This window comes from Rahnella sp. JUb53, assembly GCF_004346065.1.
In the GTDB taxonomy this organism is placed as follows: domain Bacteria; phylum Pseudomonadota; class Gammaproteobacteria; order Enterobacterales; family Enterobacteriaceae; genus Rahnella; species Rahnella variigena.
The window spans coordinates 230686-288356 of the sequence record NZ_SLYT01000007.1 but is presented as its reverse complement, the minus strand read 5'-3'; the positions used below and the strand labels follow the sequence as shown (position 1 = coordinate 288356).

Genomic DNA, 57671 nt, shown 5'->3' with positions numbered 1-57671 from the left:
AGGGATCACTGCAGCGATAGACAACCCGCCGATAGAACTCAGGAAGATGGCCGCAACCATTAACAACAGCATCGCGAGCGGATAGTCCCGACCCGGATTCTTCATTTCGTTGACATGGGTTGCAGAAGCTTCAACACCCATGTAACTCAGGATAAACGCCACGAATACCACTAAGGTACCCATCTGGGTAAAGTCCGGGAAGAAAGTCGACATGCTCATTTTGATAGCCACCGGCGCACCGGAATGCAAATAGCTAAGCGCCAAAACAACCAGAATTAATGCAGGCAGCAGGATACCTGCAAAAAAACCGATTTTTGCAATACGTGCCGTATTCCTGGTGCCGCCGAACTGCGTTAAAGCCAGCCCCCAGAGGATCACCAGCGCCGCTACCGTTTTTACTATCGGATCGTTGTTTAGCTCCGGCCATTTGAGGATGTAAGAGAGCGCACCCAGTACAAAATAGAGCATGGGGATAAACCCAATCGCGATTTGCAAATAACCGAACGAAATAGCCGCAAATCCCCATTTTTCACCGAGCGTTTTAGAAACCCAGGTGAAAACGCCCCCCTCCTGCCACCCTTCCACCGTCGCCATTTCGGCCGCACAAAGACCGACGGGAATAAACCACAGCAGGCCGCCTAACAGCAGAAAGAAAATAAGGGAAAAACCCGAGGTTGCAAACGTGGGGTATTCATAAACGGCCATCACCATCGATGCCGTTATAGCAAAAAAGCCCAACAACGATAATTGTTTAGGTGCGGCGCTTTTTATTGTGCTCGCCATAACTGATCTCCTGAAGGAAGCGCAGAGTCTTCTCAGTAAGTTTTAATCTGAAATTTAGGGGGGGACTGTCGGGTCACCCCGGAACAAGAGAAGTCACGCGTTTATGCGTGATTAAAGCCGATCGTGCGTGATGCACTGGAAGGCTGGCTGAGCGGGTGACTCATGAAGTCATTCAGCGCACGTTTGATATCTTCAATGAGCAGGCAGCCCAGGTCGTAGCTCACACCGTGACGGACCAGAATGCGCTGAATCACCAAATCTTCTCGGTGGGACGGCATGGAGTAAGCCGGCACCTGCCAGCCACGCACGCGCAGCTTCTCAGCCAGATCGTAGAGCGTGTAACCGCCAAGGTAAGCACCCTCTTTCAGCGTCCAGGCCAGTGCAGGGATACCTTTTTGGCTGTCGCCATCGAAAATGATCTCAAACGGCCCAAGCTTGCCGATTTCTGCCGCCAGATGCTGGGCTGTGGCATAACAGGCGTTATGGATTTTTGCGTACCCTTCTCGTCCCAGACGCAAGAAGTTGTAGTACTGTGCAACGATCTGACCGCCAGGGCGTGAAAAGTTAAGCGCAAAGGTCGGCATGTTTCCGCCCAGATAATTAACGTTGAAAATTAGCTCTTCAGGCAGATCTGACGACTCGCGCCATATCACCCAGCCAGCGCCAAGCGGAGCCAGACCAAATTTATGTCCTGATGCGTTGATGGATTTAACTCGTGGTAAACGGAAATCCCACTCCAGTTCCGGGGCACAGAATGGCGCCAGAAAACCGCCGCTGGCGCCGTCAATATGCATTGGGATGTCCTGCCCGGTCTGCAGCTGAAGTTTATCAAGAGCATCGCTTACTGCTTTCACCGGCTCGTACTGGCAGGTAAATGTCACGCCAAGCGTAGGGATCACACCGATAGTATTTTCATCCACACGCTTAAGTACCTCTTCCGGCGACATGATAAGACGATCGCCTTCCAATGGAATCTCACGCAGTTCAACGTCGAAATAGCGGGCAAATTTATGCCAGCAGATTTGAACCGGGCCACATATCAGATTTGGTTTGTCAGAAGGAAGCCCCTGCAGAGCGCGCTTCTTGCGCCACTGCCACTTCAGTGCCAACCCGCCAAGCATTGCCGCTTCTGAAGAACCAATGGTGGAACAACCCAGCGTGGTTGTCGGCATGGGGGAATTCCACAGGTCCGCCAGCATTCGCACGCAACGAGCTTCAATTTCAGCAGTTTGGGGATATTCATCTTTATCGATCATATTTTTATCGATGGACAAATCCATAAGTTCCCGGATTTCATCATCTACCCAGGTCTGACAAAAAGTCGCAAGGTTCTGACGTGAATTACCATCAAGTAATAATTCATCACGAATCGCATTAAATATATTGCGAGGCTCACACTCTGCTATTGGAAAAACTGAAGTGGGTAATGATGATGCTAACTCTGCTGACGCATAAACGTCATCTTTATTCGATTGTGTAACTTTCATATGCTCGATCACTTTATAAACCATTAGAAGTTTTTTTATTTAAAAATATAAGCAACGCCAATAAATGACCAAATCAAATATTGAACGGCGCCGGGGGAATCCGATAGCGTTTATGTCATGGAGACTATGACCTGACAGACGATAACCTGACAGACGATAAATAAAACCGCGCCACAGTCAGTGACTTCTGTTAGCTGTTTACAATTCAAATTCTGCAATAAATAAATTATTATCAATACGTTATTTTCCCGATAATAGACGTAATAAAAAACGCCTCACTTTATGGGAGTTAATTAATTTATAACTTTGGACAACCTTGTCATTTGCAGTTTCCAAAGTTGTCATTGGAAACACATCATCTGACTCCAGGAAGATAAACTCTTCATATGTAACCATCTTTGGCGAAACCGTATTTCCCGTAGCTATAGTTGAGCCCAGGGACTGCGGCAACATGAAAAAAGTGAGAGTTAAAAGTAAAATTTTTCCAACACGCATGATGCCTCTTGTCGGGTGGATACCGTAAAATAATATATTGATGCTGAGGGCAACTTCATAACGACAGTTTCATAACGACAGCGGGTCCTCTTCTGACCTTGAATAACTGTTCCATATATCCAGCAAATATTCTTTTATTCTCACCTTCCGACTTAACTGCCTGCTATAGCAGATAATGTCATTGAGTGATCCCGCCACTTCTTTGGGAAACCTTTTTTGGTGTTGGGCATTTGTTAGCCAGCGACGTAAAAAAAGGTCTTCTTGTGCGGCATCCTGTGATGGATGTCTGTGATTGTTGATGTAAAGAGCTATCAGCGCGCACCAGGAAAGATGAGCTATTTTTTCATTGGTATTATTCATTTTTCTCTGCCTGATAAAGATAAAGAGATAATAACTTTTTCAATAACGAATTTGTTGTGACAATCTATTCTTTGTTTTTATCAAAATACATAGGATAAACACCCCGTCATTATCATCTCAATCTCACATCTGTAATCCATACTAAACAGGGATGACAAGTGTAAGTCATATCTCTCACAATAAAGGTGGCGGTCCTATTACCATCAGGCAATGTAAACCCTATTCTATAAATGTTTTCCAGAAACAACTTATTGAAAGGATATTATTATGAAAAACTTATTATTAGCCAGCATGATAGCTACCGTGATGACCGCGACTCCAGTTTGGGCATCAGAAAATACTGCCGATGCTAAAACGGAAACCACTTCAGTTAAAAAGGTTCAACGCGAAGCCGGAGAGGTATTGCACATGGCCGGACAGGGATTTGATGCGATGCGCGATATACAACTGGCCAGAGTCGCCATATTTCAGGGGCATACTGGAACAGCCGAAAACTTTATCGCTAACGCGACGACCTTGCTCTCTGATACCAGCACAGACTGGAGCAAGTTCACCAAGATGGATCATAAAGCGAAGATGATTAACGATCAGTATATTATCATTAATTCTAATTTTTCGATTTCAGAGAACTTCGTTGCCTCACCAGAAAAAGAGGCCGCCATTAAAAAGGCTAACGAGAAAATCTCTGAGGGCGATCCAAAAGGAGCCGTCGACACGCTGCGTTTAGCTGGCATGAGCGTGGTGCAAAATCAGTATCTGATGCCATTACAGCAAACACGCCATGCCGTTGCCGAGACCACCCATCTGCTCAACACTGGCAAATACTACGAAGCCAATCTGATGTTGAAAAGCGCAGAAGATGGAATTGTGGTGGAAAGCCAGCTTATAGATTTAACCAAATGATTTGAAATATCACTATTATTATCTGTCTGGCAGTTCTTGAATGTCTGCCGGACAAATAATGGTGATCTCTTCACTGACGTCCTGCAAAATGCTTCTGACTGATTTCAGCACCGACAGACAATATTCATTCGTCAACTCAATCTCATCCATGGCTTCAACAGGGACAAGAATTGTTTTAAGTTCTGCTATTTCGAGAAGCTGAGAAGCACCATGAAGGCGATGCATGGCCTGCCTGAACCTGCTGAAAGAGCCCACTGTGATTGCCTTCTCAGCTTCAGCCAGATCCTTCTTAGCTTCACGATAGAAAACCTGAATCAGCTCATTGAGCAGATCCTTTTGTCCGCCAGTGTTGCGATTAAGTACATCCACATTGAGATGAGAAATCGCAGGTGTAACCGGACGCCCCCGCGCAAGCTTATTGAGTTCATTGGTCAAAGTTCCCAGGGAAACGGGTTTAAAAAGACAGAGATTCATGCCGCTTTGCAAACATTTCTCTCGCATGTGCTCCTGAGCATTTGCCGTCAGTCCCCAAATTTGTAAAGTGGGATGGCTTTTTCGTATGTCTTTAGAAAGTGTAATTCCATCTTTGCCCGGCATATTAATGTCAGTAATCAACAAATCGAAATGCATTCTCCCTAGCATTTTCTCTGCCACATCCCCGTCACTGGCTTCATGCACCTCATAACCGATATTTTGTAATTGCCTCCTGAGCAGCAGGCGGTTAGCTGGATGGTCATCTGCTATCAGAATAGAGAGAGGGGCGAGAGCTAAAGGCTCACTTTGAGGTACTGAGGAAATGTCTGGCTGTGGCGCACATATTTCCACAGGTAAGTTGAGGGTAAGAGTCGTTCCGCTGCCGGGCTGGCTATCCATCGTGAGTGTGCCATGCATCAGCGAAACGAGCTCTTTGCATATCGCCAGCCCTAAGCCCGACCCGGTTTGCAAACGTCCGGACCTGGCCTGGGAGTAACGCGTAAAAAGTGTCGCCTGTTCGTCCTGGGAAATACCGCATCCGGTATCACTGACAAGGATCTGAATTCCGGTTTGATAGTCGCTAAACCTATGCTGATGCACACACACCTGAACCCAACCCTTATCAGTAAACTTCAAAGCATTACTGATGAGATTATTCACAATCTGCCTGAGTGCCTGAGGGTCAACGAGTATCTGTATATCATTGGGAAGAGTAATATTAACATTTAATGAAAGATTTTTTTTCTGTGTAATCCCCTCAAAAGAGCGGCATATTTCAAGAATCAGTTTATTAACATCGGTTCTTTGATAGTGAATCTGATATTTACCTGACGCCACTTTATCAACATCAAGTATTTCGCCGATCAACCCTAACAATGATTGCGCTGTGGAATATACCTGTGAAATAGCTTCCCGATGTTGTTGATCATCGAGTTTATGACCGTCCAGTAATTCTAAGAAACCCACAATGGAGCTGACAGGAGTGCGCAATTCATGTGTCATCGTGGCGAGAAACTGACTTTTTGCTTCCGTTGCAAGAATCGCTTTATTTTTTTCCTCTTCAAGTGCGCTGGAAAGAGATTCTTTCAGCTGAAGCTGAATTTCCAACTGACGCTCGGACTCTTTACGTTTACGTACTTCACTTAACAGATAAATTCCCCAAATCAGGCTACTTATAATCAGTGTTCCGGCTAACGCGATAACGAGATAAAATTGCTTGCTGTATAGGTTCCAGGTTTCGATCTGAACTTTAGGCATCTTTGACCATTTTTCAGTCAACTGAAGTATCTCTCGCGGTGGAATCGACATAAGAGCTTTGTTTAAAATGGATTTCAGTTCAGGATCGCTTTTGGATAAGGCAAAACTGATTGGTGCAAGCGGCATATCTGAGAGGCGCATATAATTTAATGCATTAGGATAATAGTGATCGATGATATAGCGTGCTGATAATTGAGTTGTCACTGCTGCATCAACCTCACCTTTATTCACCATATTCATAGCAATGCTGGTGTTTTCTACTAAGATCCATTTTACCTGTGGGTACTTATCCCTGAGTTGACGGTCAATGGTAAAGTGAGAAGGTATTGCGACCTGAGTAATATCTTTGAGCGAAGTATCCACTGCTCGTTTTAGTTTCGTTACCAGGACAAAAGGGACTTTCATAAAAGGATCACTGAATGAAATATGATCTACCCTTTCACTGCTATAAGTGGCGGCGGGGATCAGATCCCACTCCCCTTTAAGCATTATCTTAATCATTTCAGCATTTGAATTAGTAAATACCGGTTCAAATTCCATACCGGTTTGTATCTGGATAAGATTCAAGATATCACCCATAATGCCGCGAATTTCATTCTCGTGATTGGTGATTGTAAAAGGAGGATAGTATGGGTTGACAAGCACACGTATTTTTTTATGTTTTTTAAGCCAACTCTTCTCTCGGCCAGTTAATGAAATTGGCTTATTTAAAAATGAGAGGTTCCCTCTGTCTAGCCAGTTTTGTGTAATCTGAATATTTGTTTCATTTGATATTGCATGAATAAAGTTATTGATAGTTTCACAGAGTATGATTTGTTCAGAATTAAAAATGAAGTGATTATCCAGATCTGACTGAAGAAAGTAACGTATCACTGAGAGTGACTGAGGAAAAAACTTAGAAATATAATTACCAGTGGAGATGTTATCACCAATAAAGTAAGTATTTTCATTATCTGATACTGATGACATGGCGAGATAATCAGTATCATAATATTTAATCACTGCATTAGGGAAGTCAGCTTTGATACTCTCGGCAGGAGGGCATGACTCAGAGCATGCAATAGTGACCGTTTTATCTGTTGATAAAGGCTGCATCGCGTTTTTTAAGGATGTCACGAGCGTCGGATAGGTTCTGACTAAAGCCGAGCTATGCAGTAAATCATCCTCTTCATAGGCTTTACGCGTCAATGGGGTAAGCAGCATATCGACATGGTTTTTTCTGAGTTCTTCAAGTGCTTCGGCCTCGCTGCTATACAGTGTAATAGTGATCTTAACACCCAGGCTCTTTTGCATTAACGCCAGATAATCAGCATTAATTCCTCTGTAATAATGGTCAACGCTATCGTAAACAACGGGTGAAATCTCAGGCGTCCATGTACCAATAACCAGACTTTGTTTACGGGCAATCAAGCGTATTTCATCCTTACTTAATTTGACCCTCTCAAAATTATTAATAAAACTATTTTTAATTTCAATATTCTTTACCGTGGCCGCATTTACAGGGAATAGCACAATTAAAAGTATAAACGCAAAAATCTTCATGAGTTTATCCAAGCTTATTTCTTTGCGCAAAACTAAAAAGATCCATCAAAGAATTACAGTTAAGCTTTTCTAACAAACGTCTTTTATAGGTACAAACTGTTTTATTGCTAATGTTCATTTTACTGGCGATACTCGTATAATCAGTACCGTTAATCATATATCTGAAAACTTTTACTTCCTGCATGGAAAGTGAATCCAGTTTGCCTTGTTCACTTGTTGTCTCGCCATAAAAACGACTCAGCGTGAAAGGGAAATAACTGTAACCATTATTGGCAGCTTCAATTGCAGACATAATATTATTAAGTCCTTCTTTTTTGCTGACAAATCCATTTGCGCCTAATTCTGCACTGCGCTGTCCATAAAATACTTCATTTTTAGCCGAAATGACGATAATAGCCCCTGAATAACGACGCTTACGTAATTGCTCCAGCACTTCGATACCGCTTAGTACAGGGATGTCGACATCAATGATAAGAAGATCGGGTTTTAGCGTTTCGACTTTATTGACGACGTTTCCCCCTTCATCCAGTTCTGCCAAAATGTCTATTCCATTTGCATTAAGCAAATTTCTTATCGCGATGAGTGCGATAGGGTGGTCGTCTACGATTATTGCCTTCATTATTAAATCATCATCCTTTGATTTAACAAAAATTAAACATCAATTCCTTCAAATTTCCTGTGTCCGAGAAAATATGAGAGATACATATAACGACATTTACAATTGAAATATGCGAGTCGTTAAATATTAATTAGTGAGGTTGCCACATGAAATACATTCTAACATTTATTACGGGAGTGAATATAAACGCAATATAAATGAGGGCATAGTTAAAGATGAGAGCTATACGCATTCAGCAATATATTGTTTTAATATTGTTAATTTTAGATTAATTATTTCGGCCATCGATTACATACGTAAGAAAAATTCTACAAAGAATACGAATCATTCTTCTATAAATACCATGCCTTTCTATTATCTAATAGTTCCAGAACGTGCAGCTTAAACCCAAGTTATCAGGAAGTTAAACTCTTTACTGAGTTCTGCCTTTTTGTCATTGATGTCTGACAGCGTCGACATCAAGAAATAATTGTGGATATATCCGTGAAAATAGATTTTAAGAATAAAAAAATAGTCATCACTAGCATTATTATTATGATCATAACAATTTCCCTCGTCACCTTAGCATATAGATATCTCTTACTGGGAAACGTGCAAACCACGGATGATGCTTATGTAGCAGGAAACATAAATCCGGTATCAGCGCTCATTAATGGAAGTGTCATTACGGTTAACCATACTGACACCGAATTTGTAAAGGAAGGTGATGTGCTGGCGGTTCTTGATGATACCGATGCACAACTCGCTTATAAAAAATCTAAACATAACCTGGCGTATGTTGTCAGGCAAACACAACAGCTTGCCTTTCAGAATGACCAGCTTGAAGCAGATGTCAGGCAGGCAAAAATTGCGTACAGCCAGGCGGTAACTGATTACGAGCGTCAAAACGGACTGAGCCGTGATGCATTGATTGCCAGAATGGCGCTTGAACATTATCGAAATAAGGTGTCCTCCCAAAAAGCAGCATTAGATGCAGCCATTCAGCAATATAAAGCCAGCAAAGCATTGTTGCTTGATACGCCCATTAATGAACAACCGCAGGTTCTGCAGGCCGCAGATGCCGTTCGAGAGGCATGGATCACTTTGCAACGTACGGTGATCCGCAGCCCGGTGACAGGGTATATCGCAGAAAGAAATGTGCAGGTTGGTCAGACTGTTTCTGCCGGGCAAACGTTGATGTCAGTCATTCCTGTTGAACAAATGTGGGTTAATGCAAACTTCAAAGAAACCCAGCTTAGCGGCGTTTCTTTAGGCCAGAAAGTGACCATTATCAGTGATATTTACGGAGATGAAGTCCCATATGAAGGACATGTCACCGGGATAAATATGGGAACTGGAGGTAGTTTCTCCCTCCTGCCTGCGCAAAATGCCACAGGTAACTGGATTAAAGTCGTTCAGCGCGTACCAGTGCGGGTCGCACTCAATCCAGCGCAACTGCTTGAACATCCCTTGCGAATTGGTCTCTCCACGACGGCGAAGCTCTATTCCAGCGGTCAAAATGAGGTGGGTGATGAAACACTTTCAAAACATGTTATTTCAACCCCCGCCTTAAGCAGTAAGGCGCTTGTGGTCAAAACACGGGGAATTGAAAGTGTGATCACCGGGATTATTGCGCGAAACGGGGCACAATAATGGCGTGTTCATCATCAGTACTCCCGCCGCTGAAAGGCAGCACCCTAATTTTTGTCACTATTGCGCTGGCAATGGCGACTTTTATGCAAATGCTCGACTCAACAATAACGAATGTGGCGATCCAAACGATTTCCGGGTCATTGGGCGCTTCTTCCGATGAAGGAACCTGGGTTATTACATCTTTTGGTGTGGCGAATGCTATTTCGATTCCAGTCACGGGGCGACTTTCGTTGCGTTTAGGAGAACGACGTCTTTTTTTAATGTCTGTCACACTCTTTTTCATGACATCGTTTTGTTGCGGAGTGGCCTCCAGTCTCGATATGCTGATTTTCTTTCGTATCATTCAGGGATTAGTCGCAGGCCCCCTCATTCCGTTATCTCAAAGCCTGCTCCTGCGCAATTATCCCCCGGAGAAACGCACCTACGCTTTAGCTATCTGGTCTATGACCGTTATCATCGCCCCGATTTTTGGCCCTATTCTCGGCGGCTATATTTGCGATAATTACCATTGGGGATGGATCTTTTTTATTAATGTCCCTATGGGTATCGCGGTAGTTTTAGTTTGTTCTTTCTTACTGAAGGGCCGGGAAACTGCCACTCAGCCAGTGAAACTCAATCTGATCGGACTAAGCCTGCTGGTATTGGGAGTGGGGTCTCTGCAAATAATGCTGGATAAAGGCAAAGACCTTGACTGGTTTAGCTCCTCCACGATTGTGACGCTCACAATAATTTGCGTTGTGACTTTGCCCTTATTCGTGCTGCATGAAATAAAAGATAAAAACCCCCTGGTTGACTTAAGTCTTTTCAAATCCCTGAATTTTAGCATCGCGATTTTGTGTATTGTTTGCGCCTATCTTATCTATTCCGGTGCTATTGTTTTGATGCCTCAACTTTTACAGAGTGTATATGGCTATACTTCAGTTTGGGCTGGTTTAGCTTACGCACCGATAGGCATAATGCCACTGATCATCGCTCCACTCATTGGTCGCTACAATAAGAACATAGACATGAGGCTGCTGGTTACATTCAGCTTTACGGTCTATTTCATATGCTATCATTGGCGTTCTGTTACTTTCACGCCGACGATCGATTTTACGTCAATTATTTGGCCGCAGTTGATACAAGGGTTCGCGGTTGCGTGCTTCTTTCTGCCTTTAACAACGATATCTTTAGCAGGACTTTCTTACGATAAATTGGCCAGTGCTACAAGCCTGAGTAATTTCTTGCGCACTCTGTCAGGTTCTGTAGGGACATCTTTGACGATGACGTTATGGAGCCGGAGAGAATCGGTGCATCACGCCCAGTTAACAGAAAATATTAATTCTGCCAATCCTGTTTTTGAGCATTATATCAGCAGTTTAAAAACGGCAGGATTAAGCACTTCTCAGGCGCTGGAATACATTAATCAGACCATTACTCAGCAATCACTGCTGATTTCTGCGAATGAAATATTCTCTGTTTCGTCTTATGTTTTTCTTACACTCACTTTATTGGTTTGGTTTGCTAAACCTTATAAAAAATAAGAGGAAGATACTGATGGGCATGAAACGAGTGTTTAATCTATATTTAGCGTTAATAAATCCAGTCTGATTAATTGTCAACGTCCCCTGCCCGTCTGTACATTTCTATATTTAGATTATTATCTCTATGGTGGTTTACAGCTTCGGGCACTCTAAACCTTGTGATAACAGAATAGCGATTACATCTGTCTGCCACTTTCCCTACCCCTGGCTCTGTGTAAATACAGATATAACCGCGACTGGTTTCTCAGTTAACGGGATAGTTCACAGAAACGTAAATAACATCCCTCTCCCCTGAGTTGGTTATTTTGAAGTTGCGAATGATTTTTTGACGTGAAAAATCGGCAAGTTTCAAATTTTACTATCATTCGGACATATTACATTTATGTGACAGCAGCCTGAGTCCTACCAAAACCTCCGATTATGTGCCTGAACTACCAGTCTTCGCTTTGGGAAAACTGCCTCAGATGACAGTTCTCATCCTCACGGGCTTTAGCATTTATAAAATCAGCGATTTCCATCCTCTGGATACAGTCAATCAGTTGTAAAAGGTGGCTTTAGCAGTTCCATAGATATGATTTCGGTCAGCATGTGGATGATGTCACCCAACTCATAGCTTCATAAAGGTGATAAGGCAGTATTGAGGGGCAAAAAAGATGACAAAAAAGTTATTTATAAATGTTTTTGACAATTAATTTCTGACGTTTTATGAGGTGAGACAGGTTGTTATAACTAATTATATAACTTAAGAAACCATGAAAAATGCGATTACTCCTAACCGCTGGATGTTTACTGTACGAAAAATTATTGATCTGAATATATTTTTAAAATCCAAATCGAGGAAAATCTTAATTTGCCAAAGATGATATTTTTAGGATTATACCCACAAATATCATCAGTGAAGGATGACAGGGGAATTAATACCAGCTTGATTCTGGAGAATTGATACCCTTAAACTTGCTCCGCTTCCCGGTATGTCTGAAATACTGTTCTGCCGGGGTTAGCGTTCTCAACACTTAACATTGGTAATTACAGCAAGGAAGATTTTATGAAAATGAAGAATGTGTTACTACCTGCTTTTGCTTTCGGTTTTTTAATTTCAGCATCAGCTGCTTATGCTGAGGGTGAAGTTGATCCGGTTACAACAACTGGCGGCCAGGTAACTTTTAATGGAGAAATTACTAAAGGCGCATGTTCTGTTGCCAGTGACGACACAAATAAAATTGTTAATCTGGATACTGTGAGATCAAGCGTATTTACTGCTAAAGACCAGGTAGCTAATGCACGTAAACCATTCACCATTTCCTTGCAGGATTGCGACACGACAACATATAAAAATGTCAGCGTAAGTTTCACAGGACAAGCTGATGCGACTTCACCTAACCTTCTGGCAAATAATGCAGGCGCTGGCGCTGCAACAAATGTCGGGTTGCAGATTTATGGGCCAAATAATGAAGCCTTAGCTCTAGGTACTGGACAAACCGCACCAGTAGCATTGAACGAAGGCGCTACATCGACTATTAATTTTGCAGCGGACTATGTTTCCACTGCAGCCGTAGTCGGTGCTGGCAAAGTTCAGTCCGTAGCAAATTTCATGCTTACCTATAACTAAATAATAATATTAGCTGGTACTCGAGACCAGCTAATAATTTAATAATCCCAGGGGAAAACCTTGAAATTTAATTTATTAATTTTACTCATTTTAACTTTTATTATTCCCTCTGCTTTCGCCGAAGGGGTCTCGTTAGGGGCTACTCGTTTAATATACCCGGCAGATAAAAGTCAAACTGCGATAAAAATATTTAATAACGATAAGAAAAATAATTTCCTCGTCCAATCCTGGGTTACCGATAAGCAGGGAAATAAAGTCGATGACTTTATCGTAACTCCACCACTATTTGTGTTAAATGCAAATACTGACAGCGTATTACGTATTGTTTATGCTGGTGATAAAAATAAATTACCCAATGACAGAGAGGAACTTTTTTATTTCAATGCTAAAGTGATCCCATCTTTAAGTAAAGAGGAACAAGAGCTTAATAACTCGCTATTGGTTTCAATTACAACAAAAATAAAATTATTCATAAGGCCAAATGATTTGAATAGCGAAGCGAGCGATGCTGCAAAAACGCTCGCTTGTCAGCTCAACGGTAAAACATTACAAATTAAAAACACATCACCATACTACGTAAATATGGTCAATGTTAGCATCAATAACAAAGAGGTTTCTAAGGCGGAAACCATTGCCCCATTTGGCAATGTAAGCATTGCTATAAAATCATCAGGATCAGAAATAAAATATAGTTTCATCAACGATTATGGAGTGCAAGTCAATAATAATACTTGCAAGTTATAGTCTTAATTTTAAAAAATAAACGATTGGATCTAGAAATGTATTCCTTAAGATTTATTACATTTGCTTTGCTTTTTGTACGCATAGCTCAGGTACATGCTGAGGATTATTTCAATCCATTGTTCTTAGGTAGTGATGTAGCTTCTCTGCATGATTTATCATTTATATCTAAAAATAATAACGTTACACCTGGCGTTTATTATTTTGATGTTTATGTAGGCGACAAATTCATCAAGAACAGTAAAATTCGTTTTGTCGAAGTGAATTCGAAGGAAAAAAAAGTTGAACCGTGCTTCACATCTGAGTTAGTTGACCTTATGCCAATTAACGATAGTCTAAAAAAGAAATTGCGAGCTATTGGAGATAATAGTAAATGCATAGACTTACAAAAAAATGTTAGTGGCTCATCGTATCAGGTCGAGATGTCGAAGCTGCTTCTGAGAATATCTATACCTCAAATATATCTTGATGCCACACGCTCTAGCCTGGCTGATGTAAGAGACTGGGATGATGGTATTCCCGTATTTATTAGTAATTATGACTTTACCGGGAGTAACTCAAAAAACACAAATAACTCCAATTTTTCATCGTCTTATTTTAGCTTTAATAATAAGCTGAACTACGGAGCATGGCGTTTTAATGGTAATATCTACTGGAATCAGAGTCATTACGGTGTAAGTCATCACAATGAAAAAAAGATAAATAACGTCTTTGCGAGCAGAGCTATTCAGGGGCTTAAAAGCAATCTAATCATAGGTCAAAATTCATTAGGATCTAATTTATTTGATTCACTTACCTATACTGGTGTTACACTGGCTACATCTGAAGAAATGCGTCCGGAAAGTGAAAGAGGGTATTCACCTCCGATTAAAGGTATAGCAGATAGCCGCTCTAAGTTAACAATTAGACAAAATGGTGTAATTGTATACCAAACTTATGTTGATGCAGGCCCCTACGATATTAAGGATTTGAACCCGGTAGGTAGCAGTGGTGATTATCAGGTAGAACTCATTGCTGCAGACGGTACTGTTAAAAATTTTATAATTCCCTACTCTACATTGCCTAATTTGTTAAAAACGGGACTATATAATTATTCTGCTACAGCAGGCGAACTTGATCTCCAGGCTGCCAGGAAAGCATCATTTTTTCAAGGTTCTGCTTCATTTGGCTTGCCGCATGAAACTACAATTTATGGTGGCACTCAGTTATCAGGAAATTATCGATCCTTAGGACTCGGTTTAGCAAAAGATTTAGGTGGGATTGGTGCGCTATCATTTGATGCCATCAATTCGTATTACACTGAGGATGCGCATGACAAAGAAGTTGGACAATCCTATAGAGTGTTGTACTCAAAGTCTTTCCAGGATATTGGAACAAATATACAGATAACCGGCTATAGATATTCAACATCTAATTATTACTCACTTAATGAAGCGGTTCAAAAAAATAACAACCAGTATATTGACCCGCTTACTGGAGAGTCAGTGAACTATAATTATTCCGGTGCAAGGAAAGCTTCATATCAGTGGAATATATCCCAAAATCTAAACAATTTTGGGCAGTTATCTCTATGGGGTAATACTACGGAATATTGGAACGGCGGTACATCGAAAAACATTCAAGCAGGTTGGAATAAAACCTTTAACAAACTCAATAACATGATGCTGTCCTTAAGTTTTAATAAATATGAGTACAATAAAACAAAAAATAATTTGTTTTTTGTATCTTTTACCATACCCCTTTCCGGTCGCGGGCGGAACAACATTGCATATATTTCCAATAGCTATACTTATAACAAACAGGATGGGACATACAATAATAATACAAGCTTGTATGGTACTGCGTTAGACAATAGAATGGATTATAATATAAATCAAAGTATTAACAGAGAACATGATAACAATACAACATATCTTTCCGCTAATTATAGGTCTGATTATGCGAGATTTAAATCAGGTTTAACATTCTCCCCTGTAACAAAACAAGCAGATTACGGAGTTAGCGGTTCTATTTTAGCACATGAAAATGGTATTGTTTTCTCTCAACAAGCGAATGACACTGCGATCCTGGTTGAAGCTGCTGGTGCTAGCGGAGCAAGAATTAACCGGGCAGGAGAAAACATTACTATAGATAAGCATGGGTATGCTCTTATCCCCTATGCATCGCCATATCATTATAATGATGTTGAATTGGATCCTTTAACATTTGGTGATGACTTTGATGTAGAAGGCAGAGTTATCAAAGTGGCGCCAACGCGAGGCGCTGTCTCGAAAGTAGTTTTTGATGTTAAAAGAGGCTATAACTTCTTAGTTTCGGTTAAATATAAAAACAAACCTATACGATTTGGAACAATCGTGAGCGAAGAAGGAAATAACTCATTCGCTATTGCCAATGATGATGGAACAGTATATCTGACTGGAGTCAGTAACAATGCCACATATAAAGTAAAATGGGATGATGAGGACACTTGTCAATTTGTAATACATTATGACGAGAATTTTAAATCCAGAACAATAAATAGAACTCAGGTCGAATGTCATTGAGGAGAATGTGCATTGAAACTTAAATTTTTCCAGTATATGTTCTTGTTTGTTCTGATCAACGCTATACACCTACGCAGTTACGCTGCTGATGTGATGGTGAGTATCAATGGCGCCTTGAGAGATCAAAATTGTAATGTAAATAGTGAAGACCTCACCAAGAATGTTGTTTTTTCTGACTTGAATACATCTGCCTTCAAAGCGCCAGGGAATGTGAGTAATAAGGAAGAGATAGACATTGGTTTAGACTGCCTGGGTACTTCGAGCAACATTTCTTACCAATTTACAGGTGAGGCCAATGAACTGGATCCGACGTTGCTAAAGATTAAGGGCCAGCCAGATATGTCGGAACCTCTTGCGCAAGGGCTTGCTATTGAAATATTAGATGACAAAGGTAACCGAATTCCTTTGAATACCAAGTTAGCCCTGGGTTCACCTGTAACGACCGAAAAATATAATTTAAAATTCTTCTTGCAATACAGAGCGGTCGCAGTCCCTGTTGCAGCTGGTGACGCGTCATCAGTACTTTTCCTGGATATGTATTATGATTAAACAATTTTTAATTTGTCTGGGTTTTATTTTTACCTGTTTTCCAGGTAGTGCTGAGCAGATAACTATAAATATCAGTGCAAAGTTGAGCTCATCAACTTGCTCTCTTTCTTCCGGGAGCGATAACTCCGTTGTTAACATGACGACTGGACTCTTAAATGGTAAGAATTTAGGAGTCCCTTTTGGTCTCACACCATTTAATATAATAATTGAAAATTGTCCTTTAGAAATTAACACAGTCAACGTGAGATTTACTGGAGCTAGCGATGAGAAAATGCCTAATTTGCTTCAGATTAATTCTGGTGCAGAGGGTGAAGCAAATGGTGTAGCCATTGGATTATATGACATGAATATAACTAACCTGGACATCAGGAATAATTTTAGTAGCTTTAATTTAACTCATTCATCGGATATTAATAAACTAAGTTTCTACGCTGCCTATGTTAAAACATCTGGCGAAATGTCTCCCGGAAAAGTCACGGGCGTCACATCATTTGAAATCTCCTATGACTAGAATAGTTTTTATCTTAATATTGTCTCTGATTATATTGAGTGCGGACTCTCTGGCAGGTGTTTCTGTCGTCGGAACCCGTTTTATAATTACTCAAAATACCAAAAGTTTGCCTATAAAAATCATCAATGACAATGAAAATGATTATTTAGTCAAAACCAATATTTCTGGAAACGATGAAGGTCGCTTTGTCGTAACCCCTCCTTTATTTTTACTTGCTAAGAACACATCTAATATACAGATGCTGATCCCAGATAAAATAGAAAATATTAAAGCCGACCAACTATATTCACTGACTATTGCATTTATACCCAACTCAAAGAAAATGAAGGATTTCAGTACAATATCATTGGCACTGAGGTCACATTTTAATTTGATATACAGACATGATAATCTCTCAAAGTTTGATCCTAGGTTCCTTGCCTTGGTAAAAGAAGGTAATGACATTTTTTGGTTAAGCAATCATTCCAATTTCGTTTTGACTATTAATATAAAAGAGTCGAGCACTGAGAAAACAGGCAGTAGAATAACTTTAATTCCTGAAGGGAAAGTCAATGTAAGTAAATTTTGCAAATTGAAGAAATGTAATTTTTGGGTTTTTGTAGTCGACGATGATGACTCAATACTTAAAAAAATACATATGAATAATTTTAATAGTTGATTATAAGGATGAATCATGAACAAAAGCACTTACTTGTTCCCTTTTTTTATAGTATTAACCTTAATTTGTTTTCCTAAAGAAGGTCTTGCTGTAGTTGAGTCTTATTACTCGAGGAATTATACTTCTGGGGACATTGTTATTAATAATGCTGCGGATAGCATGGCATTTGCTACTGTCTTAGCTGGTTCGGGGATAGGCAGGCAGGTAAAAATATGTTCGAACAATACAATTAATTATAGCCTTAGAAGGGTTGATTACGTTCCAGTTGCAAGCTATTTAGGTCAGACTTATTCAAGTGCAGGTTCTAGTGTTATGTATTTGTTTGATACTGGCGCACCGGGGTTTGCACTAATTCCCTTTTATAATGTGTCATCTAATGCAGCGATGATAACTTACGGACAAACAGTCAGAACTACTGTCTGGAGTGGTAATTATGATAATGGTGCACGCGTTTATAATGGAATACCTACTACTTATGGTTCGTATATTTGGAAAGGTTCAGACCGCCCTAATGATGGCTATACCTTAATTCCGGGGCAAGAAATGTTCCGTTTCGAATGTTACGATGAAACAAATACCCTCCAGGAAATTATTCATATTAGTACAGGTAGCGCAAATGTAAGAGCTTCAATTAGAACTTGTACCCCAAATGTCGTGACAGCTTCTGTTGACATGGGGGCTGTGGCCATGTCTTCTTTACTCAATTCGGCTGCATCACAATTAATAAATACTCAGCAGGTAACATTCTCGCTTGTTTGCGATCCAAGCATCGCACTGTATTACTCAGTTTCAGATTTAAATAATCCTGCTAATCGAAGCACTATCACCTCCTTAACCTCTGATTCAACAGCTTCGGGTATAGGTTTCACATTAACGAATTCTTCCGGAACCCAGCTTTCTTTCGGTCCTGATGGCTCAGCAAAAGATATCCCCGGCCAGACTAAGTATTTTATTGGCAACAGCGGCGGTGTTGTGGGTTCTGACAAAAACCTTCCGATGACACTTACTTTAGGATTTAGTTACGTCCGTGATACATCAAAAGACTTAAAGAGTGGTACTGCAAAATCATTGATAGGCATTACTTATTCCTATCAATAACCTAGCAACATTATGTATCGATTCTCTGCAAATACGGTAAAAAGAGCCTGAGCGCGTGGTTGTCAGCATCCCAGCCACTTCTGTCCACTGCTGCCCAATGCTGATCCTTTCCCACACATATTCCCAGGCATTCGCGGGTGTAAGGTTTTATAACTGTCAACAGGCGCAGTCGTCGCCTGTCAAACAACGCATAAAAACAAAATCCATGCCCCGGATGGGGTTTGGATATAAACCCTGAGGCTTCGGTGGCCGCAGCCGGGCAGAAAACGCAGTGATGTCTGGTTATTAATACGCTAATTTTATTGAAGCTTGCACAGTGATAACTACTACATCATGGAATATCTCAGCTCGCTCTGATTTCATGAATATAATGTTTCTTTGAGTCTAAATGAACACGAGCCTTTTCCCGGAGAATATAAAAAACCATGTCCAATTACATCCAACTACTTTAAGTGTACAAAAATTCATTAATTTACATATCTTATTCCTCACATCAAGATAAATAACGCCAACATAAACATTAATTTACACGATAATGAAATATTATTACATTGATTTTAAATTTATGACTAACAATGCGTTAATAATATAAATACGTGCGGAGTTCTGTAAGGCAGGCAGGGCTCAGTAATCTTAAAGATTTATAAATCGTTATCAATAGTGGATTAAGTTTTTATCTTTGATGTTGTTAGACTGCTGTTTAGTTAAACAGTGTCATGATAAACATCACTCACTACTATCCTGTCAGGAACAGTAATATAAAATTCTGAGATAGAAATACTTAGCATTCCCTTTTGGCGTTCATTAATGATATGGGAAATATTCTATATGCATGATGGTTAAAGTGTTTTTTTTAATTACAATATGCATTTTAGCCATGCTGCGGATATTTTATTTTATATCAAGATTAAATTCAATAACTAGGTCTGATTATGTTTGTAATTGGGAGTTGTTTATTTTCTATTCATTGTGAAGATCGTTTTTTTAAAATAGGATTACAAGAAATCTTTAAGGACATATGTTCATCAGTTAAATTGCCTGTTAATAATGGCATTCCATTCGAATTAGAGCTCGCTGACTATTTTGTCGTTGACATCATAGTTCTGTCTTCTAAGGCTATATATGAGAAAATACCTGAACAAATTCTTAAGAAAAAAAAGAATCACGCTGCAATAATATTTTGTTCTGACTCAATGACACACATACTCACCGGTATTACAGGATACGATCTCGTTTCGTGTATTCCGATGGATGTCAAACTGGAGAAGTTAGCTCAGAGTTTTTGTGTGCTAGTGTTTGGCACGGAAGGAGCAAAAAAATCTTTGTTTACAAAGACGGGTTTGGCCCCCTTGACCTGTAATGAAATGCGTGTGTCTTCACTATTGAGTAAAGGACTAAATCAACATGATATTAGTCAATTTACAGGCATTAACCCAAAGACTGTGAGTTTACATTTAAGATCAGCCATGACCAAATTTAAAGTTAAGACTTTGTTAGAGTACAGAGTAAAGCTTTCACATATCGATACTCTCGATGGCTTTAATTGAGTTAGTCACCATGATTTATATCAGGAATCTAACAACGCGAAATGGAAGATGTCAGTGAACTCTATACTTAATTGTCTTTTTGCATATCTTATTCCGCCCACCGTGGGGTGAGTAACGTCTTCACTTCAACCATGATGAAACGTCCACAACGGGGCATTCTTTGGAATGAATTGATTATTCATTTTAAATTATCAAGGCGTTTAAAATGTTAATTTCTATCAATGTGATTGTATCTATCGTTGCTAGCAATTAGTGATTTATGATTATGATTAATCACTTATGTTATTATTTCTTGCAGCATGTGAAAAATCCTAGTTTATATCGCTTCAATCCTAATTGGGCACAACGTGCAGTATGAATATTCCTATTTTTTTTGGTTTGTTAATTTAAAGAGAAGCCACTATTTCGTTTTCGATATTAGGATTATGCTCATTATGTCATTTCTCCTTACAGCTTTGACGAGTTGCTTTAGTTAGTTCCTGTTGGTAAAAAGGATAACGATCTTTAAGTTTTTTTATTAGCGATTGCTTAAGATATTCAATTGCAATTCGCTAGAGCTGTTGCTATTAATATGGACTTTGAATATGTTGTCATATGGAAATTCACTTTTTTCTATTTACTGCAAGGATTATTACTTTAAGGTTGGCTTGCAAAAACTTTTAGATGATATATATCATTCTCATGTAGTAAATGTAAGGCTCATTAATCGACATGAGTCAAGATATAACGATTATTTTCAAGCTGATATTGTCGTCTTATCTTCCAGGAGCATATTTGAAAAGTTACCTGAACGTAGCCCTTCGCTTGATAGAGGAGGAGCAGTGATCGTTTTCTGTACTTTTTCAATGTCAGAAGTTGTGAGAGGCATAAGAGGGTATGAAAATGCACTTTTTATTGCCCCTGACACAGGGTTAGATCAGATTTTAAACATCTTTAAAATGGTTATGTTTGGTTCGCCTTTAATTAGGAATAATCTTTTTGTAAGAACTGAAAATTTAGCCTTAACAAATAAGGAACGTAAAGTCTCTGATCTGCTCAGGAAAGGTCTAAGCCATAATGAGATAAGTACAATAACGGGCATAACACCTAAAACAGTTAGCTCTCATTTAAGGTCAGCTATGCAGAAATACAAAGTAAGCACTTTACTGGAATACAGAATTAAGCTCATTCACATGCAACAATTCTAGAACTTAAATTTCGGTCAGACACTTGTAATCAATAAGTTCATCCCGGTTCAGGAAATTTACTAACTCACTATTTATTATAGTGTTTTAGATTCCCTGGTATTGGCCACTTGGCTTACTCATACATTGTACGGAACAATGTATGAGTTTTTTTCACACTTTTTAAATTGCATGTAGCGAAGTATGATAGTTGGGCTAATAAATTTACGAAGGAGCAACGGTATATTCATAAACTCGAGCCCCACCCTACTAAATGGCGCACTCATCATTTTAATATAGAATCTTCAGTATACAATGACAGAGGTATATAATAGAATACCTTATTAATATCAGCATAAATATTGAATGCTTAATGTAGTCTTGAAAATTTTTTTACTCAGTGGATTTAGTAACTTTCTCGTCCGGTATTTTTTCTCTTATACATTGAAAATTATGCCTGCTTAGCTAGTCGTTATCTCGAGTTTCATGCATCTGTTCAAGTATATTGCGATAAATATCGGCCTTTGTTACGTCCTTCTCCATTTCAAGCTTTTTAACCAGGCCTCGAATGATGTCCTTTCGGCTGACCGATTTATGCGTTGAGGTAAGTTCGGCAAAAAGTTGCAAATATGTCTTCCTTTCACCCAGTGTGCCTTCGCTCATAGCTTTAAAGTAGTCATCAATCTGATTGGATGTGCTTTTCTTCTGTGTCATGCTATTTCTCCATTTAAGTCTCAAATCTTTAAGAGACTGCCGCAACTTTTTTCTGAGAGGTTCCATCTCAAGGCTGCTGACCTCTTAGCAACTTTTCTTAGCACCTGTAATTTTAATAATAATATTTTAGTGGGAGAGATCAATATGGTAATTCCTAAAATTTTCACACTGTAATGGTCTAATCATTCTGGACACTTTGTTAAAGATATAATGAGTAACTCAACCAAGGTGAGATTAGCTCCGGGGCTCTATAGTGATCCATTGTTCTTTATTCAGCTGATGAGAAAAATCTGGTTTAGTGAATACGTGAACATTCAATTAATAAGCAAGCATCTAATCACTCGGATTTTTCACTAAAGAAAAATCCGAGTGATTATCGAAAATAGTCCTAATAAATCTCCACACCCTCCCTCATTAATAATTTCGTTACATTTTTCCGTGACCTAGTTTGCTTTAGTGCATCACTGACTTATGCTACTTTCTCATTTCGGGAACGGAAGATTTAAGGCAATGGTGCGCTTTAAGTATTCTGTTGATGCAGAAAACTTAAACTCATTGATATATTCACACCATCAATTCTTCATTGTTGGATTATGAGCATCAATTATAATCGCCTTCCACTGCTGCACTATGGATTGATAAGCAGGAAGAGCTTTAGGTAGTCATTGCTGTTTACATAACGTGATTGCCCGTTATTTGGTTTCAGTTTTGGTATTCACGCCCATGAGCGTTAAAAGGACTTAAACGATGAGTATCCAAGATTACATTCTTGCCGGCAGCAAATTACCGATCCACAACCATTACCAGTTAAGACTTAAACGGCTGGAATCTCAGCAGCCGGGCGTTGATATTTCGGTGCTCAAGTTCAGCGGCAGCGAGGCCATCAGCGATATTCTTCGCTATGAGATTGAGTTCACCAGCGCGGTGAAAGACATTCCCGCCCAGCATATCATCAATTATTCCGCGCTGTTCCTGATGTATCCCGACGGCAAGCCGTGGGAGTCCGTTAAACCGCGCATCATCCCCGGTGTCATCACGCAGTTCCGCCAGTGCAGCACTTCTGCCGATGAAACCCGCTACGTCGCCACGCTGGAACACCGCGTCACCCGGTTAAATCAGGGCAGCAATAACGCGATTTACCAGAACGACAGCATCATCAGCATGACCGAGAATACCTTCCTGCGTTACAACATGGACCGGCTGGATTTTCGGTTTGCGCTCAATGATCAGTATCCGCTGAAAAAATTCATGATGCAGTTCGGCGAAAGTGAGTACGCCCACATAGCGCGACGCCTGGCCGACAGCGGCATCTCGTACTTCTTCGAATATGACGAAGAGAACAACTGCGACGTAATGGTGCTGGCCGACCATTCTTACGCCTGGCCGGAGCCGGTGGCTATTCCGTTTCGCAACCCGGCGGGCATGTTCGACGGTGGCCTGGAATCGGTCTGGGACATGTCGGTTAGCCGTAAATCTATCCCGAAATCTGTCACGGTTAACGACGATTACTACCCAGCCGCGCAAAGTGCTATGACTGGCACGACCGCCACCAATCCGGATTACCCCGCGCTGGTTGCCGAAGATTACCGCTGGGGTGAGTACTATCCTGAACCGGGCAAAGAATACAGCAGCGAGCCCGGACAGGGCATGTGGTACGCCAAACGCCGTCAGGAACGTTACCTTAGTGAGCAAATCACCTTTGAGGGAAAATCCAACTGCATGACGCTGCGTCCGGGGATGGTCATCACCACGCCCGGCAAAGACTGGCCTGAAGCGCCGGACGGCCTCCTGATTGTCTCCACGAACTCTAAAAACGTCGCCCGCGACACGGCGTATTTCGTCACCTTCACCGCGGTTCCGCGTAATACCCAGCATCCGTATCGCCCTGCCTTGCTGCCGTGGCCGACCGTCACCGGCACGCTGCCTGCCCGTATCTCCAGCGCACATCCGGACGAACCTTACGCCCACATCAACGCCGACGGTTTATACCGTGCGCAGTTTGGCTTCGATCGCACCGAATGGCAGAAAGGCTTCGAGAGCTGCTGGCTGCGTCTGGCCAAACCATATTCCGGTGATACCTGCGGCTTCCACATGCCGCTGCTGGATTCCACCGGCGTGGCGATTGCCTTCGAAAATGGCGACGTTGACCGGCCTTATATCGCCTATGCGCTGCATGATTCAACGCACCCGGATCATGTGGCGTTACCGAACTACAAGCGGAACGTCATCCGCACTCCTTCTGGAAATAAGTTAAGACTTGATGATTCACGAGGCAAAGAACACATCAAGCTTTCCACACCGGCCAGCGGCAAAAGCCAGCTTAACCTGGGGGCGCTGGTCGATAACAAGCGCAAAGACCGCGGTCACGGCGCCGAGCTGCGCACCGACGACTGGGTAGCCATTCGCGGCGGCAAGGGTGTGTTTATTTCCGCCGACGTGCAGGCTTCCGCCGGAGGTCAGCAACTGGACATGCAACAGGCCAAAGCACTTCTTTCCAGTGCGATGGTGGAAATGCAGAGCCTGTCGGCCAGTGCGCAACAGGCGCAGGCATTAGCGGCGGATATCGACCGGCAACAGACGTTGTTACAGCAGAAACTCGACAAACTTCAGCAAGCCGTTTTGCTTTTAAGCGCACCAAAAGGCGTCGGTATTGTCAGCGGGGACAGTATGCAATTGTACGCGGAAGACAGCCTGACGCTGACCGCCGGTAAGCAGGTGGATATCGGCGCGACGAAGAAATTCACCGTCGCCGCCGGTGACCAAATCAGCCTCTACAGCCGTCAGGGAACCAAAATGTTTGCCGCCAAAGGCGACATTGACGTTCAGGCGCAGGGCGGGAAATTCACCACCTGGTCAACGGACGATACGCATATTGCCAGTGGGAAAAAAATGACGGTGACAGCACAGGACGAGCTGGTTCTGATCTGCGGCGGAGCCTACATCAAACTGAAAGGCGGTAACGTTGAAATTGGCGGACCGGGGAAACTGCTGGTTAAAAATGGTGGCATCGTCAAGCAGGGCTCGGCCAGCATGCAGAGTGCGATGAAATCGTTCGAGCCGGAGAGCTTTGACGAGAAATTTATTGTCAGTCATTCACTTACCGGAGATCCCATCAGCAATGTTCCTTATCGGATCACTATGCCAGATGGAAAAACCATCGAAGGCATCACGTCAGCTACTGGTGAAACGGAATTAACCCAATCTGAAATAGTTGACGATATGATTTTGTCTGTTTTCCCTAAGGGAAAATGACTGATCCATAGGTATTAACACCGACTGTTTGAATCGGGATGCGGAAATTATAAATGGAACTTGATTATGAGTGATCAAAAGAAAAGTGAAGGCACTGTACTTGGGTTGAAAATTGTCATGATCATTGCCGTGGTCATCTTTGTGATATGGCTCCTGTGGAACATTGTGATTTCAATGATCCCGACAGTCGGCGGCAGTTTTGGCGCTGGTTTCCCCAGCGGTTCCGGTGACCTGCTCCCAGTTGATTAGTACACCCCGATGTTAGTAATGTCTTCATAAGCCACATGAGGACATCCCCATGAAGAAGCGTTTTTCCGACCAACAGATCATCAGTATTCTCCGCGAGGCTGAAGCCGGGGTATCCGCCCGTGAACTCTGCCGCAAGCACGCCATTTCCGATGCCACGTTTTACACCTGGCGTAAGAAGTATGGCGGTATGGAGGTGCCTGAGGTTAAGCGCCTGAAGTCGCTTGAGGAAGAGAACGCCAGACTCAAGAAGCTGCTTGCCGAAGCCATGCTGGATAAAGAGGCGCTTCAGGTGGCTCTTGGGCGAAAGTACTGACGACAGACCAGAAGCGGGAAGCCGTGATGTTGATATGTGATGCGACCGGTCTGTCGCAACGTCGTGCCTGCAGGCTCACAGGTTTATCTCTGTCGACCTGCCGCTATGAGGCTCAGCACCCGGCTGCAGATGCGCATTTATCAGGGCGCATCACTGAGCTGGCACTGGAGCGCAGGCGTTTTGGCTACCGTCGCATCTGGCAGTTGCTGCGCCGTGAAGGGCTACATGTTAATCATAAGCGCGTGTACAGGCTTTATCACCTCAGTGGCCTGGGCGTAAAACGCAGAAGACGTCGTAAAGGGCTGGCAACAGAACGTCTGCCGCTGCTCCGTCCGGCGGCACCCAATCTGACCTGGTCGATGGATTTCGTCATGGACGCATTGGCCACCGGTCGCAGGATCAAGTGCCTTACCTTCGTAGACGACTTCACGAAGGAATGCCTGACGGTCACTGTTGCCTTTGGGATTTCAGGCGTGCAGGTCACGCGTATTCTGGACAGCATTGCGCTGTTTCGCGGCTATCCGGCGACGATAAGAACGGATCAGGGCCCGGAATTTACCTGCCGCGCACTCGATCAATGGGCCTTTGAGCATGGCGTGGAGCTGCGACTTATCCAGCCCGGCAAGCCGACACAGAACGGATTTATTGAGAGTTTTAACGGACGCTTTCGCGATGAATGCCTGAATGAACACTGGTTCAGTGACGTCAGTCATGCCAGGAAAACCATCAGTGAATGGCGTCAGGATTATAATGAGTACCGCCCGCACTCCGCGCTGAATTATCAGGCGCCGTCTGAATTTGCGGCGGCCTGGAGAAAGGGTAATTCTGATAGTGAAGGATCCGACATTACTAAGTGAGCGTTGTATCTAATCCTGGGGGCAGGTCAGCTGCGATAGCGATTCATCGTGGCGAATGGGTGATTTTTCTTGATGCAGATGATGACGTCAAAGACGGCTTCATTTACACCCGCTGGCAAATGGCGAAAAAAGCTCAAGCTGATGTGGTTATCTGCAATGCCTGGTCTACTGGCACTGGTACAACCAAAACAGCTGCTCATGCTCAACAGCCTTATAAACAATGCTTGTCTGGCCAAGACTGGATCAGACACTGCGTCACTCGCCGTGAATGGCCGCATTACCTATGGTTGCAGCTCATCAGATCGTCTTATATCAGGCAACACGCTCTGTAAGTATCCCAGCTTTAGTTCCACACACTTTTTGAGATTTCCGGTTTCTCAGCCATCAGCCGGTATTCTTCCGGTGTCAGGTTATTCAGGGATTCATGGGGCCGCTCACTGTTGTATTCATTCAGCCAGTGCTCTGTGATTTCCCGTGCTTCGTTCAGCGTTCTGAACAGGTAAAAATCCAGTATTTCTGTCCGGTACGTCCTGTTAAACCTCTCAATAAACGCGTTCTGTGTCGGCTTACCCGGCTTGATAAATTCCAGCATCACGCCATGGTCCTCAGCCCATTGTGCCAGAGCCAGTGATATCAGCTCCGGGCCGTTATCCATCCGCATCTTCAGCGGATATCCACGGTTTGCCACTATCCTGTCCAGCACCCGCACAACCCGCTGCGCCGGGATATTCAGGTCAATTTCTATGGCCAGAGCCTCACGGTTAAAATCATCCACGACGTTGAAAGTCCGAAAACGTCGGCCACATGTCAGCGCGTCGTGCATAAAATCAATCGACCAGCTCTGGTTGAGTGCTTCCGGCGTTGCCAGCGGAGCCGGATTGCGCACCGGAAGACGTTGTTTCCCCTTGCGGCGAAAATTGAGTTTCAGCAGGCAGTAAATCCGGTGAACACGCTTATGATTCCAGGCGTTACCCTGCCTGCGAAGTACCTGAAAAAGCTTCTTAAATCCGTATCGCGGATAGCGTTCTGCCAGTTCAGTCAGCGCCAGGATCACCGGTTCGTCACGCCGGGTATCGGGCTGATAAAAATACACCGTCCTGCTCAGCGATACTGTCCTGCATGCCTGGCGGATGCTCATGGAAAATTGTGCAGTCAGATAGCTGACAAGCTCCCGCTTTATCGCTGGTTTTAGAGCTTTTTTTCAATAACGTCCTTCAGCGCCCGGCATTCCAGACTCAGATCGGCAAACATCTGCTTAAGACGACGATTCTCGTCCTCAAGATCTTTGATTTTTTTGATATCAGCGGCTTCCATCCCGCCATATTTCGCCTTCCAGTTGTAGTAGCTGGCTTCGGAAATAGCGGCTTCGCGGCACACATCTTTGACGGTGCGCCCGGCTTCGACAGACTTCAGAACGGCGATGATCTGGTGCTCGGTGAATCGGATCTTACGCATAGCGATCTCCACAGGTGACATAATCAGTATGTCGGAAGATCTCTAAAAGTGAATGGTTCGGTTAAGCGGGATACTTACAGCTCTATCTTTCCAATCTGCTAAAAGTCACAAAGACATTCTCTGGACCATTAATCTGGCACTGGAAAATGGACGTTTCTATTTCTCGGATATCAAGGACTACACCTATATCTACAACACAGAGTCCATCACCCATCGGGGCGATTACTACGATATACGGGCAGCCAGTTACGTAGAGGTGATCGCCGAGATTATTCGTCTTGCGGGTCAGCCGAAAAATCAAGATATCAGGCTCCCTTTGTTAAGGCATGCGCTGGTTGAAACACGGCATTTCTTGGGATTGTATAGGAATAATGTTCAGGATAAATCTGCCCTGAAAACCAACTTCAGAGCGAATATAGCGTTTAAAAGTTTATTCAGAGGTATCAATAGCTTCAGCGATGCATTTTTCTTTATCAAATTAGTGAGTAAGCTTTTATAAAGCGTAACATCGTTGCTGCGGATCGGCATCTACACTCAATACCTTCAGAATCGTCATGTGTAGTGGTGATCAGTGAACGGACCCATTTATAAAAACCATGCGACGACATGCCTTAGCCTTCTGAAACGTTGGCAATATAATAGCCCAGCTCAATAATCTGGTGGACAGCATCTTCCTTAAATCTTGGGGTAATACTTGGTGTGCCCATAGACAGTTACTATGTTCTAAAATTTAGGCCAGATTTGCCTACGGACACATGACACTCCAAAGACGAAAATGAGGTGTCTTTAATTTTAAAGACACCTCGACAATTATCTATCGTAAGAGACTCCTGACTTTCTGATGAGCCTCAGGAAGATTTGAGCGAAGCAGATACTCATTTAGTGCAAGCCGCGCATCGACATTGGTAGCATCATAAACTGCATGTTGAAATTCAGGTCGACCTATTAATCCAGGATAACAACCGAGAGCAATAGAGCGGCCATTTAATTCAACTTTTAAAGGTGAATCCTTTACGTTCCCTTCAGTACAGAGGAAACCATCTAGTTCCAAGCTAGCTCGCAGTTGTGACATTTTATTAACTTGCATCATAGGCGCAGAACAACATGGTTCTTCACCGTAAACTGCATAACGAAGTAAAGATGCCCCTAATTTTCTGTCTAATCGGCTTTGGATATGTTGGTTATTGAAATGATTGAGACATTCAGTGCATGAATTATCGCACTTGCATCCCTCTAGTAATTTAAGAGTCGCTTCGAGAATTTCATTAAGGTGAGTTGCTGCTAACTCAGCATAGCCGGCACCACCTGACAATGTATCATAGAGGAAAAGATCCAGAGTCTGAATCTCACCCGCGGCAGCAGGCAGGATTCTAAAACCGGAACCAAATTCAGATGGATCCAGATCTAGCTGCTTATGGCGGCTTGCTGCAAGTCGGAGTGCTTCAGCAATTGAATATAATGCATCTTCAAGCATCCGCAACACTACGACATTTGAAGTGTCAGTTACAAGTGGGGATGCAACAGTTAATCTTAAAAGAAGTAAATCAGTTCGGAAGTCATGCCCAAGAAGAACTTGCTTGAACTCACCAGAACATTTACGAGGAGTGCTACCAGTTCCGATAAATTTATAAGGTCTTTCATGAGGGCCGGAAACTGGAGAATATGAATCAAAAACAGCGGCCGCACCACACTCAGTGCATACGGAGAAACCACTAGAATCTCCTTCATTTTTACCACGGTTCACAGTTACTAGCTTTTGATCCACGGCATGAGTAAAAAGAGCATGAATGCCACAACTATTAAATTTAAAATCTTCAGGATCAACAGGCTGTGGATATTGAGCTACGGTAGCATAGGTAATTTCTTGTTCTCGGTCATCCTCATTAAGTTCCTTGGCATTTTCAGGCCCAAAGACTTCAGGTTGAATCATTAACTCTTCCTTAAGCCCCCCCTCACATATAGGACATACTTTATTATCTTTCTGAGATTTATGTGGGTCACGTACGAAAGAACATTTCTCGCAATGGACAAACTTTTTGGGATTATCGAAAAGGGCTCTAGCCCTGTTAATTTCCCCATTATGTGAATTTGCAAAAACACCACCAGAGCGGTAGGTCTTTTTATCAATTACAATCAATCGGCCTGGAGCATATTCGCTAAGTGCCTGAGAAATTGACTGCTGCGGCCTCTGCACTGTACGTATATCCCAATTACCTCTGGAATTCCTCTCTACTTTTTCAACCAAAAAACTACAAAGACTGGTCGGAAATGCGTAACTTGGCAGTAAGCCATGATAAAAAAGAAATTCAAGAAGCTCTTCCTGTTCGAATATTGTTCCAACGACCTTGTCTTCACCCTCATTATTGCCTTTGTGCTCTTCACCATCGGTTAGTGGTAAGGGAACATTTTCAGCAAGCTTGTGGAGCGTAGTTAAAAACTCTTTAGATATATTAGCGAGCCATTCTCCAAGAGCAATGTTACCAGTTTCAATAGATGGGGGAAGCCAAGCCTCAATACTAATTCGCAAATCACCATCATTTGCAAGTACACGATTCGTTACCCATTCATCGAAACAATCAATATTGAGACTTGTATCTATAGCCCCATGGAAAAACTCTCGTGTAGTTCCCAGTGCTTTTTCTAAAATGGAAGTATTTTGGCCTGCGTTATTTGAATCTTTCTCCATTAATTCATGAAAGAAGGTTTGGACTAAGTAGGAATGCACGTGTCTTTTCGCAATTTTAGGGTTGTCCACCTTCACCTCAGGAGTTCTTGGAGGGCCCGCAACAATATGTTCAGGATTAAGAAAATAGTAACTATCATGAGGACCAGTTTGAGAATATGTAACTACAGTTGAGACCGAAGCACCGCGTCGACCTGCCCGGCCTGCTCGTTGTTGATAGTTTTCTCTCTGCGGCGGCACGTTCCTTAGCGCCACCGCAACTAACGAACCAATATCGACTCCAACCTCCATTGTTGTAGTACAACTGAGCACATCGATTGGCCTATCGTTATCTTCGATAAGCACATCCTGAAATCTAAGCTCATAGAGTTCTGTAGTTGCATGAACGCTTGCACGATCTCTATGTGACAATTGAGCAGTATGTTCCTCGACACTAAGATTTGAAAGTCTAGAATTAGGTCTCAATGCCTCTTTTACTGGCAAACGCCAAAATCCCTTTCGAGCATTAATATAATCACTTTCAGATGGTTCCAAGGTCTTAATATTAACACTTCCGCAGGTGAGACAAATAGAATCATCTAAAGCAAATGGCATAAGAGAAGTGCATTCATTGCACTGTTTCCAAATGTGCAAAAGATCTATTTTTAAATGAAGAGAGTTAGGAGATAGATACCACAACCCATCTTTTTCCGATGCTAATTGATCACGGAATACCTCTTCCAAAATCTCGAGAGTAAATACCCCTATATTTGGAAGCTGCATGAGAGCTTTCCTACTTCTTTGCCCAAACAGTCCTTTACTACCCCAAATAGGTTTGAAATAGCTAGCAGCTTTACTACGCAGTGTTTGATCAAAAGATGCGTCATAAGCAAACTCACCAAGCAATGTATCAATCCATGCAACTGCAAGGGCATGAAGGCTATTATCATTTATATTAATACCTTTCTCTTGAACAGCTCGTCTTAATTTTTTTATTTTCGACTGTGCTGGTTCAACGAAACCTATAGTTGTTCCCGATAGAGAGTAATAGTTGCTACATAATAGCTTAAGTAAAGCAATTTTATACCTAGAGGGTGTCTCAGGGGGATTGAAATCATCATCAAACGCTTGTTCAAGATCACTTTCACAATCACGCTCAAATTCAATACGAGCCGCAGCAATCTTCTTCGCATCCTCTCCATCAAAAATCTCCAGATCATGCTTAGAAAGAACTGACAGGAAAGCAAGATAAAGGTTTGGCGTTGGTCGTGGCTCGCAAGAGATACTTGTCAATTCTGAGCAAGCAAGTGCAATTGATTGACGAAATAAATCCAATTCTATATCTCTTGGAATATCGCGAGCTAACCGTGCAGCTTTTTGTCGACCATCTGAGAAAATGAGGACCTTTCTTCCACCATTAGGATGCTTAGCATCTTCCGGTCGGCTCGGTGGCTGACGTGATATTTGAGCCCGAACTAAAGTTGTGAAAGGTGCCTCACCCTTTGTAATATGATTCATGATTTTGGAAGGTTCATCCTGCGCGTTTTTAGTTCTGCGCAAACAAATTGGGCATTCCTCAAATGTCCTTTCTGTGGCTGAGGTAGGCTTATCAGGAATAAAGACCTTACGATACCCGGAGCCACTTTGTGGACATAGTTTGGAAAGGCGGCCTGTAGAAATATGTAGCCACATATCTTGATAGCTACTAAGTGGGTGAGGGTTACCTTCAACCAAAATTTCTATAGGTATGAGATCAACTTCACTACCCTCAGATTCAGATAATGGACCATTCGGTTGGTGCCAGACAAAATCTATTTTTTCACTTACATAACCACGAATGAAGGCTGCACCACAGTCCCGGTGGGTTAACAACTCATAAACTCTTCCTTTTGAGGTACATGTACAGTTGTCTAATAAACTAGTATAAAGCCTTCCAAGAATTGTCGGCCCAGGATGATTTCCTAACCTTTGATCGCACTCAGGATCTACGCATGCGTAGAGTCCCGGTAAGCCGCGGTGAAAAAGATGCATACGCGTTGGGATAAGAACTCGGTTATCAGACTCTCTCCGTGCGTAGCACCCTAACGCAAGTAATGAGTCAGTTGCTCGTGCTGCAATCTCTTGCGAACAATCCGGAAAAATTTCTTCGCTCAGTGTGTCTAATCTCACAGCACGGCCAGAGACTTTTTTTATGAGTAATTCAAGCGGACCGAAACCAGAAAGATTTTCAAAAATCCAATTGCTTAAGGATACATGATCTTTAAACATTGGCTTTTTCCAACCGAGGCTTACAGCAAGGGCACTTATGGCAGCTATAGCAGGTTCTAATTCATTAGCGACATTCTGAAATGAGACAAGATCGAAAGTTGCTAATGCCTTTGCCTCGTTATGAGTTACAACGCGGATGAGGGGACGGGATTCATGCGTGCCTTGGATCACTTTGATTTTTCTAGACGAGGTTTCAGACAATCCTGTTAAATCTCGGGCAAAGCGTTCACCATCATCAATTGCGGTTGGACCAGAGCCAAGACTAGCACTGGTCAGGATGCAACGCATGCGTTCCCGAGGGATATCTAAACGTGCACAAAGACGTCGGATAAGAAGTGCCACCTCAGCCCCCCCAGATCCTCTATACATATGCGCTTCGTCGAGCACAAGCACAAGCTCGTTTCGTGAATCAGCCTTAAGCCAATCCCTTGTCTGCTCGAAAATGCTACGCTCAATGGGCCGCATCAACATATACTCAAGCATTGAGTAGTTAGTTATGAGCAGTTCGGGGCAACGTTGTTGCATCTCATGCCGAGTCATTAACTCGCGATCCCCGCATTGAGTAACTAGCCTCCCAGCCCAATTCTTAGCAACGTAATGTTTTCCAACTTTTTTTCCAGAAGCATACGTTTTAGTCTGAACAGAACTTTGCCCATAAAAAGCATTTAGGTCTTTACTTGGCCAGCGGCCGATGCGTTCAAGCTCCGTTCTGACCGGTGTATTATCTGAAAGCTTATTATAGAACTCTTCAAAAAGTGGCTTAATAAAAAGGTCATCCCTTTCTGAACTACGCTGGCCAGGGTAAGGTGTTCTTCCTGTATATCCTCCAAAACGAACTGGTAGCTTTCTTCCCTTCATAATTGCTTTCGAAGCTTCAGAATCACCAAAGAGGCGACGAACACGAGCTAGTTGATCATTTACCAAAGCGTTCATTGGATATAACAGTATTGCCCTGCAACCGGGAAGGGAAGCTGATTCGGCCCTCTCCGCACCTTCAATTGCCAATTTACCAATAATTGGCATAAGAAAACTCTCGGTCTTACCAGAACCAGTACCTGTTGCAATGACCAGATCTGCCGCCTCATCTCCGAGAAAAGATTCTAGTGCCTGTGACTGGTGCTCGTAAGGCAGTGGATAAAGTCCAATACTCATTTCTGATACTTTAGTTAATATCGCACGAGCTGGCTCAGGAATGGACAGATTAGTATACGAAGTTCCCGTCTTATAAACTGGAGTAGCTTCTATATAAGGAGATTGTGCAATAGTCGCATCATATTTTAATAATGCATGGCGTTCATTGATCAGACCCACATCACGAATGTGATACTGTGCTTCAATATATTGTCTTAGACTCTCGGCTAGACTTCTTGCAGTTTCGTGTATTCCTGCAACCTCAGATTTTTTCGAAAAATTAGTCATAATCTATTTCTCTCACTCCAAGTACTTCGTCCAAATAATTCCAAGCTCATCAAATACTTTAAGTACTATAGATAAGCATTCCTCGGGAAAAATATGATGCGTAACTCCTGGATGTTCACCTTCAAGGCCTGGGGCGCGCCACCCTAAAAGAAGTACTTTCGACTCTCTTTTTGGTAATCGTCGAATCAATCTTATTTTAACAACTCCCTGAGAGATGTTGACTTTCACTTTTAAAGGACAATTGGCTTTCGTATCCAGGTAGAAACGAAGTCGCCTTGCATCATCAGAATTCTCAATTGTACTTAGTTTACGTAGCTGTCCGGCCGAGAACTCACCTAAAAAATATGAAAAGCCCGTTCCAATTAATGTTCTACATAATAGAATCCCTTTTTCATTGGAGGGGAGTTCTGTAACATTAAGCCACCTACTACGTAAATAAGCCACAACCTCTCCAACATCATTAGGCGCATCAATAAATTTTGAGGTGATTTTAGCCAATAACCGCGCAGACCAAGCTTCAATTCCTTCTCCTGGAGAACCGATCCATTCCTTTACATCCCATAGTTCAGCCCAGCTTTCGCACGCGGATTGCTCAATTAAACGGATCCTTCCGCAGGCTTCAACCTCACTATTTTGAGAAAGCGATTCTATCGGGCCTCCACCCAAAAGTATCGCCATCCTGTCATCAATACGTACTGCATGCGCTGGTGCCACTAGCCACCTTCCCCCTTCTAATCGCACCATATCGCCCAGTTCAGCCAAACTATCCAGTATGGACATAACCCCGGGGTGCACATCATCGCCAATTCCTATAATTTCAGACCACAGCGGCACTAACTTTCGCCTTACCAGACTGGTTAGCTGGATGGAAGCTATAGGCTGCCAATCCTCGCCAGTCCAGTGTGCAAGGTACTGATATAGCGCACTCCGTAGGCATTCTGACACAACTGATATTCGCAGACCTTCACCAGAAAATCTGCAATTTAAGGCGACGGAGACTACGTTCAAAGCTTCTTCGCGCGACACTGCCCGTAATTCCATTTATCAACCTCAAGCTGTAATTAAGTCACTGTGCATTTAGCTCACGAGCCGCGATATGAGCGATCTCTTCAGTAGGGCCACCTTTAACTCTTGCCCAAGGAAGAGCTAAACTCATCATGATAGAATGAACGTCATAACTATAATTCCCGCCAGGCATATTCATAAGTGTGGTGTAAAAGCGATTGCTCATCCGCCACCATAAATTACCACCATCAAAACCAGCCTCATCTAGCAAATCCTTAAGATTTTCAATAGATATATCGATATTATCTGATTCTAATCCTTCAATTTCAGACCATTTATCTTTTGCAAGTTTACCGAAATTAATCAAAGGAAGCTTAGCTGAACTCCCTCGTATCTTTAGGCTATCAGTGTCAATCACTGGTCCTAATTCAGCAAGCATGCCACCACCTGGAAAAACAGCGGGTCCTTGCTTCCAAGTTGCAATCAACGCAAGATGATCGTATTTAGTTGCAAAAAACTGACGTTGAACGACCATATCCCGAATTGCGGTCCCATAAACCTCAAATGCTGATAGGTTAGCGCCCTTTAATATCAAGCAATTGGATGATTCAGCGTTGGAGTTTATGAAATCTAAAGAAGCTTCATCAGATATAAGTCCTACGGGAACCCGCCATTCATGGTAAACAGGGGCCCCAACAGCAGATACAATTGCCTCAGCTACGATATCAGCAAGAGAACCAGAGAATTGAATTATTTGCCCTGAAATAAATGCAGCTAAAGTTAATCGAGCCACGCTAAAAGAAGAACTCTTTGAGAGGCCAACAGCCTGAAGATTGGAAGAGATAATATTAAATGCAACGTCTTGAGAAAGTATATTAATATATGGGACATTTAATTCATTTTGGTAGAATCTAGCTCGATGCATTACCATTGCATCTGGATTACTTCTAGCTATATTTCCTTCGAGAGCAGTGAGTTTTTCCTCGAATCTATTTAAAATTTCCGCTTCGATAAAACCTGATCTACCATTCACTAACACATCAATTTCACTGAGTGCCACCCGTAATTCAGAGACTTCGTTCACTACTGTATTCAATATGTTTTCACGTGAAGAAAACCCTTCCATATCCAAGATAAAACCATCCACCTTAGACATAATAGAATTAATAGCGTCACTGTTTTTTTTCTTTAAATAACTAATATCCTGATTAACTTGAATTAGCTCGTTAAGAAATTTCTCTTCAATATCAATAGAACGAGAAAATTCTGCAGTTACTGTAAGGAGATGACTTATCTCTCCCTGAGATGATTCTAAACCTTCAGCAATTAAATTCACTGTATGCTCAAGTTTTTTAAAACCACTATCTCTATCATTAGCTGCTATTTCAACTAGCTCAATACGTTCCTCAAACTTTCCTAATCGTATTGGAAATTCATCGATTACCTTGTCGCGGGCCAGAACAGTGGCAGAACGAAAATTCCCAAAAGTTTCTATGATATCAGGATTGTCAGCAAAACCACTAAAAGTAAATAGACGCTCAATGTCTTCTCGTGCTACATCTGGGAAAGAATCTGAGAGTTCTCTAATAAAAACAGGGCCAGATACACTAGCTGCTTCAGAATTAGCAACTGATGGGAATAATTTATCAATATGAGTTCGAGCCCAAGCCTCCCAAAGAAAGGAAAAACCCTTCCATACCTTTCCTTCTTCGATAGTAGCATGCTTACGAAACATGAAACCTATTAATCGCCTCTGTTTCTCTTTAAGTTCTGCTTGAGTGCCCTGCCTAAATCCATGAATCCGTGGCATATTCTTGTAGACGATACGACGTAAATCCAAAGGCACTTCATCGATGAACTCAATTACTGAAGCTTGTCCTAGATTAAAGATCCTTTCCTTTGCTTCTTGGCTGTAATGGTAACTCATGAGAAAACACCTTATCTCAAGTTTTTAATTTCAAAGCCGTTGGTAATGACTTCGTTTACCAATGATCGGTAATGAGGTATTAAATATGGTTCTAACTTTACATTCTCCAATGCCCGCACCAGTGTAATATCGTTAGCACGTATGACATCAGGAACAGCGAGACGAAATTGGAAAATAAAATTTATTAATCTTAAGCGTAGCGATGGAGAAAGGTGTTGATAATTTTCATTAGATGAAAATGAATGAGAAGCAGCAGAAAGGCAAATCCTTCCTAGCCCACCAAAATCTATATCAACGTAGTATGCAGGATCTACCAAAAAAAACTGCAATTTGGATATCGCATTGGTATGCAACAATCGCATACTCTTATCATGCGGTGCCACATCATCGCTCGAAAATAACTTAATTTCACTGCTAAGAAATTCGCCCTCAGTTCTAAGTACCCCTTCTCCCCCAGGAGGCATAGAAAGGTACTCCAATTTACACCCAAGCTCTCTGGCTTGAGTAACAACGTCGATACAGCGGCGTTGATGCAACGAAATAATTTCTTGCTCCCCGTCTTGTTTAGCAAAAACTAACTCTACAGAGGGAAACTTGGTAAAAGAGTCAGCATGAGAAGTAAAAGCCAGAAATATTTTTATATTATGCTCACTGGCACTAGACACCTTAACTATTTCACTACAATCAGGTTTAAGAGTAAATAATGCAGGGGATTCATTTCCCCCCACGGCAGAGAGGGTTGAAGCGGCACTTTGTGCGAGGATTATTGGCCCACCCTCTTGTGTAACAATAGGAACCTTATTTGCAGCTAGAAGCACTATGTCAGAATGATCACATTCGAACTCATTACCATTCGTGTTCCGAGTTGATAGCGGCCAAATAGTTGTTATAGAAGGTCTAGATGGAACAACAGGAAGCCGAGTGAAACGTAATAGCCAAGCGGCGCACTTAGACGATGGGTTTTCAGGAATGGTAATGATGGCTAAATTCCACCCATTCTTACCAACTAATTCTTCAACTAATAATTCATCGGGAAAATCTGGTTGTGCAGGCTGATGCCAAAGAAAGACAAACATTTCTCCACATCTTAGTTGCTGCACAATAGGAAATCCCCTTGGTGCCCCGCTTGCCACAAAGGAAAAAACAGCGGCTCCTATCGAAGGGAGACCTGGGCATACCCGCTCTACCTCAGCAATGAACGCAGGATCAGGGGTACCGGCAAATGATACAATCCGATAAGGGCTCAGTGACAATTCAGCACCGATTTGGCGATGCTTTATCATGCTACGCATATCAAGGGTTTGGTGCCGGCCACCAACATCTAGGGTTATTTGGGCTCGACAAAAATTACAAGTTGGTAAAGCTAATTCTAACGACCAATTCCAACCCGTAAAATCGTTTGAGACAACTAGACGCAACTCCATCCACCTTTTCACCAAGAGATTCACTTTCCCCTTGACAGGCAAAGTAAGATGGCTGGGAACGAAATTATCACATTCTGGCGTACCATGACCTGGCAAATGTGCAAAATATGGTTTTTTTACCTTACCTCTACGAAGACTAACTGCTTTTCTACAAACAGGACATTTGTATGGAGCATATTTAGAAGCACGGACTGCCAATTCTAATTGGTCAGTTACTTTGTTAAGTGCATACTCCAATCAAGCCCCCATATAAGATAATATTTAGATTAACCAACTATATATTTTCTTCCACCACGTTACTAAAAATCTTTACCTGATTGCTAAGTAACTCAGAAAGACTATCACGTTTCCAATTACGATAATCTGAACTTCGTATTGCTCTCGGGAGCATCCATCGCTCTAAAGCACATTCAGAAATCTCTTTGGCAGAAAGCAGTGAACTAAGGTCTGGTTTACCTTCACCAGAATGTAACATACTGATTGTATTCTCAGCCAACTGGCAGATAAAAACTTCTCGTTGAATCCCATGTTTCATCAAATCATTTTTAAAACCTAGTGCGTTCAGTGCAGCTTTCGTTGTCCGTAAACGCCAATTAGAACCATTTCCAAAAGAATGCTGATCTGCATAGGTATGATCATGATCACGCAAATAGTCACGTAATTCAGTGAACAAACTATCAGGAATATGAAAGTGTCCCCACCCTCCGGTATAACCGATTGATTTTAAATATTGGATGCCGTCTAACTTCAATCTGTTATAAACGGATGAGCGTCCCATTGATGATGACGTCGTGATAGCTAAAAGGCGAGCCTTTTTCACCTCCTGAGATATCACACCAACAGTATTTCCATAAGCTATCGTAAAATCATCATAAAGATCGCGACTACGAAGAAGGCAAGCAATTAGTTTTCCCCCGAGAAGAGCATTATAAGGAGGTAGAGCCCCGAGAACATAAGCATCCATCACATTGACAAGCCGGGCTCCTCTATCATGCGCATCCCAACCAATGAGCTTATCTCTGACAGCAAGATTGAAAACCGGATCACCAATAGCAATTAACCCCATCAGTTTTCCATTATTTTCATCCCAAACGAGATAACGTAAGCGCCTTCCGAATCCATTAGAAACAGGTACTGACCAAGTTAACGCTGCCAACCTAAAAAGATCCCCTTGCCATGTTCCTGATGAAACACGTTCCAAAACTGGAGAAATTTTCTGTGGCGTTACGTCAGAACCTGAAGCAAAAAAATTAATCAACTTTTCAGATTTTCGTGAAATAAAATCCTGATTTGATGACAGCCGATCCGCTCGTTGACCACGATGGAGTGAACGAATCACATCCTTTGTGCTTCCGGGAGCTTGCAACGCCCCCTCATCAGATTTGGTAAAACCAAGACTTTGCAGATGTTCCCGCAATTTTCTTTTTAGCTTTGCCTCGCGCAGATTAACGTCAACCACTATTACATTACCTTTGGGCATTTTTCGCACGTTCCCCGCTAAATACTTATCAGTTTAAATTCTGGTGAGAGATTAGATCTAGTCCATCCCATCGATTTTGAGCCCACTTACTTTAAAGTTGGCAAACTGACCTATTATAGAGCTAGTTTGCCTCACCTTTAGATGGATTGCACTCTTTTCGATACAATGAGGTGTAGGCGTAGCATTATATTCAGGAAGTGGCAAACCGCTATAATTAACTTGACTAACACCCCTTAAAAACCATGGTGATTAAATAAATTTAATATTGATTACTATAAACCAGCATCCAAATTTAATATCGCACATCCAATAATATATAATCACCTACAGCCCATGACATAACAAGCAGACACGCCTAGCCTTAATGAAAACAATAAAAGCCCTCATGCTTACTAATACAACATTAGAATATTATAAAACTCATTCACTTACTTACGATTAAATTAATTATATCTTTATAGGATATAATTTTATTATTATTTCTTACTACGAAAATCAAACGGGCTAACCCCCTTATCCCTATTCGCATCCAAAAAATCAGCCCACCATTGCAGCATCAGCCTGCGTTCATCCAAGTGCTCCGCCTTATGAATGTAAGACGCACGCACAGAGTTACGTTCCTGATGGCTCATCTGCCGCTCTACAGCATCCTTCGACCACATCCCAGACTCAATCAATGAACTACATGCCATGGTTCTAAAACCATGACCACAGACTTCAACCTTAGTGTCATAGCCCATCACCCTGAGTGCATTGTTAACCGTATTTTCACTCATCGGTTTACGCGGATCATGATCGCCAACGAAAATTAAATCTCGATTGCCATTTAGCCGTTTTATTTTCTCAAGGACTGCAAATGCCTGCCGAGATAGGGGCACCAGATGTGGTGTACGCATCTTTGACCCACGGTGAGAATGCTTGACGCCTTCCAATGGTTCGCGGTCTGCCGGTATCGTCCACATTGCTGTCTCAAAGTCGATCTCTGACCAGCGGGCGAAACGCAGTTCGCTTGAACGGATAAAAACCAGCAACGTCATTTCTATAGCTAAACGAGTGAGCGGTCTGCCGGTGTAGGTTTCGATACGGTGAAGTAGTTCAGGGGTACGGCTAAGTTCTAAGGCAGGACGATGTTGCCGTTTTGCTGTAGCGACGGCACCAGCCATTTCCTGCGCAGGGTTGTAGTCGGTTAAACCGCTTTGTACGGCATAGCGCATAATTGCGGTGGTACGCTGCTGAAGACGAGAAGCCACTTCAAGACGTCCAGACTTCTCTACGGCTTTAATGGGTGCCAGCAAATCTCGAGTCTTAAGTTCGGTGATATTGTATTTACCGATGGCCGGGAAAAGAAAGTCTTCCAGGGTTTTCAAAACACGATTGCTGTGATCTTTTGACCACTTCTTGTTAGTCGCATGCCATTCTCTGGCAACCACTTCGAAGGTGAAGACTTCTTTAGCCAACTCTTCTTTTACTGCACGTTTTTGTTCGCGGGGGTCAATGCCTGCCGCCACCAATTTTCTGGCAGCTTCTCTTTTATTCCTGGCATCAGCCAGAGATATCTCAGGATAAACGCCAAAGGCCATCAGGTGCTGTTTGCCGCCAAAGCGAAAGCGGAAACGCCAGTATTTGGAGCCGTTAGGGTGTATCAGCAAAAACATGCCGTCGCCATCGACGAGCGAGTATTCCTTTGCTTCAGGTTTTGCCGAACGCACCTTGGTATCAGTCAGGGCCATGATGGCATTCCTTCCATATGCTGCCGTGAGTATATAAGCATTATCGAACCAGCATATATACTCGATTCTATACTCACAAGCATGTTGATGTGGGGTAACTCAGATTGACGTCGGTTGACTGAAAAGCGGGGAAAAGCCTTACGGGGACTGGATTTTAGGCATAAAAAAAGACCTCAGTTGAGGTCTATTTACATACATATGGTGCCGAAGGCCGGACTCGAACCGGCACACCTTGCGGCGGTTGATTTTGAATCAACTGCGTCTACCGATTTCGCCACTTCGGCACTGAAAGTAGTATGCGGAAAACGTGGGCATTATACCCAGCCCAGCGGGTCACGCAATAGTTATCCCGTGTTGTTCGGTTTAAGTGTTGAAAAAACAGTCATACACCGCAACGCAGTGAGGATTTACTGACAAAAATCTTCGTTTTGCCCGCGTTTTTCCGGTGCCGTTTTTCAAACTTCGCATTAGTATACAAATCACGAATAGATCTTGCCCTGTTGATGGATACCAGCTTGTTGAAAAAACTCTCACTTTCGCTCCTCGCGCTGGCCTTCGCCAGTACGCCTTTATGGAGCCACGCGCAGACTACTGCGCGTCTGGCGTCGCAGGTCGTGGATGACCATGCAGAACACATCTTTTACGGCAGTGGCGCAATGGGAATGGCGCTGGTGGTCGTTGATAATAATCAGCAGGTTTTTCGCAGCTTCGGGGAAACAAAACCGGGCTCCGATTTGCGTCCGCGTGAAGACTCCGTGGTGCGTATCGCCTCGCTGACCAAGCTCATTACCAGCGAAGTGCTGGTGAAAATGGCGCAGCAGGGAAAAGTCAGCATTAATGACCCGCTGCGTAAATATGCTCCGGCCGGTGCGCGCGTGCCGGCTTACAGCGGCACAAATCCGATTACGCTGCTGAATCTGGCTACGCACACCAGCGGCCTGCCGCGTGAGCAACCGGGCGGTGTCGCGCATCGTGCCGTCTTTACCTGGCCGACGAAAAGCGATCGCTGGACCTGGCTGAGCGTCGCAAAACTCACCGTGCCACCGGGCGCCCGCGCGTCTTACTCCAATCTGGCGTTTGACCTGCTTTCCGATGCGTTGTCAAAAGCCGCTAATCAGCCTTATACACAACTGCTGCGCGATCAAATCACTAAGCCGCTGGGCATGATCGATACCACGCTGACGCCAAACGCCAGCCAGTGTTCGCGCCTGATGGAAGGCCTGCGTCCGAGTCCCTGCATCAATACGATTGCAGCAGCGGGCAGTGGCGGTCTTTATTCAACGCCTGCCGATATGGGCCGCTGGATGCGTCAGTTCCTCGGACAACGCACCACAACCGCCGATATGGCGCAGAAAATGTATTACAAACGTTCAGATCTGGTGTCGCTTAAAGGGATGGATGTGCCGGGCATGGCGGACTCGCTGGGAATGGGCTGGGTAACAATGGCGCCAACGCCGTTGTTGCCGCGTATCATTCAGAAAACCGGCGGTGGCGGCGGCTTTATCACGTATGTCGCGATGGTGCCGCAGCGCGGTGTTGGCGTGTTCGTGGTGGTCACCCGCAGCGAACTGACCAAGTTTAAGAACATGAGTGATGGCGTGAACGATCTGGTCGCCGATCTGGTGCGTAATAACGAGATCTGACGCTCCGGCTGACAATCTTCAGACGTAAAAAAAGCAGGCTTATGAAGCCTGCTTTTTATTTATAGGTACTGGCGGATTTAACGTTTTTTCAGCAGTAAGAACATGCTGATGACGAAGAATAGTCCGCTTGGTAACAGTGCGCCCAGTATCGGCGGAATGTTGTAAACCAGGCTTAACGGGCCGAAGATCTGGTCAAGTACGTAGAACAGGAAACCGAAGCAAATCCCGGTCACCACACGCACGCCCATCGGCACGCTGCGCAGAGGTCCGAAGATGAACGACAGCGCCATCAGCATCATCACCGCAACAGACAGTGGCGAGAAGATTTTGCTCCACATATTCAGCTGATAACGTTTTGCTTCCTGTCCGCTCTGCTTGAGATATTTCACATAGTTGTGCAGGCCGCTGATCGACAACGCATCCGGGTCGAGCGCCACCACGCCCAGCTTGTCCGGCGTCAGGTTAGTTTTCCAGACACCGGTGAGGGTCTGAGAACCGGTGATCTGCAGGTTGTCCGTCAGGTCAGATTCATCTACCTGAGAGAGTTTCCACTCACCGCCGTCAAACGTTGCCGAAGAGGCATAACGGACTGACTGCAATTTGTTCTGATCATTGAAATGATAGATGTTGACGCCTGTCAGCTCTTTCTCACCTGCCACACGTTCAATATAGATAAAGTCGTGCCCGTCTTTCGCCCACAAACCGTTTTGCGTGGAAAGTAATGAACCGCCGTACATCTGCTGCGCACGGTAGTTACGGGCCATTTGTTCGCCCTGCGGCGCAACCCATTCACCAATCGCCATGGTCAGTAGCACCAGCGGGATCGCCGTTTTCATTACGGAAGCAGCAATCTGCATACGGGTGAAACCGGAGGCTTGCATAACCACCAGTTCACTGCGTGTTGCCAGTGTACCGAGGCCAAGCAATGCGCCCAGCAGCGCCGCCATCGGGAAGAAAATCTCGATATCTTTTGGCACGCTAAGCAAGGTGTATAACCCGGCACCGGCGGCAGAATATCCGCCCTGCCCGACTTTACGCAGCTGATCGACAAATTTGATGATGCCGGAGAGTGACACCAGCATGAACAACGTCATCATGATGGTGTTGAAAATAGTGCGACCAATGTAACGGTCTAATACGCCAAACATCACGCAACTCCTCTCAGACGCGCCCGGATCTTGCGAACCGGCAAGGTATCCCACGCATTAAGCACCAATGCCAGTGCAAAGTAGAGCAGGTTCGTTCCCCACATCCAGAGGAACGGATCCAGCTTGCCTTTCGCGCCGTTAGAGCGCAGCGAGGTTTGCAGCAGGAAGAAAATCAGATACAGCAGGATAGCCGGCAGCATGCTGAGAACGCGGCCCTGACGCGGGTTAACCACGCTGAGCGGAACCACCAGCAACGCCATAATAAACACGGATACGATCAGCGTTAAACGCCAGTTCAGCTCTGCGCTGGCTTCCGGTTCGTTAGAGTTCCAGAGTTGCGTCATGGACATCTGATCAGACTGATTCGGGTCAAGCTGCACGGTCTGATGGCCGATAACCGCCAGATAATCGGTGAAGTCCGTGACACGGAAATCACGCAACAATGCGGTGCCTTCATAACGCGTGCCTTTGTCCAGCATCACTTGTTGTGAGCCGTCAGCACGCTGCAGCATGTGCCCTTTATCTGCCACAACGACAGAAGGGCGCTGATTGCCGTTCGGACGTAGCTGAGCCAGGAAGACGTTATGGAATTCTTTGCCTTTCACGCTGCCGACGAACAGAACCGCATTGCCGTTTTGTGCCTGCTGGAACTGGCCTTCGACCATCGCGGCCATGCTTGGGTTGGCTTTCGCCTCCGCCAGCACTTCGTCCTGATGTTTGGACGACCACGGACTCAACCAGATAGCGTTCGCGCCAGCAAAGATTGACGTAAATAGCGCCAGAACCATTGCAGCGATGACCAGTGAGCGTTTTCCGAGACCACAGGCATGCATGACCGTGATTTCACTGTCGGTATAAAGTTTACCGAGCGTCATCAGCAGGCCAAGGAACAGGCTGAGCGGCAGAATAAGCTGCGCCATTTCCGGAACGCCAAGGCCCAGAAGAGAGAGGACTAAATTTGTTGGGATATCGCCATCAACCGCTGCTCCGAGCACTCTTACCAGCTTCTGACAGAAGAAGATAAGAAGCAAAATGAACAGAATGGCAAATTGGCTCTTGAAGGTTTCCCTAACCAGATATCTAATGATGATCACGCTTAATACGCCTGTGAAAACTTGTCTTTTTGAAGGAAAATCGCTAGTTTCATCGCTAATCCGTCATTTATTCTCATCATATGGCAACCTTCGCAGCTAAAATAGTATTACAACACCGAGAATTGGGGTGTCCTATAGGAACTTGCTTATAGCCGCCAAAATAAAAACTAACGCCGTTTAGGTTAACACAGGTCGTTAACACAATGACGGGAGAGTGTCTCCGGCGACTCATTCTAGCCGTACCTCCCGCCCTTGTCTTTAAGATTCAGGAGAGTGCATGGAGTTCAGCGTAAAAAGCGGTAGCCCGGAAAAACAACGCAGTGCCTGTATTGTAGTCGGCGTTTTCGAACCGCGCCGCCTGTCACCGATTGCCGAACAACTCGATAAAATCAGTGATGGCTACATCAGCGCCCTGCTCCGCCGTGGCGAACTTGAAGGCAAAGTGGGCCAGACCCTCTTGCTGCATCATGTACCGAATATTCTTTCAGAACGCATTTTGCTGATTGGTTGCGGTAAAGAGCGCGAGCTGGATGAACGCCAGTACAAACAGGTGATCCAGAAAACTATTAACACCCTCAACGACACCGGTTCGATGGAAGCCGTTTGCTTCCTCACCGAGCTGCACGTGAAAGGACGTAATACTTACTGGAAAGTGCGTCAGGCCGTCGAAACCTCGAAAGAATCGCTTTATACCTTCGATCAGCTGAAAAGCAATAAAACCGAACCGCGCCGTCCGCTGCGTAAAATGGTCTTCAACGTGCCAACCCGCCGTGAACTGACCAGCGGTGAGCGCGCCATTCAGCACGGTCTGGCGGTTTCAGCCGGTATCAAAGCCGCGAAAGATCTCGGCAATATGCCACCGAACATCTGTAACGCCGCTTATCTGGCGTCACAGGCCCGTCAGCTGGCAGATGCGTTCAGCACCAACATCACTACCCGCGTAATCGGCGAGCAGCAGATGAAAGAGCTGGGGATGAATGCGTATCTGGCGGTAGGTCAGGGTTCTAAGAACGAATCACTGATGTCGGTGATGGAATATAAAGGAAATCCTAATCCGGACGCTAAGCCTATCGTGCTCGTCGGTAAAGGTCTGACCTTCGATTCCGGCGGTATTTCCATTAAGCCAGCGGCTGATATGGATGAAATGAAGTACGACATGTGTGGTGCTGCGGCCGTTTACGGTGCGATGCGTGTGGTGGCTGAACTGAATCTGCCGCTGAACGTGATTGGCGTGCTGGCAGGCTGTGAAAACATGCCTGGCGGTCAGGCGTTCCGTCCGGGCGATATCCTGACTACCATGTCAGGCCAGACGGTAGAAGTGCTTAATACCGACGCCGAAGGCCGTCTGGTACTGTGCGATGCGCTGACTTACGTTGAACGTTTCGATCCTGAGCTGGTGATTGACGTTGCCACGCTGACCGGCGCCTGCGTGATTGCCCTTGGCCATCACATCACCGGTTTGCTGTCGAATCACAATCCGCTGGCGCACGAACTGATCGGCGCGTCCGAACAGGCGGGCGACCGCGCATGGCGTCTGCCGCTGGCTGATGAATATCAGGACCAGCTGGATTCGAATTTTGCGGATATGGCGAACATCGGTGGCCGTCCGGGTGGTGCTATCACCGCCGGGTGCTTCCTGTCGCGCTTTACCCGTAAATACAGCTGGGCACATCTGGATATCGCCGGTACCGCATGGCGTTCAGGTAAAAATAAAGGGGCGACCGGTCGTCCGGTTGCGCTGCTGTCACAGTTCCTGCTGAACCGCGCAGGGCTTGATGGCGATGAGTGATTCCCCGGCTAAATAAGTTATAATCTTCGGTATCAGGGTCTGGTTCGCCAGGCCTCTTACAGGCGGGCGCACCAGTTGCGCCCCTGTTTTTTTCTCAGCAGCACAGTGAACTCATCATGAAACAGGCAACCTTCTTTCTTCTCGATGCGCCCGACGCCAGTGGCGAGCTTAGCTCACACGAAGCGCTGGCCTGTCTGGTCGCCGCTGAACGTTACCGGATGGGCAAACGTGTTCTGCTGGCCTGTGAAGATCAGAAACAGGCCGAGCGTCTGGATGAAGCGCTCTGGCAGCGCGATCCCAGCCACTTTGTCCCGCACAATCTGGCCGGAGAAGGCCCGCGCTTTGGTGCGCCGGTCGAGTTATGCTGGCCGGGCAAACGCGGCAATGCGCCGCGCGACCTGCTGATCAGCCTGATGCCCGAATTTGCAGATTTTGCTACTGCTTTCCATGAAGTGGTAGACTTCGTTCCTTACGAAGATTCCCTTAAACAGCTTGCGCGCGAACGCTACAAAGCCTATCGCAGCGTGGGTTTCTCTTTGACGACGGCCACGCCGCCCTCAGTCACCACATCGACCGACGAAAATACAAAGCGAAATGGATAAGACATATAACCCGCAAGACATCGAGCAGCCGCTTTACGAGCACTGGGAACAACAGGGCTATTTCAAGCCGCATGGTGATACCAGTAAAGAAAGCTTTGCCATCATGATCCCGCCGCCGAACGTTACCGGCAGCTTGCACATGGGTCATGCTTTCCAGCAAACCATCATGGACGCCATGATCCGCTATCAGCGCATGCAGGGTAAAAATACGCTGTGGCAGGCGGGTACCGACCATGCGGGTATCGCAACGCAGATGGTGGTTGAGCGTAAAATCGCGGCTGAAGAAGGCAAAACTCGTCACGACTATGGCCGTGATGCGTTCATCGACAAAATCTGGGACTGGAAAGCAGAATCCGGCGGCACGATCACCCGCCAGATGCGCCGTCTGGGCGATTCCGTGGACTGGGAGCGCGAGCGCTTCACCATGGATGAAGGCCTTTCCAACGCCGTGCGCGAAGTGTTTGTACGTCTGTACAAAGAAGATCTGATTTACCGCGGCAAACGCCTGGTGAACTGGGATCCGAAACTGCGTACCGCTATCTCTGATCTGGAAGTCGAAAACCGCGAATCCAAAGGTTCCATGTGGCACCTGCGTTATCCGCTGGCTGACGGCGCGAAAACCGCTGAAGGCAAAGATTATCTGGTAGTTGCCACTACCCGTCCGGAAACTGTGCTCGGTGATACCGGCGTGGCAGTTAACCCGGAAGACCCGCGTTATAAAGATCTGATCGGCAAAGAAATCATTCTGCCGCTGGTGGGACGTCGTATTCCGATTGTTGGCGATGAACACGCCGACATGGAAAAAGGCACCGGCTGCGTGAAGATCACCCCTGCGCATGACTTTAACGACTATGAAGTCGGTAAACGTCACGGCCTGCCGATGATCAACATCCTGACTTTCGATGGCGATATCCGCCAGACCGCTGAAGTATTTGATACTAACGGCGAAGAAAGCGATGCATGTGCCAACGATATACCTGAGCAGTTCCGTGGCCTGGAGCGCTTTGCTGCGCGTAAAGCCGTGGTCGCTGCGTTTGACGAAGCCGGCCTGCTGGAAGAAATCAAACCTCACGATCTGACCGTACCTTACGGCGACCGTGGCGGCGTGGTTATCGAGCCGATGCTGACTGACCAGTGGTACGTGCGTACTGCGCCGCTGGCAAAAGTCGCTGTAGAAGCCGTTGAGCAAGGTGAAATCCAGTTCGTGCCTAAACAGTACGAAAACATGTATTTCAGCTGGATGCGCGACATTCAGGACTGGTGTATTTCCCGTCAGCTGTGGTGGGGACACCGCATTCCTGCGTGGTATGACGCCGAAGGCAACGTGTTTGTTGGCCGTGACGAAGCGGAAGTGCGCAGCGAAAACAATCTGGGCGCAGACGTTGTGCTGACTCAGGATGAAGACGTGCTCGACACCTGGTTCTCTTCCGGTCTGTGGACATTCTCCACGCTGGGCTGGCCGGAACAAACGCCTGACCTGAAAGCATTCCACCCTTCAAGCGTGGTCGTCAGCGGCTTCGATATCATCTTCTTCTGGATCGCGCGCATGATCATGATGACCATGCACTTCGTGAAAGACGAAAACGGCAAGCCACAGGTTCCGTTTAACACCGTCTACATGACCGGTCTTATCCGCGACGACGAAGGGCAGAAAATGTCCAAGTCCAAAGGTAACGTTATCGATCCGCTGGATATGATCGACGGTATCTCGCTGGAAGACCTGCTGGAAAAACGTACCGGCAACATGATGCAGCCGCAACTGGCAGAGAAAATCCGCAAGCGCACCGAGAAGCAATTCCCGAACGGCATCGAACCACACGGCACCGATGCCCTGCGCTTCACGCTGGCCGCGCTGGCGTCTACCGGTCGTGACATCAACTGGGACATGAAGCGCCTTGAAGGCTACCGCAACTTCTGTAACAAGCTGTGGAACGCCAGCCGCTTCGTGCTGATGAACACCGAAGATCAGGATTGTGGCCTGAACGGCGGCGAACTTGAGCTGTCACTGGCTGACCGCTGGATCCTCGCGGAATATAACCGCACGGTGAAATCGTACCGTGAAGCGATGGATAACTACCGCTTCGATCTGGCTGCCAGCATTCTGTATGAATTCACCTGGAACCAGTTCTGCGACTGGTATCTGGAGCTGACCAAGCCGGTCATGAACGGTGGCAACGAAGCGCAACTGCGCGGCACCCGCCATACGCTGGTAGAAGTGCTGGAAGGTCTGCTGCGTCTTGCGCATCCGATCATCCCGTTCATCACCGAAACCATCTGGCAGCGTGTCAAATCACTGAAAGGCATCACGGCAGAAACGATTATGCTGCAACCTTTCCCTGAGTTTGATGCAGCGAAAGCTGACGAACTGGCGCTGGCCGATCTCGAGTGGATCAAGCAGGCGATCATCGCTATCCGTAACGTGCGTGCCGAGATGAACCTGTCTCCGGCCAAGCCGCTGGAACTGCTGTTACGTGGCGCAAGTGCCGATGCACAGCGTCGTGTGGAACAGAACCTGAGCTTCATTAAGTCTCTGGCGCGTCTGGAATCCATCACCATTCTGCCTGCTGGCGACAAAGGCCCGGTGTCTGTCACCAAGCTGGTGGAAGGCGCAGAGCTGCTGATCCCAATGGCCGGTCTGATTGATAAAGATGCCGAGCTGGCGCGTCTGGACAAAGAGATGGCGAAACTGGATGGTGAGATTGCGTCCATCGAAGGCAAGCTGTCTAACGAAGGTTTTGTGGCACGTGCGCCTGAAGCCGTAGTCGCCAAAGAACGCGAACGTCTTGCTGCCTGCGGTGATGCAAAAGTGAAACTGGCAGAACAGAAAGCCACGATCGCGGCGCTGTAATCTCAGCCTGATATAAGCGTTAAACCTTATATACACAAATGCCAGTCAGGGAAACCTGACTGGCATTTTTTATTCCTGACACAAACTGATTAACGCAGAGCGTTATTCTGAAACTCCTGCAAAAATATATCGGACATCTTTCTCACCAGTGTCGAGAAAAACTGGTTATTCAGTGCGGCTTTATTATAAATCATGTAGACAGGTTGAGAGGGCAATGTGACATCAATCGACAACTTCTGAATATCAAAAGAGTCTTTCATTTTCTGATAGAAACGCTCCGTGATAAAACCCACCATGTCGGATGATTCAACCATCGAAATAATAGAGAGCAGTGAAGGGCTGATAAATCGGCACTTTCTGTCAAGTTGCAGAAGAGCATTCACATCCAACCGGTTAGACAAAAGACTGGCGCTCTCGGAATCCACGAAAATATGGCTCTCTTCTGCGGCCTGCTCCCGTGTCAGACTACCGGTCAGCCGCGGATGAGATTTCCGGCAAATCATCACCGGTACTTCACTGGCAATATGCTGGCTTACACGCGAGTGGCTGATATGGGGATGAGCATCGAAAATGATGTCAGCCTTACGGAAAATAAGCGCATCTTCCGTTTCAGCAATAGAATTACCGCTGGTGCTGTGCACTATCTCACAGTCGGGTGCAATTTCATCCAGCACCTTGCGCATTACGTTAATCGTAAACATAGAGATATACGGCGAGCAGTGAACCACAAGCCGGGTCGGCAGAGAATCAAATGAGATATTCTGCAGCTTGGCGATCATGTTGTCATAAGCTTCCGCCAGCCCTTCATGTATACCAATCGCGACGGTGGTCGGCGCCAGCGCCTTTCCGTCCCGGATAAATAACGCATCATTATAATGAACGCGTAAACGCCCCAGCGCCTGGCTGACAGCGGAAGGGGTGATGCCCAGTGCATCCGCAGCTTTCGTCCCGCTGCGATGAATAAAAACCGCCTCGAAGGTGGTTAAAAGATTGAGATCAAAATTCTTCACCATCTTAAAACGATCGGTGAGCGTATTTTCTTTCATGCTGTCCAGTCCTCTGATCTCTGGTGAAATGCGAGAGTTCGCATTCTCACTATCAATCATAGTCAAGATACTCAATTTTGGTCTCCTTACCGGTACTTTAATTTCTTATAATTTGATGAGTAAAAGATGGTGCTTAATATTATTAGTCTCATAAGGATAAAGCTAATAACAGCAAACAAAGGGATATATCAGGTATTCAATACACTTTACTGAACTATACCTTTAACTAATTTAAATTGAAATCCACCTTATTCCCGTAAAAATAAAAATATCATATAAATATGCCATGATTCATACAGATATATCCATTTTTAAGTTTACTGAATAGTACATTCAGCGTATGGCATGGCGATTACTACCACAACTATGAATAATGCGCTCCAACGATAAGGGGTACCGGCTTATAAAATCTCTTTATCATCCACCACCCGCTCTTATGAAGAGTGTGTTTTTGTTAAAATAAAGGAATAGTAATGAAAATGACTTCGTTTTTTAAAATGAGTGTACTGGCTGCCGGTATGGTTGCAGCAATGGGCGCAAATGCTGGTGATACTGGTACTTTAAATGTTACTGGTACTGTTATTGCAACTTCATGTGCTATTGATCCAAGCAGCACTACTGACGTGCAATTTAAGACCCTGTCCGCTACAAGCTTCGCGACTGTTGGCGCAATTTCAGCGAAACAAGACATCGTCCTGAACCTGACTGACTGCCCTGTTTCTCAGACTGGCGTTATGTTTATTGCAAACGGTGCATCTGATGCCACTAACAACCAGTTGCTGGCACTGGGTTCTGATTCAGTAGCAACCGGTCTGGGTATTGCGATTTATAACAAAGGCGGCGATCTGATCCCAATGCATTCTGCTTCTGCAGCTGCACCGATTAATGCTGAAACTGGCGTTGCAACCATTAATCTGGAAGCGGCTGCCATGTCTACTGCTGAAGCAGTGACCGGTGGTGCATTCAACGCAACAACTACTTTTGTTCTGTCTTACAACTAATATTTCCCGATTTATTAGCTTGCTGAAAATTAAACACCAAGTTAATAGAATTTGGTTAAAAGGATTAAACCGATCATGAATATGAAAAAATTAAGTGCTGCTGTAGTTGTTATGTTGGGTCTGGGTGTTTCTGCTGCTCAGGCAGACGATGGTTCCCTGAACTTCACCGGTGAAGTAACTACAAGTTCTTGTTCAGTTGTTGCAGACAGCACTGTCGTACCAGTAACTTTTGATAGTTATTCTGCTGCCACTATAAATTCCGTTGCACCTGGTTTAACCAGTGCTGCATTGCAAAAGCCTTTTAGCATTAAGCTGGAAAATTGCCCAGAAGGTGTGTCTGTCGCTAAAATCAAACTGGATGGTAAAACTTCCGGTATCGTACCAACAGTATTCGTAGGTAACTCCACTGCTCGTTACGTTGGCGTGATGATTTCTGATGCTGAAACTGGCGCGGTTATTACACCAAAAGCTTTCGGTAATGATAAAGCCATTATTGCTGGCAATAATACCCTGGACTATCTGGTAGGTTTAACAAAAACGTCTGATAGCAATGCTGTCGAAGGTACTATTGATGTACCAGTAACTTTCACTATGTCTTACGAGTAATACCCTCTGTAATACGTGTGTTTTTTAATAAAATGGCTGAGGTAACCCTCAGCCATTTCATCTAACTCCCTCAAAATTACAGTGAGATCATTACCTTCAACTATTAAGGTTAATTATGTCATTTTATAAAAAGTCCATTTTATCTTTATTGCTGATCGCATTATCTGCACCTTCATTTGCTGGTTTTTCTGTCGGTGCTACCCGCGTTATTTATAACGGCAATATGAAAGAGGCTTCACTCTCTGTTAAAAATACCGAAGACTCGAATGTTTATCTTATTCGCTCCTGGGTAAGTTCTGACAAAGCAGGTGAGAAGGTACCTTTTATTATCACTCCGCCTCTGTTCCGCATCGAACCAGGTCAGGATAATGCCGTGCGTATTACCCAAACTTCGTCGTCATTAGCGCAGGACAAAGAGTCTGTTTACTGGATCAACACGCTGGCTATTCCTCCTGCATCTAAAGAAAAGAATTCCCTTCAGTTCTCTATCAATACCCGCATCAAACTGATCTATCGCCCGACGGCATTGAACAATAAAGACGCGATTGCCAAAGCGTATCAGCAACTGACCTTCACACGCTCAGGCAGCGCAATCACTGCCAGTAACCCGACGCCTTATTACGTCAACATGACTAAAATCAGCATCAATGGCAAAGAGTTAAAAGAAGGTTATATGGTGCCACCAAAATCCTCGCTAAAAATTGACAATACTCCGATGGGAAACAGCATCGTCTGGCAGGCTATTAATGACTTCGGCGGATTAACAGAAAAAGCCAAAGCATCAATTTAATTAAGTTGAAAAATTAAAATCGGGAATGTCTGTTTATTATGGAAAATAACAATATTAAAAATCGTCAGGACAAAGACAACATCAGAATAAAAGGTGATAAAAGAAAGAGCAGCGCATTTAACGGTAACGCTGCTGCCCGCTCTTTTTTATTAAAACCCTTATCCTTTTTCATATTGTTATCTCTTCCCGGGTTGGCTTTTTCTGCAGAAACGTTTAACGCGGAAATGCTTAAGGCTGTCGGTGATGGCGGCGATATGGAAAACGTCAATCTGGATTATTTCGCTGAAAAGGGCGGGCAGATGCCCGGCACTTATCAGGTGGATATCTACCTGAATAACCAGCAGGTTGACTCACGCAACGTCGAGTTCGTCAGCCTGCCGGATGCGCCGGGTAAACTCTATGGCGCGATTACGCCGGCCGAGATGGCAGAGTACGGCGTCAAGCTGGACGTATTCCCTGATTTGAAAGCCGTTGCACCTGATGCACAGCTGACCAAACCACTGAGTGCCTATGTGCCGCAGGCCACTGAAAATCTGGATTTAAACCGTAAGCGCTATGACATTACCGTACCGCAAATCGGTGTAAATATGCGCCCGCGCAACTCGGTTGACCCGAAGCGCTGGGATAACGGTATCGCCGCCTTTATGCTCAATTACAGCTATTCCGGCTCTACCACGCAGCGCGACGACAGCGGTCAGTCAAAGAGTAACTTCGTTAACCTGCGCAGCGGCGCCAACCTCGGCGCGTGGCGTCTGCGTAACTACTCGACCTACAGCAATCAGCAAAGCGAAGGTTCGCACGGGGGAGACGACACTAACACCAGTAAGTTTGAGTCGATTAATACCTACGTGCAGCGTGACGTGCGTTTCCTGCAGGGCGGGCAACTGACGCTGGGTGAATATTCCACGCCAGCCGACGTGTTTGACAGCGTCCAGTTTACCGGTGCGCAACTGGCCTCCGACGACCAGATGCTGCCGGACTCCATGAGTCAGTTTGCACCGACGGTGCGCGGCATTGCCAAGTCTAATGCGCAGGTCACTATCAAACAGAATGGCTATGTGATCTACCAGTCCAACGTTTCGCCGGGGCCTTTCGCCATCACGGATCTCTATCCGTCCGGTAACGGCGGCGATATGGAAGTGACGGTGACGGAATCTGACGGCTCTACCACCAAATTCAACATTGCCACCAGTTCCGTGCCGATTTTACAACGTGAAGGCCGCTTCAAATACAACCTGGCGCTGGGTAAATACCGCTCAGGTAATGACGATACCGAGACGCCGAACTTTATTCAGGTTTCTAATATTTACGGTCTGACGGCGCGCACCACTGTTTACGGTGGCGTGCAGTATGCCGAAAACTATCGTGCGGCGAACGTCGGCGTTGGTTTTGACTTAGGTTCCGTGGGTGCCGTGTCATTTGATGCCACCCAGGCCACCAGCGAGTTTGATGATGCGCTGGGCACCAAAAAAGGTCAGTCCTACCGGGCGATGTATGCCAAGAACTTCGAGGCAACGGACACTAACCTGCAAATCGCCGGTTACCGTTACTCCACCGAAGGCTACTACGCCTTCAGTGACGTGCAGGATTACCAGAAAGACACCGATAACGATTTCGACAACTACAACCGCTCGCACAACCAGCGCAGCAAAATGCAGTTATCCGTCAACCAGTCAATCGGCGACTACGGGTCGATTTATGTCAGCGGCAGCCAGCAGGATTACTGGGGCGGCGACGGTAAAGAGAAGCTGTTACAGCTCGGTTACAACACCAGCATTTACGGCATCTCCTACGGCTTTAACTACAACTACTCGAAAAACCCGGGCATGACCGAGGCGGATCAGGTGTTTGCCTTCAACATGTCGGTGCCGCTCGATAAGTTCATGGGGCCATCCGGCACCTGGGCAACCTACAACATGAGCACCAAACGTCATGGTTCCACCGTTCAGCAGGCCGGTATCAGCGGCACCTTGCTGGATGATAAAAACCTGAGTTATTCCGCACAGCAGGGATATGAAAATCAGGGCAGCGGCGCGTCCGGTAATGCCAGCATGGATTACAAAGGCGGCTCCGGCGAAGGCAGCCTCGGTTACAGCTATGACCAGGATACCCGCCAGTGGAGCTACGGCCTTCAGGGCGGCGTACTGATCCACGAAAACGGCATCACGCTGTCACAGCCGCTGGGTGACACCATTGCGCTGGTGAAAGCGCCGGGAGCCGATGATGTTGATGTCGAAAACAACAGCGGCGTGCACACCGACTGGCGTGGCTATGCGGTCGTGCCTTATGCCCAGCCATACCGTAAAAACAGCGTGACGCTGGAAACCGAAAGCTTTGCTGACGACGTGGATATGGACATGAACACCCAGACGGTGATCCCAACCCGCGGCGCGGTAGTGCGTGCAGACTTCAAAACCCGCGTCGGTCAGCGTGCTTTAGTGCAAATGTTGTTCATGGGTAAGCCGGTGCCATTTGGTGCCACGGTCAGCCTGCTGGATAACGACAGCACCGTCACCGGCATTGTCAGTGACAACGGCGAAGTGTACCTGACCGGCCTGCCGGAAACCGGCAACATCATGGCGAAATGGGGCAATGGCAGCAATGAGCAGTGTAAAGGCTCATACACGCTGGCCGGCAGCAATGCCAGTGACCCGTCTGCGCTGATTAAACAAATTACGGCGCAATGCCACTAAGGCATGAGGAAGTAACATGAAGAATTTTATCGCTATTTTGAAGAAAAGTGTCTCTGCAAAAAACAGTCTGCGATCGTTGCTGGCCGTGCTGCTATTGACCTGCGGCGTGCATAATGCAATGGCACTGGGCCGTTGCGACTATCCTTCCACATTTGGGAAAGT

At 44.8% G+C, this 57671-nt stretch carries 42 protein-coding genes and 1 tRNA gene (2 of these 43 only partly in view); 26 read left to right on the top strand and 17 right to left on the bottom strand.

What is annotated here, in order from left to right:
- The 3 genes from gadC to EC840_RS17800 all read right to left on the bottom strand — a co-directional run.
- Window positions 1-783 carry the 5' portion of a glutamate:gamma-aminobutyrate antiporter gene (gene gadC, locus EC840_RS17810; protein WP_113876275.1) on the bottom strand. It extends 756 nt beyond the left edge of the window, so only the first 783 of its 1539 coding nucleotides appear in the window; the start codon lies at window positions 781-783; its stop codon lies beyond the left edge, outside the window.
- A 101-nt stretch (window positions 784-884) separates the two neighbouring features.
- Complete coding sequence (locus EC840_RS17805) at window positions 885-2294, bottom strand: glutamate decarboxylase (RefSeq protein WP_243701087.1); 1410 nt, start codon at window positions 2292-2294, stop codon at window positions 885-887.
- Between the two features lie 540 nt (window positions 2295-2834).
- Window positions 2835-3125, bottom strand: a complete 291-nt coding sequence (locus EC840_RS17800) for a DUF2913 family protein (protein ID WP_113876274.1) — start codon at window positions 3123-3125, stop codon at window positions 2835-2837.
- Between the two features lie 267 nt (window positions 3126-3392).
- Here EC840_RS17800 and EC840_RS17795 point away from each other — a divergent pair, with 267 nt between their 5' ends.
- Entirely contained in the window at window positions 3393-4028 is a 636-nt protein-coding gene (locus tag EC840_RS17795; protein WP_113876273.1) for a YfdX family protein, read from the top strand.
- Window positions 4029-4046: 18 nt separating this feature from the next.
- On the opposite strand, the gene EC840_RS17790 is transcribed toward EC840_RS17795, so the two are convergent.
- Complete coding sequence (locus tag EC840_RS17790) at window positions 4047-7313, bottom strand: transporter substrate-binding domain-containing protein (RefSeq protein ID WP_132966403.1); 3267 nt, start codon at window positions 7311-7313, stop codon at window positions 4047-4049.
- Window positions 7306-7920 (bottom strand): acid-sensing system DNA-binding response regulator EvgA, encoded by a 615-nt coding sequence (gene evgA / locus EC840_RS17785; RefSeq protein WP_112289462.1) that lies wholly within the window; start codon window positions 7918-7920, stop codon window positions 7306-7308. Before evgA ends, EC840_RS17790 begins: the two co-directional genes overlap by 8 nt.
- A 483-nt stretch (window positions 7921-8403) precedes the next feature.
- On the opposite strand from evgA, the gene EC840_RS17780 reads away from it, so the two are divergent.
- The 11 genes from EC840_RS17780 to EC840_RS17730 all read left to right on the top strand — a co-directional run bounded on the left by EC840_RS17780 (window position 8404) and on the right by EC840_RS17730 (window position 21518).
- Window positions 8404-9552: an HlyD family efflux transporter periplasmic adaptor subunit gene (locus tag EC840_RS17780; RefSeq protein ID WP_243701086.1), complete on the top strand. Its 1149-nt coding sequence runs from the start codon at window positions 8404-8406 to the stop codon at window positions 9550-9552.
- A complete protein-coding gene (locus EC840_RS17775; RefSeq protein WP_113876270.1) occupies window positions 9552-11075 on the top strand; it encodes a DHA2 family efflux MFS transporter permease subunit in 1524 nt (507 codons plus the stop codon). The genes EC840_RS17780 and EC840_RS17775 overlap by 1 nt, the downstream gene beginning before the upstream one ends.
- Window positions 11076-12120: 1045 nt before the next feature.
- On the top strand, window positions 12121-12684 hold the full coding sequence (locus EC840_RS17770; RefSeq protein WP_113876269.1) for a fimbrial protein: 564 nt from the start codon (window positions 12121-12123) through the stop codon (window positions 12682-12684).
- A 60-nt stretch (window positions 12685-12744) separates the two neighbouring features.
- The gene (locus tag EC840_RS17765; protein WP_113876268.1) at window positions 12745-13428 is read left to right on the top strand and encodes a molecular chaperone; all 684 of its coding nucleotides are present in this window, start codon (window positions 12745-12747) and stop codon (window positions 13426-13428) included.
- Between the two features lie 35 nt (window positions 13429-13463).
- Entirely contained in the window at window positions 13464-15968 is a 2505-nt protein-coding gene (locus EC840_RS17760; protein WP_132966401.1) for a fimbria/pilus outer membrane usher protein, read from the top strand.
- Window positions 15969-15980: 12 nt separating this feature from the next.
- Window positions 15981-16517 (top strand): fimbrial protein, encoded by a 537-nt coding sequence (locus tag EC840_RS17755; protein ID WP_113876266.1) that lies wholly within the window; start codon window positions 15981-15983, stop codon window positions 16515-16517.
- Window positions 16510-17028 carry a fimbrial protein gene (locus EC840_RS17750; protein ID WP_113876265.1) on the top strand — a complete coding sequence of 173 codons (519 nt, stop codon included), beginning with the start codon at window positions 16510-16512 and terminating at the stop codon, window positions 17026-17028. The genes EC840_RS17755 and EC840_RS17750 overlap by 8 nt, the downstream gene beginning before the upstream one ends.
- Window positions 17021-17686: a fimbria/pilus periplasmic chaperone gene (locus EC840_RS17745; RefSeq protein WP_165929047.1), complete on the top strand. Its 666-nt coding sequence runs from the start codon at window positions 17021-17023 to the stop codon at window positions 17684-17686. The genes EC840_RS17750 and EC840_RS17745 overlap by 8 nt, the downstream gene beginning before the upstream one ends.
- Before the next feature lie 15 nt (window positions 17687-17701).
- The gene (locus EC840_RS17740; RefSeq protein ID WP_132966397.1) at window positions 17702-18784 is read left to right on the top strand and encodes a fimbrial protein; all 1083 of its coding nucleotides are present in this window, start codon (window positions 17702-17704) and stop codon (window positions 18782-18784) included.
- 932 nt (window positions 18785-19716) lie between these two features.
- Window positions 19717-20331: a helix-turn-helix transcriptional regulator gene (locus tag EC840_RS17735; RefSeq protein ID WP_132966395.1), complete on the top strand. Its 615-nt coding sequence runs from the start codon at window positions 19717-19719 to the stop codon at window positions 20329-20331.
- 584 nt (window positions 20332-20915) lie between these two features.
- Complete coding sequence (locus EC840_RS17730; RefSeq protein WP_132966393.1) at window positions 20916-21518, top strand: LuxR C-terminal-related transcriptional regulator; 603 nt, start codon at window positions 20916-20918, stop codon at window positions 21516-21518.
- 441 nt (window positions 21519-21959) lie between these two features.
- Here the strand turns inward: EC840_RS17730 and EC840_RS17725 are convergent, their stop codons facing one another.
- Entirely contained in the window at window positions 21960-22208 is a 249-nt protein-coding gene (locus EC840_RS17725; protein ID WP_159281389.1) for a biofilm development regulator YmgB/AriR family protein, read from the bottom strand.
- A gap of 747 nt (window positions 22209-22955) precedes the next feature.
- Between EC840_RS17725 and vgrG the strand changes: the two genes are divergently transcribed.
- The 4 genes from vgrG to EC840_RS17710 all read left to right on the top strand — a co-directional run bounded on the left by vgrG (window position 22956) and on the right by EC840_RS17710 (window position 27211).
- Window positions 22956-25460 (top strand): type VI secretion system Vgr family protein, encoded by a 2505-nt coding sequence (vgrG, locus tag EC840_RS17720; RefSeq protein WP_132966391.1) that lies wholly within the window; start codon window positions 22956-22958, stop codon window positions 25458-25460.
- Window positions 25461-25526: 66 nt separating this feature from the next.
- Window positions 25527-25709, top strand: a complete 183-nt coding sequence (locus EC840_RS25295) for a hypothetical protein (protein WP_165929046.1) — start codon at window positions 25527-25529, stop codon at window positions 25707-25709.
- 49 nt (window positions 25710-25758) lie between these two features.
- Window positions 25759-26879, top strand: a protein-coding gene (locus EC840_RS17715; RefSeq protein WP_132966389.1) for an IS3 family transposase whose coding sequence is annotated in 2 segments (ribosomal slippage) — window positions 25759-26017 and window positions 26017-26879 — 1122 coding nt in all. Because the reading frame shifts where the segments join, the coding sequence is not laid out codon by codon here.
- Complete coding sequence (locus EC840_RS17710) at window positions 26876-27211, top strand: glycosyltransferase (RefSeq protein ID WP_132966387.1); 336 nt, start codon at window positions 26876-26878, stop codon at window positions 27209-27211. The genes EC840_RS17715 and EC840_RS17710 overlap by 4 nt, the downstream gene beginning before the upstream one ends.
- Before the next feature lie 11 nt (window positions 27212-27222).
- On the opposite strand, the gene EC840_RS17705 is transcribed toward EC840_RS17710, so the two are convergent.
- A protein-coding gene (locus EC840_RS17705; RefSeq protein ID WP_132966385.1) for an IS3 family transposase occupies window positions 27223-28334 on the bottom strand; the annotation gives its coding sequence in 2 pieces (ribosomal slippage) (window positions 27223-28073 and window positions 28073-28334; 1113 coding nt in all).
- A 52-nt stretch (window positions 28335-28386) separates the two neighbouring features.
- On the opposite strand from EC840_RS17705, the gene EC840_RS17700 reads away from it, so the two are divergent.
- Window positions 28387-28833 carry a hypothetical protein gene (locus EC840_RS17700; protein ID WP_132966383.1) on the top strand — a complete coding sequence of 149 codons (447 nt, stop codon included), beginning with the start codon at window positions 28387-28389 and terminating at the stop codon, window positions 28831-28833.
- A 315-nt stretch (window positions 28834-29148) separates the two neighbouring features.
- Here EC840_RS17700 and EC840_RS17695 read toward each other — a convergent pair whose 3' ends face one another.
- The 7 genes from EC840_RS17695 to EC840_RS17665 form a co-directional block, all read right to left on the bottom strand.
- Window positions 29149-34683, bottom strand: coding sequence for a DEAD/DEAH box helicase (locus tag EC840_RS17695; protein ID WP_132966381.1), 5535 nt, complete (start codon window positions 34681-34683; stop codon window positions 29149-29151).
- A 12-nt stretch (window positions 34684-34695) separates the two neighbouring features.
- Window positions 34696-35517 carry a hypothetical protein gene (locus EC840_RS17690; protein WP_243701085.1) on the bottom strand — a complete coding sequence of 274 codons (822 nt, stop codon included), beginning with the start codon at window positions 35515-35517 and terminating at the stop codon, window positions 34696-34698.
- 232 nt (window positions 35518-35749) lie between these two features.
- Window positions 35750-37615 carry a hypothetical protein gene (locus EC840_RS17685; RefSeq protein ID WP_132966377.1) on the bottom strand — a complete coding sequence of 622 codons (1866 nt, stop codon included), beginning with the start codon at window positions 37613-37615 and terminating at the stop codon, window positions 35750-35752.
- An 11-nt stretch (window positions 37616-37626) separates the two neighbouring features.
- Complete coding sequence (locus EC840_RS17680; protein ID WP_132966375.1) at window positions 37627-39276, bottom strand: hypothetical protein; 1650 nt, start codon at window positions 39274-39276, stop codon at window positions 37627-37629.
- Window positions 39277-39313: 37 nt separating this feature from the next.
- Window positions 39314-40519, bottom strand: coding sequence for a Druantia anti-phage system protein DruA (gene druA, locus EC840_RS17675; RefSeq protein WP_132966373.1), 1206 nt, complete (start codon window positions 40517-40519; stop codon window positions 39314-39316).
- 476 nt (window positions 40520-40995) lie between these two features.
- Window positions 40996-42249, bottom strand: coding sequence for an integrase arm-type DNA-binding domain-containing protein (locus EC840_RS17670; RefSeq protein WP_132966371.1), 1254 nt, complete (start codon window positions 42247-42249; stop codon window positions 40996-40998).
- Between the two features lie 199 nt (window positions 42250-42448).
- Window positions 42449-42533, bottom strand: a tRNA-Leu gene (locus EC840_RS17665).
- A 219-nt stretch (window positions 42534-42752) separates the two neighbouring features.
- Between EC840_RS17665 and ampH the strand changes: the two genes are divergently transcribed.
- Window positions 42753-43892 (top strand): D-alanyl-D-alanine-carboxypeptidase/endopeptidase AmpH, encoded by a 1140-nt coding sequence (gene ampH / locus EC840_RS17660; protein WP_113876761.1) that lies wholly within the window; start codon window positions 42753-42755, stop codon window positions 43890-43892.
- 77 nt (window positions 43893-43969) lie between these two features.
- Here the strand turns inward: ampH and lptG are convergent, their stop codons facing one another.
- Entirely contained in the window at window positions 43970-45040 is a 1071-nt protein-coding gene (lptG, locus tag EC840_RS17655; protein ID WP_112289448.1) for an LPS export ABC transporter permease LptG, read from the bottom strand.
- Complete coding sequence (gene lptF / locus EC840_RS17650; protein WP_112289447.1) at window positions 45040-46134, bottom strand: LPS export ABC transporter permease LptF; 1095 nt, start codon at window positions 46132-46134, stop codon at window positions 45040-45042. The genes lptG and lptF overlap by 1 nt, the downstream gene beginning before the upstream one ends.
- Before the next feature lie 277 nt (window positions 46135-46411).
- Between lptF and pepA the strand changes: the two genes are divergently transcribed.
- The 3 genes from pepA (at window position 46412) to EC840_RS17630 (ending at window position 51373) form a co-directional block, all read left to right on the top strand.
- Window positions 46412-47923, top strand: a complete 1512-nt coding sequence (gene pepA, locus EC840_RS17640) for a leucyl aminopeptidase (protein WP_112289446.1) — start codon at window positions 46412-46414, stop codon at window positions 47921-47923.
- A 116-nt stretch (window positions 47924-48039) separates the two neighbouring features.
- Window positions 48040-48525, top strand: a complete 486-nt coding sequence (locus EC840_RS17635) for a DNA polymerase III subunit chi (RefSeq protein WP_112289445.1) — start codon at window positions 48040-48042, stop codon at window positions 48523-48525.
- Window positions 48518-51373, top strand: coding sequence for a valine--tRNA ligase (locus EC840_RS17630; protein ID WP_113876759.1), 2856 nt, complete (start codon window positions 48518-48520; stop codon window positions 51371-51373). Before EC840_RS17635 ends, EC840_RS17630 begins: the two co-directional genes overlap by 8 nt.
- An 89-nt stretch (window positions 51374-51462) precedes the next feature.
- Here the strand turns inward: EC840_RS17630 and EC840_RS17625 are convergent, their stop codons facing one another.
- A complete protein-coding gene (locus tag EC840_RS17625; RefSeq protein ID WP_205951088.1) occupies window positions 51463-52419 on the bottom strand; it encodes a LysR family transcriptional regulator in 957 nt (318 codons plus the stop codon).
- Between the two features lie 473 nt (window positions 52420-52892).
- On the opposite strand from EC840_RS17625, the gene EC840_RS17620 reads away from it, so the two are divergent.
- The 5 genes from EC840_RS17620 to EC840_RS17600 all read left to right on the top strand — a co-directional run.
- Window positions 52893-53420, top strand: a complete 528-nt coding sequence (locus EC840_RS17620; protein WP_132966369.1) for a fimbrial protein — start codon at window positions 52893-52895, stop codon at window positions 53418-53420.
- Between the two features lie 75 nt (window positions 53421-53495).
- A complete protein-coding gene (locus tag EC840_RS17615; RefSeq protein WP_132966367.1) occupies window positions 53496-54026 on the top strand; it encodes a fimbrial protein in 531 nt (176 codons plus the stop codon).
- A gap of 115 nt (window positions 54027-54141) precedes the next feature.
- Window positions 54142-54816 (top strand): molecular chaperone, encoded by a 675-nt coding sequence (locus EC840_RS17610; RefSeq protein ID WP_129638115.1) that lies wholly within the window; start codon window positions 54142-54144, stop codon window positions 54814-54816.
- A 38-nt stretch (window positions 54817-54854) separates the two neighbouring features.
- Window positions 54855-57509, top strand: coding sequence for a fimbria/pilus outer membrane usher protein (locus EC840_RS17605; RefSeq protein WP_132966365.1), 2655 nt, complete (start codon window positions 54855-54857; stop codon window positions 57507-57509).
- A 16-nt stretch (window positions 57510-57525) separates the two neighbouring features.
- Window positions 57526-57671, top strand: partial view of a fimbrial protein gene (locus EC840_RS17600; protein WP_132966363.1) — the 5' portion only. The gene runs 826 nt beyond the window's last position; 146 of the gene's 972 nt are visible here — the first part of the coding sequence; it begins with the start codon at window positions 57526-57528; its stop codon lies off the right edge, out of view.

Coding starts and splice junctions, on each gene's coding strand:
- EC840_RS17750 (WP_113876265.1), top strand. CDS start 16,510: ATGATTAAACAATTTTTAATTTGTCTGGGTTTTATTTTTACCTGTTTT.
- EC840_RS17730 (WP_132966393.1), top strand. CDS start 20,916: ATGTTGTCATATGGAAATTCACTTTTTTCTATTTACTGCAAGGATTAT.
- EC840_RS17740 (WP_132966397.1), top strand. CDS start 17,702: ATGAACAAAAGCACTTACTTGTTCCCTTTTTTTATAGTATTAACCTTA.
- EC840_RS17795 (WP_113876273.1), top strand. CDS start 3,393: ATGAAAAACTTATTATTAGCCAGCATGATAGCTACCGTGATGACCGCG.
- EC840_RS17685 (WP_132966377.1), bottom strand. CDS start 37,615: ATGAGTTACCATTACAGCCAAGAAGCAAAGGAAAGGATCTTTAATCTA.
- EC840_RS17725 (WP_159281389.1), bottom strand. CDS start 22,208: ATGACACAGAAGAAAAGCACATCCAATCAGATTGATGACTACTTTAAA.
- EC840_RS17630 (WP_113876759.1), top strand. CDS start 48,518: ATGGATAAGACATATAACCCGCAAGACATCGAGCAGCCGCTTTACGAG.
- EC840_RS17695 (WP_132966381.1), bottom strand. CDS start 34,683: ATGACTAATTTTTCGAAAAAATCTGAGGTTGCAGGAATACACGAAACT.
- EC840_RS17635 (WP_112289445.1), top strand. CDS start 48,040: ATGAAACAGGCAACCTTCTTTCTTCTCGATGCGCCCGACGCCAGTGGC.
- EC840_RS17760 (WP_132966401.1), top strand. CDS start 13,464: ATGTATTCCTTAAGATTTATTACATTTGCTTTGCTTTTTGTACGCATA.
- EC840_RS17615 (WP_132966367.1), top strand. CDS start 53,496: ATGAATATGAAAAAATTAAGTGCTGCTGTAGTTGTTATGTTGGGTCTG.
- EC840_RS17625 (WP_205951088.1), bottom strand. CDS start 52,419: ATGAAAGAAAATACGCTCACCGATCGTTTTAAGATGGTGAAGAATTTT.
- lptG (WP_112289448.1), bottom strand. CDS start 45,040: ATGTTTGGCGTATTAGACCGTTACATTGGTCGCACTATTTTCAACACC.
- EC840_RS17605 (WP_132966365.1), top strand. CDS start 54,855: ATGGAAAATAACAATATTAAAAATCGTCAGGACAAAGACAACATCAGA.
- EC840_RS17775 (WP_113876270.1), top strand. CDS start 9,552: ATGGCGTGTTCATCATCAGTACTCCCGCCGCTGAAAGGCAGCACCCTA.
- EC840_RS17745 (WP_165929047.1), top strand. CDS start 17,021: ATGACTAGAATAGTTTTTATCTTAATATTGTCTCTGATTATATTGAGT.
- EC840_RS17770 (WP_113876269.1), top strand. CDS start 12,121: ATGAAAATGAAGAATGTGTTACTACCTGCTTTTGCTTTCGGTTTTTTA.
- EC840_RS17670 (WP_132966371.1), bottom strand. CDS start 42,249: ATGGCCCTGACTGATACCAAGGTGCGTTCGGCAAAACCTGAAGCAAAG.
- vgrG (WP_132966391.1), top strand. CDS start 22,956: ATGAGTATCCAAGATTACATTCTTGCCGGCAGCAAATTACCGATCCAC.
- evgA (WP_112289462.1), bottom strand. CDS start 7,920: ATGAAGGCAATAATCGTAGACGACCACCCTATCGCACTCATCGCGATA.
- EC840_RS25295 (WP_165929046.1), top strand. CDS start 25,527: ATGAGTGATCAAAAGAAAAGTGAAGGCACTGTACTTGGGTTGAAAATT.
- druA (WP_132966373.1), bottom strand. CDS start 40,519: ATGCCCAAAGGTAATGTAATAGTGGTTGACGTTAATCTGCGCGAGGCA.
- EC840_RS17610 (WP_129638115.1), top strand. CDS start 54,142: ATGTCATTTTATAAAAAGTCCATTTTATCTTTATTGCTGATCGCATTA.
- EC840_RS17805 (WP_243701087.1), bottom strand. CDS start 2,294: ATGGTTTATAAAGTGATCGAGCATATGAAAGTTACACAATCGAATAAA.
- ampH (WP_113876761.1), top strand. CDS start 42,753: ATGGATACCAGCTTGTTGAAAAAACTCTCACTTTCGCTCCTCGCGCTG.
- pepA (WP_112289446.1), top strand. CDS start 46,412: ATGGAGTTCAGCGTAAAAAGCGGTAGCCCGGAAAAACAACGCAGTGCC.
- EC840_RS17700 (WP_132966383.1), top strand. CDS start 28,387: ATGGTTCGGTTAAGCGGGATACTTACAGCTCTATCTTTCCAATCTGCT.
- EC840_RS17620 (WP_132966369.1), top strand. CDS start 52,893: ATGAAAATGACTTCGTTTTTTAAAATGAGTGTACTGGCTGCCGGTATG.
- EC840_RS17800 (WP_113876274.1), bottom strand. CDS start 3,125: ATGAATAATACCAATGAAAAAATAGCTCATCTTTCCTGGTGCGCGCTG.
- EC840_RS17735 (WP_132966395.1), top strand. CDS start 19,717: ATGTTTGTAATTGGGAGTTGTTTATTTTCTATTCATTGTGAAGATCGT.